This window comes from Lysobacter sp. A421 (assembly GCF_054052145.1).
The window spans coordinates 576,717-632,185 of the sequence record NZ_JBSVRL010000002.1 but is presented as its reverse complement, the minus strand read 5'-3'; the positions used below and the strand labels follow the sequence as shown (position 1 = coordinate 632,185).

The window sequence follows — 55,469 nt, the reverse complement described above, 5'->3', positions numbered from 1 at the left end:
TACGCGGTGCTGCGGATGGGTTCGTTGATGCTGGGCGATCCTGCCGGCGGCCTGGCCGGGTATGGTTGGGACTGGCTGATGCCCGCCGCGCTGGCGACGCTGGCGGTGTCAGCGCTGGGGGTCATGGCGGCTTCCCGGCTGCGGATGCTGGCGGCCTACCTGGTCCTGTTGTCGGCAGCGACGTTGTTGATCATGTTCGGCCTGCGCCAGCCCGACACCATTGGCGCCGGGTTGTATTACCTGGCCCACAGCGTGTTCGTGGTGGCCGCACTGTTCCTGATCGCCGATCTGGTCCGTCAGGGCCGCGGCGACGCCGGCGATTTCACCGAACTGCCCGCGCCGACGCCACCGCGCAGCCTGGTCGGCATGCTGTTCCTGGTGGCGGCGATGTCGGTAGCCGGGATACCGCCGCTGTCCGGGTTCATCGGCAAACTGGCGTTCCTGCAGGCAGTACCCGCCGCCGATGTGGGTTGGGCCTGGACCGCCATCCTGGTCACCAGCTTGATGGTGATCGTCGGCCTTGCCCGCGCCGGCAGCCGTGTGTTCTGGCGCACGGAGGAGCATCCGCCGATGGCCGCTGATGGCAGCGCCGGCATGGCGCGGCGCATCCCGGGCACCCGTTGGCTGGAAACCACGGCGATCGTCCTGCTGCTCGGTTACGGTATTGCGATGAGCCTGGCCGCTGCTCCCATCCTTGATTACACCCGCGCTGCTGGTCATCAGTTGATGTCGCCAACCGACTACATCGACCAGCTACGCGGGACTTCACCACTACGGAGGAGCCCGTGAACAGGAAGCGTTGGCTGCCCTCGCTGTCGCTGACCCTGACCGTCATTGCGTTCTGGCTGGTGATGGTCTCGGAGATCAGCGCGGCCCAGTTCTCTCTGGCGATCCTGCTGGGGCTGCTCATCCCGTTGTTCGCCGCGCGCCTGGATCGTGAGTTCGCACGCATCGGAAGCCTGCGGCTGGTACCCAGGATGCTGGGAGTCCTGGCCTGGGACGTACTGATGTCCAACATCGAGGTCGCCCGGCTGGTACTCGGCCGCGAGAGCACGATCACCCCCGGATTCGTCTGGTTGCCACTGGACATCGCCAACATCCACGGCATCTCGGTTTTGACCAGCTTCATCACCCTGACCCCCGGCACCGTCACCGCCGCACTGTCGGACGACCGCAGATACCTGCTGATCCATGTGCTGAACCTCAAGGACGCCCAGGAACTGGTCAACGACATCAAGCGTCGTTATGAAACCCCGTTGATGGAGATCTTCCCGTGACCGGTATCCAGGTCTTTGGCACCAGCCTGCTGGGTGCGGCGGTGGTCGCCTCGATGTGCATGATCGGGCTGGCGATGCTGTTTGCATTGTGGCGGCTGTTGCGTGGCCCGACCGTGCCGGATCGCATCCTCGCCCTGGATACGCTCAATGTCACCGCGATCGCCGAGCTGGTGCTGTTTGGCATCTACCTGGGCACGCCGGTGTATTTCGAGGCGGCATTGATCATCGCCATGCTCGGCTTCACCAGTACCGTGGTGTTGTGCAAGTACGTGCTGCGCCGGGACATCGTCGAATGAGCGCGGTATTGCAGGTCGTGTTTGAGCTGGCGCTGGTGCTGTTGCTGCTGGTTGGCAGCTTCTTTACCGTCATGGGCGCCTTCAGCCTGGTCAAGCTGTCGGAGTTCTTCAAGCGCCTGCATGGCCCGACCAAGGCCAGCACCCTGGGCGTCGCCTGCCTGCTGGCGGCGTCGGTGGGCTACCACGCGTTCGCCGGGACCGACCCGCAGCCGCGCGAGCTGTTGATCAGCGTGTTCCTGTTGATCACCGCGCCGATCAGCGCGCAGCTGATGGCCAAGGCGGCGTTGTCGTTGCGCATGGACGAGCGCCCGCAACTGCCCGGCAAGCCCGAAGACACCCACGTGCCACCGCGTCCGGACGGTGAGCCTGACGGCACTCACTGACGGCCCGACGACCCGGTCAGGCCAGCGTCAACAGCTCGTAGGCAAGCCAGGCCACGAATGCCAGCAGCAGGATCGCGCCTTCGCGGCGATTGATCGACAGGTCACCACGCAGCATCGGATACAGCATCAGCGCCAGCACCAGCGCCGCCGGCAACTCGAAGCGCACGAACGAGCCCGGCAATGCCAACGTGCTCCACGCCGCCATTCCGCCCACGATCAGCAACAGGTTGAACAGGCTGGACCCGATCACGTGGCCGACCACCATGTCGCCCTGTCCCCGGCGCGCGGCCATCACGGCCGCGGCGACCTCGGGCAGCGCGGTGCCGATCGCCACCGGCAGCAAACCCGTCATCAGCGGCAGCATGCCCAGCTCGGCGCCGATTGCCGGCGCGCTGGCGACCACCCAGCGCGAGCCGAAGTACAGCAGCGCGGCGGCGATGCCGAAGCGAAGCAGGTTCAGGCCAAGATCGCTACCGGTGCGGGTGAAGGCCTCGATGCGCTCGCGCAACTGTGCCGATTCCCCTCGGGATCGCGCCAGCGCAAACGCCACCGTGGCCACGAACGCGGCCAGCAGGACCAGGCCATCGATCCGCCCCAGGCGGCCATCCCAGCCCAGCACGATGGTCAGCAGTGTGCCGATGATCAGGCACAGCAACAGCGGCGACAGCGCCCGCCACTGGACCAGCAACGGTGCCGCCAACGCGGCCGCGCCCAGGGTCAGGCCGAAGTTGACGATGTTGCTGCCCACCGCGTTGCCCAGCGCAAGTCCGGGCTGGCCGTTGGCGATCGCCTGCAGGTTGACCGCCAGTTCCGGCAGCGAGGTGCCGAACGCCACCAGCATCAACCCGGCCACGAAGGGCGACAACCCCCAATGGCGCGCCAGTCCGGAAGCACCCTTGACGATCGAGTCGCCGCCCAGACCGAGCAGCACCAGTCCCGCTACGAACAAGCCGACGGTTTCCAGCATCCCGGTGATCCCCGTGGTCAATGATTCCTGATTCTATCCTGACGTCCGCCTGCCGAAGCGTCCGGGCTGCTGCGGTCGGTCAAACGCCCCCGGTGCTAAGCGTCGTTAGTGTGGCGCCCCGCAAAAAACTTTCATCCGTCATCCCCGCGCAGGCGGGGATCCATGGACTTTGCATTCAGCGGGTTAACGTCCATGGGTTCCCGCCTACGACCGTAGGAAGTCCAGTCGGACGCGGGAATGACGAGTCAGAAAAACGGGAATGACGAGTCAGAAAACTAGCGGGACGCCCCGCTAGGCGCAACCCTCGACGTAGTCGACCGCAGGCGGGACGCCGACCCGCCACTCGGTGACGGTGCTATCGGCATCGGTTTCGAATATCAGCACGCCGTCGCCACCTTCGGGATTTTTGATCCGCAGATAGTGGCCACCCGGAACATACTTGTGCGGGGTCTGCTCGATCTCGCCGGAATAGCGTTCTTCGATCTGCTCGCGGTCCATTCCGCTCTGGCCTCCACCGGGCGCCACCATCTCGTCGTTGGCGACCGAATAGCGCGCAAACCGCCCATCCACGAACATCAGCGCGAAATAGGCAATGCTCGGCTGGCCGACCGGGTTGAGGTGGAAACACGACTCGCCCTCGGCCGCATTGCCGTTCAGCTCGCCGTCCCACAGCTGCTTGACCTGCTCGGCATCCATGCCGAAATCGACATTGGCGTAGCCGTCGAAGCGCGCCTTGCCGGACGCCGGCTCGGCCGCCGAGGGCAGTTCACCGGGCATCACGCTGCCGGGCGGCGCGGTCGCCGGCGGAATGTCCTCGCCGGGCTGATCCAGTACCGCCGTCTGGTCGGCAGGCGACGTCGTCGCGTCCGCGAAACCGGGATCATCATCGCGGTCGGCGCTGCAGCCGGCCATGGTCAAGGCGACCGCAAATGCGAGGGCGAGCGACAGTACGGTCGACTTTGGCAGGCCAGGCTTCATCAACAACTCCACGTCCAGTGATGAAGGCAGGCTACCGAGGCGGCGTGAATGCGGCGCGAAGCGATGCGCGCGCGCTTGCCGGTGTATCGCGACGAATGCCGATCCGGCCCGTATTCGACGTGCCGGACTCAACCAGGATCGAAGTGCTTCTGCAGGCCGGACCAACAGGCCTGATAGTCGCGTTGGCGATGCGGCACCGCCAATGCCTGGCTGGTGGGCCGGATCACCGCACGGGTCTCAAACATGAATGCCATCGTGTCGGTAATCACATCGGGTTTGTCCAGCTCGGCACCACTCGCCTTGTCAAAGGTTGCCGCATCGGGACCGTGGCCGGTCATCGAGTTGTGCAGCGAGCATCCCCCGGGTGCGAAACCCTCCGCCTTCGCATCGTAGGCGCCGTGCAGCAGCCCCATGAACTCGCTGGCAATGTTGCGATGGAACCACGGCGGCCGGAACGTGTCCTGGGCCACCAGCCAGCGCGGCGGGAAGATCGCGAAATCGATGTTGCTGGTGCCGGGCGTGTCGCTGGGCGAATGCAACACCAGGAAGATGCTCGGGTCGGGGTGGTCGAAACTGATCGAGCCGATCGCGTTGAACCGGCGCAGGTCGTATTTGTACGGCGCATAGTTGCCGTGCCAGCCGACCACATCCAGCGGCGAGTGGTCGATATCCGCACGCCACAGGTGGCCCTGGAACTTGCCGATCAGCTCGAACGGCGCATCGGCCGGGGCATCGATATCCTCGAAGGCCGCGTTCGGGGTCAGGAAGTCACGCGGATTCGCCAGCCCATTGCTGCCGATCGGGCCCAGGTCGGGCAACTGCAGCAGCGCGCCGAAGTTCTCGCACACGTAGCCGCGCGCCTGCGGATCGAGCAACTCGACCCGGAACCGCAGCCCGCGCGGAATCACCGCGATCTCCTGCGGCTCGACCTCCAGCACCCCCAACTCGGTGGCGATGCGCAGCCGGCCGAGCTGCGGGACGATCAGCAGTTCGCCATCGGCATCGTAGAAAAACCGCCCCTGCATCGACCGGTTGGCGGCGTACAGATGGATGCCGATGCCGGTCTGGGCGCTGGGCGACCCGTTGCCGGCCACCGTGAACAAGCCATCGACAAAGTCGGTGGCTTGCTCGGGCAGTGGCAATGGATCCCAACGCAACTGGTCCGGGGTGACCGGTCCGGACTGGAAGTCACTGTGCAGCCGCGGCTGCTCATGCAGCGAGAACGGCCCGTGCATCGCCGCCGGGCGAATCCGGTACAGCCAGCTGCGGCGGTTGACGTGGCGCGGTGCCGTGAACGCGGTGCCGGACAACTGCTCGGCGTACAGGCCATGGGCGACCTTCTGCGGCGAATTGCGACCGACCGGCAGCGACCCCGCCACCGCCTCGGTCGCGAACTCGTTGCCAAACCCCGATTGATAACCGTTCGACTTCATGGCGAATTGCGACCCTTGTTTTACCGTACGGTTTACAGCACGCCGATCTACAGCACGCCGCGCTTGATCTGGTCGCGCTCGATGCTCTCGAACAGCGCCTGGAAGTTGCCTTCGCCGAAACCTTCGTTGCCCTTGCGCTGGATGATCTCGAAGAAGATCGGGCCGATCGCATTGGTGGTGAAGATCTGCAGCAGCAGGCGCTTCTTGGTTTCCAGGTCGGCGTCGAGCAGGATCTTGTTCCTCTGCAGGCGCGGCACGTCCTCGCCGTGGTTCGGAACGCGCTGGTCGATCACATCGAAATAGGTGTCCGGGGTGTCGAGGAACTCGATCCCCGCCGCGCGCATCGCCTCGACGGTCCCGTAGATGTCGTCGGTGAAGCAGGCGATGTGCTGGATGCCCTCGCCCTTGTAGGCGTCCAGGTACTCGTTGATCTGGCTCTTGGGATCGTTGGACTCGTTGAGCGGGATGCGCACCACGCCGTCCGGCGCCGTCATCGCCTTGGACACCAGACCGGTCTTGGCGCCCTTGATGTCGAAGTACTTGATCTCGCGGAAGTTGAACAGCTTCTCGTAGTACTCCGACCATTTGGCCATGTTGCCGAAGTACAGGTTGTGGGTCAGGTGGTCGATGAAGGTCAGGCCGAACCCCTTCGGGTCCTGGTCGGCGCCCTGCACCGGCAGGAAGTCCTCATAGACGCTGCCCTTGTCGCCATAGCGATCGACCAGGTACAGCATGCAATCGCCGATGCCCTTCACCACCGGCGCGTCCACTGCCTTGGTGTCGGCCTTGTCCGTCACCGCCTCGCCTCCATTGCCGAGCACGGTCTGGCAGACCTTGTCGGCCGGTTGCTTGAAGCGGATCGCAAAACCGGTCGCGCACGGGCCGTGGGCCTTGGCGAAATCGGCCGCGAAGCTGTCGGGGTCGTCGTTGACCAGGAAGTTCACCCCGCCCTGGCGGTACAGCGTGATCGGACGGGTCTTGTGGTGCATCACCGCGGTGAAGCCCATCTTGCGGAAGTACTCATGCAGCTGCTCGCCCTGACCTTGGGGCGCGGCGAACTCGACGAACTCGAAGCCGTCGATGCCAAGCGGGTTTTCGAACGTGGTGACTTGCATGCCAAGGTTGGGCTGGGCGCTCATGGGGGACTCCTGGAATTACGTTGGCCGGACTATTGACCGGATATCGGGACGCCTCGCGCATCGGAATGTGCGGGCTTTGCATCAGACTCGCTACTTGGAGTTATAGTTTCATATGAAACCATAAGCAAGGCGCAGTGCAACATGAACAGCGACCAGCCGGGCCCCGCACAACGCGGTCATCCACAACTGGATCATGCACAACTCGATCTGGAGCATTTCCTCCCCTACCGGCTGTCGGTGTTGTCCAACCGGCTCAGCACGGCAATCGCACAACTGTATGCAGACCGGTTTTCGCTGGCGATGACCGAATGGCGGGTCATGGCGGTGCTGGGAAGGTACCCGGACCTGTCGGCCAACCAGGTCACCCAGCGCACCGCGATGGACAAGGTCGCCGTCAGCCGGGCGGTAGCGCGACTGATCGAGGCCGACTGGCTGGAGCGGACGCTGCACGAGAACGACCGTCGGCGCTCGATACTGCGCCTGAGCGCGGCCGGCTATCGGGTTTACGACGAGGTGGCCCCGATGGCACTGGAGTTCGAGCAACGCCTGTTCGGCGGCATGGACCCGGCACAACGCAAGCAGTTGTTCCAGTGGCTGGATCGCCTGGACGAGATGGAGATCGACGTCGCTGCGGCGCAGTCGCAGGGAACGTCTGATGTCTGAGCAAGTGTCGTCACTCCCGCGTCCGACTGGACTTCCTGCGGTCGAAGGCGGGAGCCTGGGGACGTCATCTCAGAGCACCGTCACTCCCGCGAAGGCGGGAGCCTAGGGACGTTGCTTTTCACGGGTCCACGTCCATGGATCCCCGCCTTCGCGGGGATGACGAGCAAGAGCGGGATGACGGGCAAGAGCGGGATGACTAGCAGGCATCAACAGAAACGGCGACCGAGGTCGCCGTTTTCTTTTTGATTGCGCGGCCGATTCACCGGCCGCGCTCAGACCGGACTGGTGTTACCTGAGTTCCTTGTCCGGACGGGTACCGGCCGCTGCCGGCTCGCCGATTTCGCTCTGACCGGCCAACTCCTGGTTGTGGTGGTCTTTGACGTCTTCATGCATCAGGCGTTTGATGAATGGCGAGATCAGGATCACCACGACACCGACACCGATCGCGATCCAACCAATCCGGCCATACACGTCCATCACCGGCGTCGCTCCCTCGATGGCGCCGGCCGCACTGCCACTGGTCGCCTGGGCAATCAACCCGGCGATGAAGTTGCCTGCCGCGCTGGCCAGGAACCACGTACCCATCATCAGGCTCACCATGCTGGCCGGCGCCAGCTTGGTCATGGCCGACAAACCCACCGGCGACAGGCACAACTCACCCATCGTGTGCAGCAGGTAGATCAGGAAGATGAAGATCACCGGGGTCGGATTGCCGGTCCCGGTCGCCACCACGCCGGCCACGAGCACCAGGAACCCGGCGCCGAGCTGAATCAGGCCAAGGCCGAACTTGGCCGGCGTCGATGGTTCCAGACCACGCCTTGCCAGCGATAGCCACAGCCAGGCGAACATCGGTGCCAGCAGGATGATGTAGATCGCGTTGAGCGACTGGAACATGCCCGATGGCACGGTCCACCCGAACAGCTCCCGGTTGACGTTTTCATCGGTATAGACGTTCAGCGAGGAACCGGCTTGCTCGAACAGCGCCCAGAACAGCGGTTGCAGCGCGATCAGGAACAGCGCCGCGAGAATCCGGTCGCGATCGATCTTGTCCAGCTTGAACACCGCGTTGTACAGAAACCATGCCACCACGGCCGCGCCCGTAAGGCCCAACAGCCCACCGACGACGGACTGGTACTGGACCAGCGCCCAGACGATCACCACTCCGACCAGGCCAGACACGTAGACCATCCACTCCAGGGGAACACCCAGCACCGGGCGCTTGAGCGCGTCGGTGTCGGGCGCTTCACCGTGACCGAGCAAGTGCGGCCGCCCCCAGACGAACACGATCAAGCCGAGGAGCATGCCGACACCAGCGGCGCCGAAGCCCCAACCCCAGCCGTAGGTCTGTCCCAGGTAGGCAACCAGCAACGAACCCAGGGCCGCGCCGAGGTTGATGCCCATGTAGAAGATCGTGAACGCCGGGTCGCGACGCGGATCGCCCTGGCCGTACAACTGACCCACGATCACCGAAATATTCGCCTTCAGGAAGCCGACGCCCATGATGATGAAGGCCAGTGCCAGCCAGAACACCTCGATGTAGGCCGAACCCTGCATCTCCGCCGCACCCAGGCCGCTTGCCGGTCCGGGCCCTTCGAACGCCATCAGTCCGTGGCCGATCACCAGCAGGATGGCGCCGAACTGTACCGCCTTGCGCTGCCCGAGCCAGCGATCGGCGATGTAACCGCCCACCACCGGGGTGATGTAGACCAGCGCGGTGTACGCGCCGTAGATGATGTACGCCTTTTCTTCCGCGAACAGCCAGTGCTGCAGCAAATAGAAGATCAGGATCGCGCGCATGCCGTAGTAGGAGAAGCGCTCCCACATCTCGGCGAAGAACAGTACGAAAAGACCGCGCGGATGGCCCAGGAAGGTCTTGCCTTCCCCGAACGGTGCTGGATTGCTGGCCACTGGTTTTGCTACTCCTGAAACGGTGGTCGACTGCCTTGCGGGCCGTCTGTCTGGACTTGCACTGGCCGCTTCACGGCACGCAGTACGGAGCGGACCACCCGGCACTCGCACCGGGCGGAAGCGCGTAGGTGTAACCGGTTCCCTGCGTGTCCGTCAAATGAACGGGGTCATGATGCAATGCAACAATTCGTCGGGGACATGTGTCCGATGTGATCCGGTTACGGGCCGGCCGCGGCGGGCGCGCTGCCCGGTTTGGTGCCAATGGTGGTGCGAACCTCGAACAGCTCGGGGAAGAACGTCAACTCCAGCGCCTGCTTGAGGAAGCCCACACCCGACGACCCTCCGGTACCGCGCTTGAAGCCGATGATCCGCAACACCGTGCTCATGTGCCGGAACCGCCACAGCTGGAACTGGCTTTCCAGGTCTACCAGGTCCTCGCACAGGTGGTAGGCCTGCCAATGGGTCGCCGAATCCTCGTAGATGCGCGCGAACACCGGGATCAGCCCGGGATCGGACACATGCGCCAGCGACCAGTCACGTTGCAACAAATGCGCCGGCACGGCATGGCCATGGCGGCTCAGATAGCTCAGCGCTTCGTCATACAGCCCGGGGTTTTCCAGCACCTCACGCAAGTTCGCCTCCGCCTCCGGATCGTGCGCGAACACCTTCAGCATCGCGGCATTCTTGTTGCCCAGCAGGAACTCGATCTGGCGGTACTGCAGCGACTGGAAACCCGACGACGGCCCCAGGATGTCGCGGAACCGCATGTAATCCGATGGCGTCAGCGTTTCCAGTACCGACCACATCTCGGTCAGCTGATGGAGCACCTTCTTGCACCGCGCCAACGCCTTCTGGCAAGCGCCCACTTTATCGTCGCGCAGGTGCCCGGCGGCGGCCTTGAGCTCGTGGATCATCAACTTCATCCACAGCTCGGAGACCTGGTGCTGGACGATGAACAACAGCTCGTCATGTTCGGCCGGACTGGACAACGGATGCTGTGCATCCAACAGCCGGTCCAGGTGCAGGTATCCCGCATAACTCATCCGTCCCGACAAATCGGTATGGATGCCGGTTTCCAGCTGGCGCTCGTTCTTGTCCGCGCTCATCGCATGCTCCTCAGGTGGACGGCAAGGGTAGCGCATGGGCCTGCCCCAACTGCCACGCCCTGACCCCGCTTGCCGCACCACACAACGGCTTTTTTCACCGGGCCGGGTATGATTGGCGCCCTTCGTATGGTCCCGGGAAACATCGTAATGACGGTCGCTGCGACATTTGAAATCGAGTACCTGCAATACCTTGGCGAGGACGGCAAGCCGGTCGGTGAGTTGCCAGAGGCGTTTCGCGACCCCAAGGCGCTGCTGCCATTGTTCAAGCAGATGCTGTTCGTGCGCACCTTCGACAGCAAGTCCATCAAGCTGCAGCGGACCGGCAAGCTGGGCACCTACGCCGCAAGCCTTGGCCATGAAGCCACCCACGTCGGCATCGGCGCCTCGATGCGCCCTGAAGACGTTTTCGCTCCCAGCTACCGCGAGTACGGCGCGCAGTTCATGCGCGGCGTACAGCCGCGCGAAGTGTTGCTGTACTGGGGTGGCGATGAGCGCGGCAATGATTTTGCCCACGCCCCGCACGACTATCCGTGGTGCGTGCCGATCTCGACCCAATGCCTGATGGCGGCCGGCGCGGCGCTGTCGTTCAAGCTGCGCAAGCTCGACCGCGTCGCGGTGGCCTGCTGCGGCGATGGTGGCTCGTCGAAGACCGATTTCTACGCCGCGTTGAACTCGGCCGGTGCTTTCAAGTCGCCGCTGGTGTTGTGCGTGATCAACAACGGCTGGGCGATCTCGGTGCCTCGCAGCTCCCAGACCGGCGCGGAGACGCTGGCCCAGAAGGGCATTGCCGGCGGCCTGCATTGCCTGCAGGTGGACGGCAACGATCTGATCGCGGTGCTGGAAGCCATGCGCCGGGCCACCGAGCGCGCCCGCAGCGGTGGCGGCGGCAGCGTGATCGAGTTCATGACCTACCGCCTGCACGACCACACCACCGCCGACGATGCGACCCGCTACCGCGACGACGCCGAGGTCAAGGCCGGCTGGACCCGCGAGCCGATGCTGCGCCTGCGGACCTACCTCACCGACCAGGGCCTGTGGTCGGAGGCCGAGGAAACCGCTTGGATCGAGGAGTGCGGCCGCCTGGTCGACATCGAGATCAACGCCTATCTGGAGACCCCGGTACAGCCGGTGGAAGCGATGTTCGATTATCTCTACGCCGATCCACCGGCCGACCTGCTGGAACAACGCCAACAAGCCATCGACCGGGAGGGCCGCGCATGAGCACCACCACCAAACCGGCCAGCAAGGCCGCCGAAACGCCCAAGGCCGCTGTCGCCATCACCCTGATCGAGGCGATCACCCAGGCGCTGGCCTACGAGATCCGCGCCGACGACGCCGTCGTGGTGCTGGGCGAGGACGTCGGTGTCAACGGCGGCGTGTTCCGCGCCACTGCCGGCCTGCACGCGCAGTTCGGCTCCGAGCGGATCATCGACACGCCGCTGGACGAGACCACCATTGCCGGCCTCACCGTCGGCATGGCCAGCCAGGGCATGAAGCCGGTGGCCGAGGCCCAGTTCGACGGCTTCATGTACCCGATGGTCGACTTCATCGTCTGCCACGCCGCGCGCATGCGCTACCGCACCCGCGGCCGGCTGACCTGCCCGATGGTGCTGCGGGTGCCGTGGGGTGGCGGCATCCGCGCGCCGGAGCACCACAGCGAGGCGAACGAGTCGATCTTCACCAACGTGCCCGGCCTGCGCGTGGTCATGCCGTCCTCGCCGCAGCGCGCCTACGGCATGTTGCTGGCGGCGATCCGCGAACCCGATCCGGTGATCTTCTTCGAGCCCAAGCGCATCTACCGGCAGTACAAGGAGCTGGTGCCCGACGACGGCGAGGCGCTGCCGCTGGACGTGTGCTACGTGCTGCGTGACGGCACCGACGTGACCCTGGTGACCTGGGGCGCGCAGGTCAAGGAGGCCCTGGAGGCCGCCGACAAGCTGGCCGAGGAAGGCATCAGCGCCGAGGTCATCGATGTGGCCACGCTGCGTCCGCTGGACTTCGCCACGATTGCCGAGTCGGTCAGCAAGACCGGCCGTTGTGTGATCGTGCACGAGGCCCCGAAGACCGCCGGTTTTGGTGCCGAGATCGCCGCCCGCCTGGCCGAGGAGTCGATGTACGACCTGGTCGCGCCGGTCGAGCGCGTCACCGGCTACGACACCCACATCCCGCTGTTCCGGCTGGAGATGAAATACCTGCCCAGCGTTGCTCGCGTGGTCGAGGCGGCGAAGCGCGCAATGGCCGCCGGCTGAGGCAAACGAGGCACTGGATTCCCGCGTCCGCGGGAATGACGATCATTCTTGACGAAGACTAATGCTCATGACCGCACAGAACACGTTCTACCTGCCAGACCTCGGTGAAGGCCTGCCTGACGCCACCATCGTGGAATGGTCGGTCAAGGTCGGCGACACGATCCGTCTGGATGACGCCCTGGTGTCGATGGAGACCGCCAAGGCAATCGTCGAGGTGCCCTCGCCGGTCTCCGGCAAGGTGCTGAAGCTGGCCGGCGCGGCTGGCGACGTGATCATCACCGGCGCGATGCTGGCGCAGTTCGAAGTCGACCCCTCGATGCCACAGCGCGCGGCGGGCCAGGACACCGGCCATGGCCACGGTGGTGCGCAACCCGACACCAGTGTCGGCAGCCCGGACCCGGCGCCGGACAACAAGGTCGTGGCCTCCGACGAAGGCGGCGCCATCGAGGAGAACGGCGAGGCACCCAAGGGCGAGCCGCGCAAGGACAGCGGTACCGTGGTCGGTGCGATGCAATCCTCCGACACGGTCCGTAGCGAGCAGGCCAGCAACGCTGGCGGGGTCAAGGCGATGCCGGCGGTTCGCGCGCTGGCGCGCAAGCTCAAGGTCGACCTGTCACAAGTCACCGCCACCGGCGCCGATGACGTGATCACCATGGGCGACGTCAAGCAGGCGGCCGCGGATGGCTCGGCCAAGCTCGGCTCCGCTCCGGTGGCGCGTGCCGCCGATCGCGCGCCGGCACCGTCCCCCGTACCGGCGCAACGCAGCACCCTGTCGCAGGCCGGCAAGCCGATGCGTACCCAGCCGCCAGGCGTGCCCGCCAGTGGCCAGCCCGAGCAGCTCAAGGGCGTGCGCCGCAACATGGCCCGGGTCATGGCCGACGCCCACGCCAAGGTGGTGCCCACCACGCTGGTCGACGACGCCGACCTGCACGCCTGGATCGGCAAACAGGACATCACCGCGCGTCTGATCCGCTCGATCGTTGCGGCCTGCAAGGCAGTGCCGGCGCTCAATGCCTGGTTCGACGGCGACAAGCTGGTGCGCACGATGCACCCGCATGTCGATATCGGCATCGCCGTGGACACCGACGACGGCTTGTTCGTGCCGGCGTTGCGCAATGCCGACATGCTCGATGCGACCGGCGTACGTGGCGCCATCAAGCGCCTGCGCGCGCAGGTCGAGGATCGCTCGATCCCGGCCAGCGAACTGTCCGGCTACACCATCTCGCTGTCCAACTTCGGCATGTTCGCCGGCCGCTACGCGACGCCGGTGGTGGTGCCGCCGACCGTCGCCATCGTCGGTGCCGGCAAGCTCTCCCATGACGTGGTCGCAGTGATGGGTGGCATCGAGGTTCATCGCCGGATGCCGATCTCGCTGACCTTCGATCACCGCGCGGCCACCGGCGGCGAAGCGGCGCGGTTCCTGAAGGCACTGCTGGACGACCTGTCGGCGCCGAACTGAGGCACGCGACACCGCGGAGTTTCAAACCGCCACGCCGTTATCTCCGCTTCGGCGGGGATAACGGCCGGCACTCTCAGGTGCTCCTTGCAGCGACCTTGTCGGCCTCGGCCGCGGCGAGCTGACCGAGCGACGCCCTGACCTCGTCGGCGCTCACGCCATCGACCAGCATCAGCGTTGCATCGCCCCCCCCGAAACCTTCGCGCTTGAGCGCAGCAATGCGCTGCCCGGCGTCCTTCGGCGAATCAAAGCCCGCGCTTTGCAGCAGCACGCGGTCGCCATCGACCAGCTTGAAATAAAACCTGCCATCGCCTTCGCGATACTGCTTGAGCGACGGCAGCACGCCCTTCACGGCAAGCTTGCCGACGGCTTCGGCAGACGCCTTTGACAGGTCACGCAAACCGACCGCCTCGCGCAGGGTTGCCAGTGCCGGTGCGGCGCGCTCCACTCGCAGGCGCGCCGCTCCATCGCGCAGGATCGCCTCGATCTCCGCCGGCTTCGCCATCAGCGTTTCGTACTTCTCACGCAGCGGCGCCACCTCGGCATCGATACGCTCGAATAGCGCCTGCTTGGCCTCGCCCCAGGCGATGCCGTCGACAAACGCCTGGCGCATCGCCTCGGTCTCCGCCGGGGAGGCGAACGCCTGGTAAAGCTGGAACACGTTGGAGCCGTCGGCATCCTTGGGCTCGCCGGGTGCGCGCGAGTCAGTGACGATCGAATAGATCAGCTTCTTCAATTGCGCACGCGGAGTGAACAACGGAATCGTGTTGTCGTAGCTCTTGCTCATCTTGCGACCATCGAGGCCGGGCAGGGTCGCTACCTGCTCCTCGATCTGCGCCTCGGGCAAGGTGAAATACTCGCGACCCATCGGCGCGCCATATAGATGGTTGAACCGCTGGCCGATGTCGCGCGCCATCTCGATGTGCTGGATCTGGTCGCGGCCGACCGGCACCTTGTGCGCGTTGAACAGCAGGATATCGGCCGCCATCAGCACCGGGTACATGAACAAGCCGGCGGTGATCCCGGCATCGTCGTCCTCATCGGTCTCGCGGTTCTTGTCGACCGATGCCTTGTAGGCGTGGGCACGGTTGAGCAGCCCCTTGCCGGCAACGCAGGTCAGCAGCCAGGTCAACTCGGTGGTTTCGGGCACGTCGGATTGCCGGTAGAACCAGACCTTGTCCGGCTCCAGGCCACACGCCAGCCAGGTCGCGGCGATCTCCAGGGTTGAACGCTGCACCCGCGCCGGATCCTGCACCTTGATCAGGGCATGGTAATCGGCGAGGAAGTAGAAGCTTTCCACCCCGACGATACGGCTGGCAGCAACGGCGGGGCGGATCGCGCCAACGTAGTTGCCCAGGTGCGGCGTGCCAGAAGTGGTGATGCCGGTGAGGACGCGGGAGTGCTGCATGGTGAGTCGACTGGGAGTACGGCCGACCAGTTTACCCGCAGCGGGTTTTTACCGACGGCCACTCGCGCCCACGTAGAGCGACGCAACGAAAACGGGCCGGTTTCCCGGCCCGTCTGTAGTTACCACGACCCTCGTTGCCCCGTGGCCCTTGTCTGATCAGCCCAGGGTCTGGCTGAAGTCCTTCACTTCCTGGTCCGCACGTTCGCGGTCGTAACCGTATTTCTCCTGCAACTTGCCCGACAGGTAGTCGGCGTTACCTTCGGCGACATCGAAAACGTCGTCGGTCAGGTCGCCCCATTTGGCTTGCGCCTTGCCTTTGAGCTGGGTCCACTTGCCGGAGATGATGTCCTTGTTCATGGATGTTGTCCTCGCTTTTTGGGGGAAGGGAAGAGCTGACAGTGCCGTAGCACTGCGACGCCAGTATTGTCGTCGGCCCGTTCAAGCCGCGTCACGGTTGCGTTATCTGCTGATGACGAGCGCAGGCGTCGGTGAAAACTCCCGTTGCCGCAAATGCAAAAAGCCGGATTGCTCCGGCTTTTTGCAGCGAACCTGCTAATCGAATCGACCGATCAGCACTCTGTCGAGGTATCGCAATCGATGTGACCTTCCGCCTCATCTTCAATTGCATCACCGGCCTTCTGCACGTCTTCACCCACACCGGCCATCGTGTGGCAGGCGGTCAGGGTGCCCATCGAAAACAGGGACAACAACATCAATGCAATCAATCGCTTCATGGGTTTCTCCTCGGGACAGATGATCCAGTTACACATTGGGCCGCGCTCGTTGTCTGCAGCCGTGAAACCATCATCGCGAAGGCATGTGAAGCCTGCGTGCACCGCAAGGGGTCGGCGACCAATCCAACAGCGGCCGCTGCGGTAACCGTTCAGAAAACCCGGGCCGCGCTCGCTCAGCCGCGCATCAGGGTGGATTTGCCAAACAGGCTTTCCACCAGGTCGACGGCGACCAGCGCGGTCATGTTGTCCCGGTCCAGGATCGGGTTGAGTTCCACGATATCCAGCGACGCCATGCGCCCACTGTCGGCAATCATCTCCATCACCAGTTGCGCCTCGCGGTAGGTCGGGCCACCCGGCACGGTGGTGCCCACGCCAGGCGCGACGCTGGGATCCAGGAAGTCGACATCGAAGCTGACGTGCAGGTGGGTGTTGTCGTCCATCCCGTCCAGCGCCTCTTCCATGACCTGCTTCATCCCGACCTCATCGATGTAACGCATGTCGTAGACGTCCAGGCCATGCTTCTTGACCAGTTGCTTCTCGCCTTCGTCAACGGAGCGGATCCCAATCTGGCGAACCATCGACGGCTGGATCGCCGGCGCATCGCCCCCCAGGTGGGTCAACTCGCGCGGGCCCAACCCACACAGGCAGGACACCGGCATGCCATGGGTGTTGCCGGTGGGAGTGACATCGCTGGTATTGAAGTCGGCATGGGCGTCAAGCCAGAGCAGGCGCAAGGTCTTGCCGGTCTCGCGGCAATGACGGGCGACCGCCGTCACCGAGCCCAGGCCCAGGACGTGATCACCGCCCAGCATGATCGGCATCCGGCCAGCGGCAAGTTCGGCATGCACCGCCTCCATTACCAGCCGGTTCCATTCGGTGACTTCAGGCAGGTGGCGGTAACCATTGACCGGCCCCTGCCACGGGTTGCGCGGGCCTTCCAGGTTGCCGCGGTCGAGCACGTCGATCCCGCGCGCCGTCAGTGCCTCGCCGATCCCGGCAATCCTCAGCGCCTCCGGCCCCAACCGGGCCCCCCGGTCCCCTGCCCCGACGTCCGTGGGCGCGCCAATGATCGAGACGGGTCGATAGGTACGGTTCATGGTGCCTCCAGAACTTGGTGCCGGCTGTCAGAGTCGAACTGACGACCTACCGCTTACAAGGCGGTTGCTCTACCAACTGAGCTAAGCCGGCGAATCGGTCATTCTAACGCGGCGGCGGGGTCGGTTGATCCGTGGCCGACGATACGGCCGGCAGGTCGGCATCAAACACCTCGCAGTCGATCGGCTCGACGCGGGGGGCGTCGATCACTGCCTGTGCGTCGACGGGGTCAAATGCTTCCCCGGCGCCTGCGTCCAGCCAGTGCTCAGCCGGTCCCGCGCCGATGGGGATGACGCGCGCGGCAAACCCGGCGGCGACCACCCTGGCGGCGTGCTGGCGCGCCGAAGACTCGCCGCCGAACAATCCCAGCGAGATGGCATTGGCCTGGCCACCGTCACCGATCACGTAGTAGTCCTTGAAGCCGGCGGCGAGCACACGCTTGGCGGTGTCCTGCGCTTCATCCCGGCTCGGCAATGGGGGCAGCAGCACCTGCCAGCTGCGTGGAGTGCCCGCGGACAAGCTGCGGGTCCGGGCACGCAGCAGCTGCGGTTGCAGGCGAAACTGCGCCTGCCTGGCCGCCCCGGCATCGGCGAATGGCCCAAAGCGAACGCATTGGCTGGGCTCGGCCGGGACCTGCTGCGCTGACGCGGACGAGGGCACCTGGACAATCGCTGGATCGGCCCGTGTCTCCGTCACCAGTTGCAAACGGGCGACACCGGCCGCAATGACAGGCGCGTCGGCGGGCGCAGGCACACGCAGCGCCCACCACAGGGCGACGCCAAGGTTGAGGACCACCAGAAGGACGGCAAGTGCGCGAATCAGCATCCGCCGATTGTATCGATCCCTTGCCGCAGCGCGAGGTCAGGCGGGATCCTCGACCCGCGCCCAGTGGGCAAGCCCGTCCAGTACCAGCCGTGGCACCCAACGCGCCTGCGGCAGTCGTGGCAACAATGCCGGCGCGCCGCCGCCGTGCAGGTACAAGGTGGGAGCGACGTCCAACTGTTCACGGGCCATGGCCAGGCTGCGCTCGATCAGCCCCAACGCCGCGCCCTCGCAACCGGAAACCAGCGCGTCGAGGGTGTCGTCGGCGAACTCGATATAATTCCCGCCCGTCTCCGGCAACTGCCGTGCGCGCCGATGCAGGGCCTCGCGCATCAAGCTCGGCGAGGCGGCAATGCGGCCCCCGCGATGCAGCCCCTCGGCATCCATCAGGTCGATGGTCAAGGCGGTACCGACCGCGCACACCAACGCCGCACCATCACCGCGTGCATGCGTGGCGAGCATGGCCAGGAACCGGTCCACACCCAACCGCGAGGGATCCGCGTAGGCCACTCGAAGCCCATGCCGACCGCGCGAGGTGCGGGCGATCGATATCCGCCCACACCGCGGCGACAGCGCCTGCAACAGGGTCACCCGCAATTCGTCGGAGGCGACGCTGGCCAGGTAGGCGACCGGTATGTGCGAGGGCAGGCGCCGCTCCAGCTCGGCAACCAGGTTGTCGTTACGATGATCGATCGCGACGACCTCACCGGCACTGCCGTCGTCTTCCATCGGCGCGCACTTGAGCCGGCTGTTGCCCAGGTCGAACAGCCAACGTCGCGGCGAGTGCGGGGTTGGCACCATCAGTCGGCGCCGATCCGGCGCACGCTGACGTCACCGGAATGGAACGACTTCTCGCTGCCATCGTCCAGCCGTACGCGCAACGCACCGTCCGCCGCCAAGCCGATCGCCGTGCCGGTCTGCTCGCAGCCTTCGCCGCGCAAGATGATGGCTTCGCCTGCCAGTGCATCCATCGCGGCGTAGCGCGGCAACAACGGCCCCAGTCCGCTGCGGTCGAAGGCGTCCAACGTTGTCACCAGTTCTGCCACCAATGCGGAAGCCACGGCGTTTCGCGAAGGTGATTGCTGTAACCCGGACAGATCGCACCAGGGCTGATCGACCCGGCTCGCGTCGCCGTCGGGCATGCGCACGTTCAGCCCCAGCCCGATCACCGCCCGCACCGGTCCGGCGTGTTCGCCACCTCCCTCGACCAGCAGCCCTCCCAGTTTGCGCAGGCTTCCGTCGGGTCCCGCCACGACCAGGTCGTTGGGCCATTTCAGGCGAACCTGACGGAAGCCCAGTCCATGCAGCGCATCGACACTGGCAATCCCCGCCGCCAGGCTGAGGCCGCCGAGCCGTGCCAGGCCACCGGTGAAGCCGCGCGACAACGACAGATACAGGTGGGCGGCAAGTGGCGAATGCCAATCCCGCCCGCGGCGGCCTCGGCCCCCGGTCTGGCGCTCGGCCAGCAACACGGTGGCGCCGCCGTCTTCCGCGCACGGTCGGCGCAGCAATTCGCTGTTGGTCGAATCCAGCGTCCAGGCCAGCTCCAACGACGCCATTCGCGCGCGCACCGGCGCCGACAGCCCCGCGATGATGGCGTCGCTATCGAGCAGGTCCAACGGCCCGACCAGCTGGTAACCACGGCCCGGCTTGGCATCGATCGCCACCCCGGCCCGGCGCAACGCCTCAATGCGCTTCCAGACCGCGGCGCGGGTCTGGCCGCCGTCGCGTGCCAGCGCATCGCCCGATACCGGCCCCTGGATCAACCGCTTCAACAACGCCCGCTCGTCCATCAGCGCGCCACCGCTGCCGGGCGATTTGGCCGCACAGCGAATGGCCGGCGACAGGAACGGACGGAAGGAGACATGGCTCGATTATGCGCGAACGCGCACCAGTGCCGGCTCACGGGCACCCCACCGTTGTCATGTTGCGATGCAACATGATGCTGCTACACCCCACGGGTTTTCGCGTTATAGTCGGGGATCGACGGGATCAGAATCCCGCTGCGCCGAGGTTTCCAAGATGTTGCGGATCGCCCTGTGCTTACTGTTGCTTCTGATTAGTTCGACCGTGGCTGCGCGCGAGGTCAAGATGAGCTCGCCCGACGGTGGTGGCTGCCCGGATGACGGCATCAGCCAGCATTCCGATGAGATCGCTCCGGCCATGCATCTCAGCACTCCAGCCCGCAGCGAGACCATCAAGATCAAGCCCGGCATCCAGACCGAGACCCCCTCCAACCGTTCGCCGTCGATCCGGTTGCACAGCTTCGTGCCGGGCATGTTTCGTTGATCCTTGAGCAATTTGCTGCGTCGCTTATGGCGCCCTGCCGACCCGATTGACCCGACCTTGTGGCGCGAAACCCGCGCCGCATTGCCATGGCTGGCCGGACTGGATGCCCCACGCGAGGCACGGTTGCGGCAGCTGGCGTCGCGCTTCCTGCGCACCAAGACCATCACCCCCATTGACACGCTGCAACTGGGCCCGGCGGATCGCTGCCTGCTGGCGACGCTGTGCTGCTTGCCATTGATCGAGTTTGGCGAGCAAGGCCTGCAGGGTTGGTCGCAACTGATCATGTATCCGGACGCGTTCCGGGTCGAGCGCAGCCACATCGACGCGGCCGGGGTTTTGCACCAATGGCAGGACGAGTTGATCGGCGAGGCCTGGGATGCCGGTCCGGTAATTCTCTCGTGGGCGGACGTGATGGCGGACTGCGCCGATCCGCGCGCCGGCTACTGCGTGGCGGCGCATGAGATCGCCCACAAGATCGATGTCCTCGACGGCGTGCTTGACGGCACCCCGCCGCTGCCGCGTCGCTGGCAACGTGAGTGGGCGCGCGATTTCCAGGCCGCTTTCGACACATTGGTCGCCCAGGTCGACGCTGGCCGGGAGACCGCGATCGATGCCTATGCGGCGCAGGCTCCGGAAGAATTCTTCGCGGTGGCGACCGAGTACCACTTCAGCGACCCGGCAAGCCTGGCGCGTGCGATGCCGGCGGTGGCCGCACACCTGGTGCGGTTCTATGGCCCGTCGCCGTTTGCGCGATAGCGCCGGGGCACAGCGCACCCGTTTACGGCATCCCGGCTTACCGCATGCTTGCCTACAAGCGGGGAGGCAACTGGATCTCGAAACGGGCGCCGCCGAGCTCTGCGGATTCAGCCACGTCCAGGGTCCCGCGATAGGCACGCACGATGTCCTGCACGATGGCCAGGCCAATGCCGTGGCCTTGCACCCGCTCGTCGCCGCGCACGCCGCGCTGCAAAACCAGCGCAACCTGCTCCGGCGCAATCCCCGGCCCATCGTCTTCCACCGCAATCACCACCCCAGGGCGGCGATTGGGCGCATCCCCACCGGCCTTGACGGTCAGCAACACACGTGAATCGGCCCATTTGAATGCGTTCTCCAACAGATTGCCCAGCAACTCCATCAGGTCGCCGGGCTCGCCGTTGAACTGGACTCCCTCGGCGATGTCGAACTCGCACAACACGCTTTTGTGCGCGTAGACCTTTTCCAGGCTGCGCACCAGTTGCTCGGCGTGCGGCTCGATGTCCAACGGCGCCGAGAACAGCGCATGGCCACCGGATGCGGCGCGAGCAAGCTGATAGGAGACCAGGTCGTTCATCCGTTGCAGTTGAGTGAGTACGTCCTCGCGCAGCTCGGTCTCCGGCGCGTCGTCTTCCAGCCGCGCACGCAGCACCGCCAGCGGTGTCTTGAGGCTGTGGGCGAGATCGGCCAGGGTATTTCGCTGCTGATCGAGGTTCTCGCGCTCACTTTCGATAAAGGCGTTGATGCTCTCGGCCAGCGGCTCCAGCTCGCGCGGGTGGCGCTCACTCATGCGCGACATCGCGCCGCGCTGGACCCGCTTGAGTTCCTCGATCACCCGTCGCAGCGGATGCAGGCTCCAACGCAGGACCAGCCCTTGCAGCAACAACAAGACTAGGCCTGCCCCACCGAGATACCGCCACAAGGCTTCGCGGAACACCTCCACCTGGCGGCTCAACGCGGTGGTGTCTTCCAGGATATAGATCGTGTAAGGGAACTCGGCGCGCGGGTCATCGCCACCGGCGTAGATCAGGCCACGCCCATAGCGATACGCCTGTCCGGGCTGCCCATTGATCTCGGTGATCTGCAACGGCCCTTCGAAGGTCTCCCGGCGCGCATCCAGCAGGTTCCCATCGGGCAATACCGGACCGACCGAGGACGAGGAGTCCCATCTGCCATTGGGCAATACCACTTCCGCGTACAGGCCACTGCCCGGACGCTCGAAACGCGGGTCCGGTGGCATGTAAGGCGGGATGAACGTGCCGTCACGGGCAAAGTCGCTGTCGGCATACGCCAGGGCATAACTGCGCATGCGCTGGTACAGGTTGCTTTCCGCCGTTTCCAGGAACGCGCGATCGAGCGCGACACCGGCCAGGGCGAGGAAGGCCACCAGGCCCAGGCTGGCGGCCAACAGTTGGCGTGCCTGCAGCGAACGCGGCTGGGTCCGACTCATCGTGCGCGGGTGACCGCCGGTGCGCGGTTATTCGCCGCTGCGCGGGATGGCGAAGCGGTAACCCCGACCGCGCACGGTCTCGATCGGTTTCAGGCTGCCTTCGGGATCAAGCTTCTTGCGCAGCCGCCCGATGAAGACTTCCAGCACATTGGAGTCACGATCGAAGTCCTGCTGGTAGATGTGCTCGGTCAGGTCAGCCTTGGAGACCAGCTCGCCGGCATGCATCATCAGGTATTCCAGCACCTTGTATTCATAGCTGGTGAGATCGACATTGACCTCGTCCACGCTTACCGTCTGCGCGGCCAGGTCCAGGCTTACCGGGCCACACTCAAGGGTGGGTTTGCTCCAGCCCGCGGCGCGGCGCACCAGCGCGTTGATGCGCGCCAGCAGCTCTTCTACATGGAATGGCTTGACCAGGTAATCGTCCGCGCCCTGCTTCAGCCCCTCGACCTTGTCCTGCCAGCTCGATCGAGCGGTGAGGATCAATACCGGAAATTTCTTGCCCTCGTCGCGCAGCGCCTTGATCAACTCCATCCCCGACATCCTGGGCAGGCCAAGGTCGATGATGCCCAGGTCGAACGGCACCTCACGGCCCATGTACAGGCCCTCCTCTCCGTCCTGCGCGGCGTCCACCGCATAGCCTTCGCGCTTGAGGCGCGCGGCCAAGGTTTCGCGCAACGGCGCTTCATCTTCTACCAGCAGGATTCGCATGGTTACTCCTTGGGTGCTGTCGGCTGCCCTGAACAGGGGAGGTTACGACGCAGGATGGCTGTTCAGTTGTTGTCGTGGCGTGTACGCAGTCAATCGCCCTGCGCAGCGTGATTGCGCGGATCATCAACATACACGCGGACGCGCCCGCTGGAGTCGACGATCTTGATGCGATTGATGTCACGCCCATCGTACGGCACCCGCTCGGCGCTGATCACCTCGCCGTCGGTCCGTCGTTCCACCCGACGCACGGCCTCGGACAACGCGCGCTGGTCTGCGACGCGCTCGTTGTCGTGGCTGCGACGTTGCGTCGGTCTGGCCTGACCGCGCTCGATACCCGCCCGGTCCGACTCGCGCGCCTTGTCACGGGTACGCTGCGCCAACGCATCACCGCCCGCCATCGCCGTGGCAATGAAGGCAATCAACGAGGCGAAGATGACGACGCGGCGGGACATGACGCTCCGGGGCCGCGCAACAGGCGCAGCCAACTGGATGAGGGCCTTGCATTCTCGTGACGAGGCGGTGAATCCGGTCTGAACTTTTTCTTCACATCCCGGTCCCGTTCAGTATCGCCGGGCATTGACGCCCATCGTCAATAGATCTCGCCCACGCAGCAGCGCAGCGCCCCCTTGCAGGCCCAGGCGATGGAGGAAGGGTCAGGCCGTGGCGGCATCGGACTGGAACGACTCGGTGACCGTCAGCGCGCGCCCGACCAGCCCCCAGTCGGCGCCGGGCTTGTGTGCGCCCTCGCTGAGCACCTGGCGGAACGCCCGACCGCCGCGTTGACCGGCAAACAGGCCAAGCAGGTGGCGGGTAATGTGCTTGAGATAGACGCCTCGCTCAAGCTGGCTCTCGACGTAGGGCCTGAACTGGCGCAACAGCTCGGCACGCGGGCGCACCTCACCGCCAAACCAGTCGGCGTCAAGCCGGTGCAGCAGGTAAGGATCGTGATACGCGGCGCGGCCGAGCATCACGCCGTCGACGTGGTCCAGGTGCGCGCCCGCCTCGGTCGCCTCGTTGATGCCGCCGTTGACGATCACCTGCAGGTCGGGCCGCTCGCGCTTGATCCGGTACGCCCAGTCGTAACGCAGCGGCGGCACCTCGCGGTTCTCCTTTGGCGACAGGCCCTTGAGCCAGGCATTGCGCGCATGCACCACGAACATCCGGCAGCCCGCGGCGGCAACCTCGTCGATGAAGGCGCGGAAGCGCTCGTAGTCGTGGTCATCATCGACCCCGAGCCGGCACTTCACCGTCACCGGCACGCTGCACGCGTCAACCATGGCCGCGACCGACGCGGCGACCAGCGCCGGCTCACGCATCAGGCACGCGCCGAACCGTCCGGCCTGGACGCGGTCGGAGGGACAGCCGCAATTGAGGTTGACCTCATCGAAGCCGATATCGGCCCCGATCCGCGCCGCCTGGGCCAGCAGTGCCGGCTCGCTGCCGCCCAGTTGCAGGGCGACCGGATGCTCGACCGGATCGAGCGCCAGCAATCGCGCACGGCCCTCCTCGGTCTTGCTGCCGTGAATCACCGCATTGGCGTGGACCATCTCGGTGTACAGCCGCGCATGCGGCGCGAGCAGACGATGGAACACCCGGCAATGGGTATCGGTCCAGTCCATCATCGGGGCGACGGAAAGACGCAGCGACGCCTCATAGCGGGCTCTTCCCCGACCTATCAAGCTTTCAGCCTCATTGTCAGGGGTCACGTTCTCGGCCACTTACGGGAGTTTCCGGAGGTTTTTTGTTAACCGAGAGCTACATTCTAGGCTGTGTAGCACCCATGGGGACCATCGTCAGCCGCCGTCGCAAGGACGGCTCGTCAGGGTACACGGCTCAAATCCGCATCAAGCGATGGCACGGTGGACGCTTCCAGCGGCAGTTCAATCCGGACCGTGGTGCCCTCCCCGGGCATGCTGTCCACCTCAATCCAGCCGCCGGCATCGACAATGAGGTCGTGGGCGACGGCCAGGCCCAGCCCGGTGCCCTGCCCCACCGGCCGAGTGGTGAAGAAGGCTTCGAACACGCGCGCACGGGTAGCTTCGTCCATGCCATGGCCGGTGTCGCGCAGGCCGAGCGCCAGCCGATCCTTCGCCGCTGGCGGATGCAGCTCGACGTGGAAAGTGCCGCCGTCGGCCATCGCCTGGTTGGCGTTGGCCGCAATGTTGAGGATCATCAGGTCGAACTGCGCGTGGTCGAAGCGGATCGGCAGCGACTGCTCCGGCACGTCCATCCGGATCGCCACCGTCGGGTCGAACAGTTGCCGCAGCATCGGCTGCATGTCACGCAGCGCCTGGCTGGCATCGAAGGTTTCCGGCATCGCGACATCGCGTCTGCTGAAGTTCAGCAGCTTCTGGCTGATCGCGGTCGCACGGCGTGCAGCCGACTCCACTCCTGCCAATGCCTTCCTCTGCGACTCGGGGTCGCTATCGTCGCGCCGGCCCCGCTCCGCATGCCCGATGATCAGTCCGAGCAGGTGGTTGAAGTCGTGCGCCAACCCGCTGGCCAGCCGACCTACCGCCTCGACCTTCTGGGCGTGAATCAATTGTCCGTGGATGCGCTCGCGCTCGAGGATCTCGGCTTGCAGTCGCTCGTTGCTGCTAGTGAGTTCATCCCCGCGCAGCGTTGCCGCCTGCAGGCTCTCGCGCAGTGCGGCCACCGTGCGGTCGACCACGATCGCGATGAACAGGAAGATCAACGCGGCGATGATGCAATCAACGGCCGCGACCAACGCGGCGTCGCCGTTGTCCATGGCACGGAAATCCACCACGCTGCCAACGGCGAACGCCAGCACCATCCAGCCGTACATCAACCACAACGCACGCCGGCCGATCACCAGTCCGGCGATGATCAGCCACACGGCCTGGATCGGCTGTTCGTAGCGACTGGCGCCGAATCCGCTGCCGAGGTAACCCAGCAGTGTCCCGACCGCGAGCACCACCATCAGCAATCGCACCGCACCCTGGAAGCGGCCGCGCCGTACCAGCCACAGATCGAACAGGGCGAAGACGCTGATGACGATGCTGGTGACCAGGCTGGCGGTCTCACCTGGGCGCCATGGGGTGTCGGCGCCAAAGATGCGATACAGCCACATCAACGGGGGCGTGAACGCCAGCAACAGCAACAAGACCTGCAGCATGGGCGCATTGCGCCGGTCGACCAGACCGTCGATGGGCGCGCGCGACAGCCACCCCGACAACGCCCGCCATGGATTGCCTATCCAGCGAATTGGTGCAGGCAGAACAGTACTCATGAACGCCCCTCGTCATGCTCGGATGCAGCCGAGGGAGCGACTCTACAGCAGGCCGGCCGTTGCCCGATCCTCCTGCATTCCTGCACACACGACATACAAGTGACGGGTATCACAGAGCGGGCATTCGAGCCGGGGGCACGCGCAATCCCGCGTAGGATGAGTAGAGCGGAAACTGGTGCGAGCGGCGCATCAGGATGCGGGACGGCAAGTCTAATGCGGTGACAGCGGCACTGCATGCCGGGGACAAGAGGACAACGACGTGGTTGACGACAGACAGGTGATCCTCGTGGTGGAGGACGACGCCGAATTGCGTGACGAAATCCTGAGGCCCGGCCTGCATGACGCCGGCTTCGTCACGGTCGGGGTCGGTAGTGCCATTGAGGCCTACCGCAGCATGCTGTCGCGGGACTACTCGATGTATATCCTCGACGTCGGTCTACCTGACGAGGACGGCTTCACTCTGGCGCGCAACCTCCGGACGCTGACAAACGCCGGCATCATCATGCTGACGGGACGTCTGCGTTCAGACCAGGATCAGGCCCGCGGGTTGGACCTGGGCGCGGATGCCTACATCACCAAGCCGGTCGACATCGGCGTGCTGGCCGCCACTGTACGGAGCGTCCTGCGACGGATCGCGGAGACCACTGCCCCGCCGACCCGACCTGCTGCCACCGGGTGGCAGTTGGACCTTGAGGGTTGGTGCGTGGTCGCTCCAAGCGGGCGCAGGGTGCCATTGACCCAAGCCGAACGCATGCTGCTGCACCTGCTCTTCGCATCGGCGAGCGAAGCCGTCACCCGCGCGACCATCACGACGCAGCTCACGCTTGACCTGCACGACTTCGACCCGCATCGCCTTGAAATGCTGGTCCACCGGCTGCGCCGGAAGGTGATTTCCGAATCTGGCGAAGCGCTCCCACTACGCGCTGTGCGGGGCATCGGTTACGTCCTGACGCCAGTCTGACCGTGGGTTTTGGACTGCCAAACCCAACCTTGGCTGGCTCGCCGTCGTGCTGTGTTCGGTGCTCGCTTGCGGCATTCACTTCCCTTCAGGCGGGAAGCTCGCGGTGCAAGATATCGATAAACGCAGTGAGGGCTGTTGATACCTGACGACGACCCGGATAATAAAGGACGAGGCCTGGGAATGGTGGACACCAGTCTGTCAGCACTGCGGTAAGGCGGCCATCGGCGAGGTAGTGTGCCGCCGAGAGTTCTGTCACGAAGGCGATACCCAACCCCCCCGCAGCAGCCTCGACCATCAGCGTGTTGCTGTTGAGCGTCAGTGCGCCGGGCGCGTCAATCGTCACTTCCTGGCCTCGGCGCTCGAATTCCCACCGGTAGAGCTTTCCGCTTGCGAGTCGGTGACGAATGCAGGCGTAATGTTGGAGGTCGGTTGGGCTGCTCGGGGATCCTGCTCGGGCCAGATACGCGGGGCTCGCGACCGCGAGGAACCGGGTGTCGCCTCCAAAACGTACGCCGATCATGTCTTGCGGCACCATCTCGCCCAGTCGGATTCCCGCGTCAAAGCCTTCCGCAACAATGTCAACCAGTCGTCCATCGCTGACAAGGTCAAGCGCAACGTCCGGATAGTCGGCGAGGAACGTCGGTGCGACGTGGGATAGAAGAAGACGAGCCGCCGGCTCTGGAGCATTGATGCGCAGCGTCCCACGTGGCGAGGCGCGGAACATGTCAACCCCTGCAAGCGCGTCATCTATCCCGCGCAGCACTGGCCGGAGGCTGGCAAGCAGACCCTCGCCAGCCTCAGTCGGCGATACGCTACGCGTGGTCCGATTGAGTAACCGAACGCCCAGTTCGCGTTCCAGTCCGCGCAGCGTATGGCTGAGCGAAGAAGGCGACAACCCCAGTTCATCGGCGGCTCGTCGAAAGCTGCGTTGCGTTGCAACCGCCACAAATGCGGTCAGATCGCGCAGTGTTGGCTCAGACATTACTGGTGATCCTTCATTGCCCCATCCTAGATTAGTGGCCTAGTTTCACCTATTCAAGCCGCCTACGCTGTCTCCACTAACCGACGTGGAGAACGAGCGTGGCCAAGACAATTCTTGTTACAGGGGCATCCAGCGGCATCGGAAGAACGACAGCCAAGCTTTTCCAGGAGCGTGGCTGGAACGTCATTGCATCCATGCGCAGCCCTGGCAAAGAGGTGGAACTGGGACAACTGGACAACGTGTTGGTCACCCGACTGGACGTGACGGACACGAATACGATCAAACAGGCCGTTACCGCCGGTCTGGATCGGTTTGGCACGATCGACGTGCTCCTGAACAATGCCGGCTTCGCCGTCTATGGCCCGCTTGAGGCGACACCGATCGAGTCGATCCGGGAGCAGTTCGAAGTCAATGTCTTCGGTGTACTGGAAACGATCAAAGCCATCCTGCCGCACATGCGCGAGCGTGGACAGGGCATGGTCATCAACGTCTCATCCATAGGCGGCGTGATCACCTACCCGCTCGGCACGCTTTACCACGGCTCAAAATGGGCTGTCGAGGGCTTGTCGGAAGCGCTTAGTTTCGAGTTACGCGAAGCGGGTATCGCCGTAAAGATTGTCCAGCCCGGCGACACATTGACCGATATCCGGATCGATCTCAAAACCGACGACAGCCTCAGACAGTACGGCCACCTGGTCTCGACATTCATGGACTCTTACAAGCCTATCAAGGCGAAAGGGTCCGATCCTGTCGTCGTCGCGGAAGTGATCTATACCGCCGCATCCGATGGCCAGGACCGGCTGCGTTACCCGGCCGGACAAGACTCGGTCGACAAAATCACGAGGCGGCGAGCGGACGGCGACGAGCTATTCCTTAGCGCCATCCGCCGCCAGTTCAAGGTTCAACCGCGTCTTGGTGCAACCTCCTGACTCGCTCTAACACGAGGAAATTTCACATGGTTACTTTACGAACAAGGTTCGATACTAGGGATCAAGTGTCTGCCGATGGCGTCAAGAGGCTCCTGCGCGAGTTGAATGGCAAGGTTCGATCTGAAACGGGCCACCTCTCGTACCAGACCTTCTCGACAAAAGAGGAGACCACTTGCTGGGTGCTGGAAAGTTGGGAAACCCAAGCGGACGCGGATCGGCATGGTGAGCTGGTCATGACCAACGGAACCGTTCACCTCAACCGTTGCCCGCATACGCCAGGCACCAGGCCTGGGGGCTGATATTGCCGGCGACGATGATGCAGGTTCCATCGGCACCGGGGTCCTTGCCCGGTACGAAGTTGGCGCAATTCACGCACGCGGATGTTCCCTTTGGCTGATCCTGGTATTGCAGTGTCGATTTGCTCGCCTTGCCGGCGTCGGCGGCCGCGTCGGCGCGTGCCGACGCGGGCCAGGCCAACAGCGGCAGGCTGGCGGCCGCGCCGGCGGCCACGGCCAGTTTCCGGAGCAGGACGCGGCGTGAGATGTCGGGAATGAACGTGTCTGTCATGGGGTGGTCCTCTGGAGAAAATCGGGCGGACTCAGTCGTTGCCGACCACGGTGATCCAGAACGGCAACTCGCCATGGGTAGGCACCTGCTTGACGACTTCCAGGGTCCTGGTGTCGATCACCGCGACTTTGTCGGTGCCGGTGACGCCGACGTAGACCCAGCGCCCGTCATGGCTGGCACGAACTCCATGCGGCCCCTGGCCGACTTCGATGCGCTTGACGACCTTGAGCGTGGCCGGATCGATCACGTCCACCTGGTGGTCGGCAATCGCGCCAGTGACCACGTAACGACCGCCGGGAATCACGTCGATACCGCCGTGGCTGAGGCCAACCGGGATCACCGCCAACACCTTCTGGGACTGGATATCGACCGCGGCGACCTTGCCGACAAGATCGCGAACCCACAGGGTTTTTCCGTCAGCGGAAAGGTCAAGGTTGTGCGGTCCCTTGATGCCCGGCACCGGGATCTCGTCGATCTTTGTCAGCGTCTTCATATCCACTACGGCCACGCCGGTACCACCTTGCAAGGTGACGTAGGCCAGCTTGCCGTCCGCGGTGAAGCGCGCGTTATGCGGCACCTCGCCGACGTCGATCGACTTGACCAGCTTCCGCGTCTCCATGTCGATGGCCGCGACGGTGCCATCGCCGGCACTGACTGCAAGTCCCCAGCGGCCATCGGGGCTGATTGCCACGCCCTGGGGCGTCGGCCCGATTTCAAAGGTGTCCAGTTTCTCGCCGCTTTGCGCGTCCACCAGATAGGCCTCCGGCAGATCCTTGCTGCTGACCAGCATGCGGGTGCCATCAGCGCTGATGGCGTTGTAATGGGCGCCGGCCAGCCCATCCCAGGTATCTCCCGCCGGCATGCTTTCCACTGCGTTGCTGGTTTGCAATGTCACGTAGACCGGTGCGGGAAAGAGGTCCTGCGGTTCGGCGGCATCGGCGCTGGTAACGCCAAAGGCGAGAGCGAAAGCCGCGGCGAGGCTCGCCAGCATCGGATGCGGACGTGCGGTCGGAAAGTTGTTGTTGGAGGTCATGTTGATTCCTGTGGGCTGGTGGAGGCAATCGGGGAGTTGGTTCGTGCAGGGGAGACGCACGCCACAGAGGTTTATTCCCTGACCTACACCCATCGACGGGACCGCCGGTTGGATAACTCCGCGTCCATCCCAATGGAAAACAGCGAGCGGAATGTCCTATTCGGTACGCGGGTCGATCAGCCAGCGCTGTCCGCGCGTGCCGTCCTCTTTCATGAAGTCCGCAAAAGCGCGCACGGCGGGTGCGAGCTCATGTCGGCTGGGATAGAGGAGACTTACCGGCAGCGCTGGCAGCGACCAATCCGGGAAAAGCCGGATGAGGCGTCCAGCCATGATGTCCGGGGCGCAGACATACGCTGAAACGATGCCGATGCCCGCACCATTCAGGATCAGCCCATTGATGGTCAGCGCCTCGTCGACCAGCATGCGCGGCTGCGGGTCGATACGTACCGTCTCGTCGCCCTTCCGGAACACCCAGGAAAAAGGACGACCGCTGCTCTGGCTGGGCATTTCAATCGTGTGCTGCTGATGCCCGGCAAGGTCGCGGATGGATGCCGGAGCACCATGTTTTTCCAGATACGCGGGCGATGCGCACAGATAGCGAGACAACATCCCAAGCCGCGTGGAGATCAAACTTGAGTCCGGCAGGGAGCCGATCCGTATGGCGCAATCCACCCCCTCCCCGACCATATCGGCCAGGTGTGACGTCAAATTGAGCGTAATGCGGATTTCGGGATAACGATCAGCAAAGACAGGCAACAGCTCGCTCAGCACGTTCACGCCGAACCCGATGCCCGCGCTGACTTTTATATGCCCGTGGGGCTTGGCGGCAAAACCGCTTACATATCCCGCCGCGTCCTCCAGCCGTTCCAATGGCGCAGCGCATCGCTCGCGCAAGGCTTCTCCGGCTGCGGTGAGAACGACGCGCCGCGTGGTGCGCTGAAACAGGCGTGCCCCCAACGCCGTTTCGAGCGACACGACCGCGCGACTGACGTTGGATTTCGGCAGGGCCAGTGCCCGCGCCGCCGCGGAAAAACCACCGAGCGCGGCAACGCGTTCGAACACTCGCAGATGATTGAGGTCGAGCGATTCGATTTTCCCTGTCACGGAACAGTACTTCCCATCAAAAAGTCTTCTATGGGCGCGCTTCCGGCCTTAGCCTTGCTTCTTGCGGCAACACCCTAAACCGAACTATACCCACGGGCGCAACAATCATCGACCAAGAAGCGGACAGGCCATTGCCTCTTCTTTACGGAACCTGCCACAGGAGTACCAGCCATGAACAATCTTTTCACACCCTTCGATCTTGACGCGCTGACCCTGCCCAATCGCATCCTGATGTCGCCAATGACGCGTACCCGCGCCACTGAAGACGGTGTGCCGACAGACCTGATGCGCGACTATTACGTCCAGCGCGCCAGCGCCGGCCTCATCATCACCGAATGCACGCAGATTTCCGAACAGGCACACGGCATCATCCGCGCGCCAGGCATTCACCGGGCGGATCAAATCGCGGCGTGGCGAAAAATTACCGATGCCGTCCATGCCGCCGGTGGGCGCATCTTCAACCAGATATGGCATTGCGGCCGGGTGGCGCATCCGGAAATGCGTGGCGGCGAGATGCCCGTCGGCCCGTCGCCAATTGCGGCTTCGGGCGAGTTCTTTCTTCCGCGCGGCCGGGTGGAGTTCCCCGTTCCACGCGAGCTGTCCCTTGAGGAAATCCCAGGCATCGTCGAGGACTTCGCCACGGCGACGAGAAATGCGCGCGCGGCGGGGTTCGACGGTGTAGAACTGCACGGTGCCAATGGCTATCTGCTGGATCAGTTCCTGCAATCGGGGAGCAACCAGCGCACTGACGCCTATGGTGGCCCGATCGAGCACCGGGCAAGGTTGCTTCTCGAAGCCCTGGATGCCGCCATCGACGCCTGGTCAGCGGAGCATGTCGGCGTCCGGCTTTCACCATCGAGCTTTCTTTATGGCATGGACGACGCCGACAAACTGGAAACGTTCGGCCATGCGGTGCGAGGCATCAGCGACCGGAATGCCGCGTATATCCACCTCACCGAACCCAACGTCAAGGCGCTCGAAGCTGGCGTTCAGATCACCCATGTCGCCGAAACGTTTCGCCCGATGACGTCGCTGCCGTTGATCATCAACACCGGCTTCGACAAGGCCAAGGCAAATGCCGCGCTCGCCGCGGGGCACGCCGACCTGGTGGCGTTTGGGGTTCCTTTCCTGACCAGCCCGGATCTGGTCGAACGCTTCCGGCTCGATGCGCCGTTGAACAAACCCGATCCCGCGACCTTTTATGGCGAAGGTCCCGGGGGATACACCGACTACCGCACCCTCGAGCTGACACCAGCATGACGGGCTGCAAAGCGGCAACGCGCAGGACTACTGCAGGATCGCTTGTGATTGGAGGCTCGGTTTATTGCTGACGCAGGGAATAATCGATGGCCGGCAGCGTCTACCCTGTACAGGTCACACCGCAGGAGGTCGATCCGGCCATGCTCGATCACGACATTGACGACCAGTTGCGCGAGCTGTTGCCGCGGTTGCAACGGTTTGCGCGCTGGCTGACGCGCGATGCCAGCACCGCCGACGACCTGGTCCAGTCCACGCTGGAGCGGGCAATATCGCGCTGGGGCAGCCGGCGTGATAACACCGCGCTGCGCCCGTGGCTGTTTTCCATCGCGTACCGCCAGTTCCTGGACAGCAAGCGGCGTGCGAGCCGCTACGCCAGCATGCTGGCGCTTTTTCGTGGTGGCGCGGCGGTCGAGCAGCCGTCAGTGGAACGCGAAGTAATGGCGCAATCGGTGGTGCAGGCACTGGAGCGCTTGTCCGATGAGCAGCGGCAACTGTTGCTTTGGGTTTCAGTGGAAGGTCTCACCTATCGCGAAGTGGCCGGCCTGCTCGATATCCCCATCGGCACCGTGATGTCCCGGTTGTCGCGCGCACGCACAGCATTGCGTCGGCTTGGCGATGGTGAGGTATCGAAGACTCCTTCGTTGCGGTTACTCAAATGAACGACATGACCAAAACCAGCTCATTCCCCGACGAAGCCGAGATCCACGCCTATATCGATGGCTACCTGGACGAAGCCGACTGCGCACGTATGGAAGCGTGGCTGGATCGCCACCCGACCCGGGCCGAGGAAATACGCGGATGGCAGCGTGACGCGCAGCAACTGCGCGCCCGGCTGGGCAGCTTGCCGCCGTCATCGGGCCAGCCGAATCTTGATCCGGCCGTGATCCGCGCACGACGTCGGCGTCGCGGGCGCGAACGACTGGCGTTGGCGGCCTCACTGGTGTTGACGCTTGGCGTAGGGGGCATCGGCGGTTGGCAGGCGCGCAGCCGGACAGCGCCCAGCGCGGAAGCACCGATGGCCGCAGCACCAACTGCCGCCGCGCCGATGGCCGACGCACTGCAGGCCTACCGCATGTTTGTGGCGGATCGGCGGGTGCAACTCGATATCACGCAACGTCATGCGGGCGAGCTGCAGACATGGCTGGACCAGCGCTTCCAGGATGCCGCCCGGCTGCCAGACCTGGCTAGCGCCGGCTTTCATCCCGTCGGTGGCCGCCTGACTGCCACCGACAGCGGCCCGGCGGCGATGGTGCTGTATGAAGACCAGCGGGGCAACGCCATCAGCTTCTATATCCGTCCGCCATCACCGCACGCCGGCGCACTGCTGCGCGGACAACGGCGCGAAGGACAACTGGCCACGGCGTACTGGTCCGGCAATGGTTACAACTACGCGCTGGTGAGTCGTGCCGATACCTCCGATGTAAAAGCAATGCGCGATGCGTTGCTGCCCACACCCATTTGACGGCCCGCCCGGCAGACGGCCTTCAAACCAACGCGCCGCCGCAGCTGGAACCCTGGCCGGCGGTGCAGCCGTAACAATGCTCTGCGGTGGCGATCCTGCGCGTCAGCGGACCATCGATCAGGTCACGCAGGTGTGGCCGCGACGCGCCTGCCACGGCCGGACCGGTAGCGCCCAGCGGCAGGTGCAGCATCTGGTTGAAGTCGCAGTCGTACAGGTAACCCTGGTAGTCGACGCTGAGCAGCGAGCGGCACATCACGCCGTCCAGGTTGTCGTCGCGGTGCGCGCCCTTGAGGGTCGCCATGTAGGTCGCGAAATGACCCTTCGACAGCAGCCACGAGCCGTAGCGCTGGATCGGCATGTTGGCCAGCGCGAACAGCTGGTTGAATACGATGCCGAAATTCTCACCCAGCAAGCGCTTGTAGTCGGCCTGCAACTGTTGCTGGCCCGGTGGCAGGAACGCGCCGTTGGGGTTGTAGACCAGGTTGAGCACCAGGCCGCTGCCGTCACGGCCGTAGCCAAGCGCGTTGAGTGTTTGCAGCGCGCGGATCGAGGCGTCGAACACACCCTGCCCGCGTTGTTCGTCGACGTTGGCCTGGCTGTGACAGGGCAGCGAGGCGATGGCTTCGACGCGATGTTGCGCGAGGAATTCGCCGACCCATTCGTAGCCTGGCTCTTCCATGATGGTGGGATTGAGCCGGTCCATCACATGCAGGCCGGCATCACGCGCCTGGGCCACCAGCCAGCGGAAATCCGGGTTCATCTCCGGCGAACCGCCGGTGACGTCCAGGGTGCCAACGCGGTGCCGCTTCGCGACCTCCAGAGCCAGCGCCATGGTGTCGCGATCCATCAGTTCGGTCCGGCGCGGGCCGGCGGCGACGTGGCAGTGGATGCAGCTGAGGTTGCACAGGTAGCCGAGGTTGAGCTGCAACGTGTCCAGCCGCTCGCGCTGGATCCGCGGAAAGTCACTGTCCTGCAGTAGCGGCCAGGTGTCATGCATGTGGGGAGTCCTTCGATGACGTGGGACGGGCCGACACCACGGGGGCGGCCGCATCCGGCGGGCGTGGCGCACGCCGGAACGGCTGCAGCAACAGCGCGCCCAGCCCCAGTTCGGCTGGATCGCGCCACTGCGGCAGTCCGATCGGCATGCTGCGTTCGGGTTCCGCGGCACGCACGCGATAGCTGCCGAACACACGATCCCATAGCGACAGGTTGAAGCCGTAGTTGCTGTCGGTTTCCTCGCGACGCACCGAATGGTGGGTGCGGTGCATCGACGGAGTCACGATCACCACGCGCAAGCTGCGGTCCAGCCGTGGCGGGAAGGCAAAGTCGGCATGGGTGAACAGGCTGGCCGCCGACAGCAATACCTCGAAGATCACCACGGCGGCAGGGTGCACCCCAAGCGCGACGACCAGCCCGAGCTTGACCGCCATCGACAGGCCAATCTCCAGCGGATGGAAGCGCACTCCGGTGGTGACATCGAACGCGACATCACTGTGATGCACGCGATGCAGCGGCCACAGCAGCGGGATCACGTGCAGCAGCCGGTGCTGCCAGTAGATCGCGGCATCCAACAGCAGCACCGCCAACGATATCTCCAGCCACGGCGCCCAATCCAGCAGGCCGAACAAGCCACCGCCGCGAGCATGTACCCGGGTTGCCAGGACCACCGCGAGCAACGGAAACGCCAGGCGCACCAACGCCGTGTCGAGCACCACCAACCCCAGGTTGGACCACTGGCGGCGCGCCGGCACGGCGTCACCACGCGCCGGCCACACCCGCTCGGCCACCGCCAGCGTCAACAGCACCAGCACGAATCCGCCCAGTCGCAGTGCCGCTTCGTGGCCGACGATGGCATCCAGATAGTTCACGGGAATATCCAATGCAAGACGCGATGGCTCCCTGATCCTGTCACGACGTTGGACTCACGATGGAGCCCGGCGGCTCGCGCATCCAGTGCGCGAGGTCGCGTTGCTCCGGCGTAGGGTCGGGCAAGGCCTCCAAGGCGCGCTGCACGGCCACCAGGTCACTGGCGTGGTCGGCGTCGGTCAACGTTGCCAGTGTGCGCCAGTCGCCGCAGTCGCGCATCGAGTACTGCAACGCGTGTGCGGTGTCAGAGGTGCTGTAGCGGACCGCGGTCCACGTTGGCAACGGCGGCACGGTATTGGCGCCGAACAACCAGAAACCACCGTCATCGGCCGCACCGAGCAGCAGCCGCGGCGACGGTGTCGACAGCCACTCGGCCGCCCCGGCAATCGCTCCCACCGTAAGCTGCGGTGTATCGGCGCCGAGCAGCAGGCCGAAGCCGTGGCGCTCGACCAGTTGCGCGTGCACATGGGCCATGCGCGCGCCCAGGCCACCGTCGCCCTGCGCGATGGTGGGCAGTCCGGGCCAGGCGTGCAGAGCGTCGGCTTCGGCCACGGCCCAATAGGCCGTCACCCCGAAGCGCAGCTGCGCGGCACGCGCTACCGACGCAACGGCAGCAGCCGCAAGGCGATACCAGTCAAGCGCGTAGACCTCGCCGCAATCGGCCGCAAGCCGGGTCTTGATGCCGGAACGCCCGGGCGTCTTGACGAAGATCGCCAGCGCGCCGCTCATCGACCCGACTCACTTTGCGAGAACCGCCGGGCCTGTCGCCAGGTCTCGCGCAGGTGCCACCACGTGGTCGACCACCAACCCTGCTCGGCATACTTGCGTGCACTGGTGAACAACCAGGCGCCAACCGGCCGCAGTCGCACGTTGGCCCGGCGCAAGCGCCAGACCAGGTCATGGTCTTCGCCGTGGTCCAGCCCCGGGTCGAAACCACCGAGGCGTTCAAACACGGCGCGCGGCAGGACCAGGCCCTGGTCACCAAATGGCAAACCCAGCCAGCGGCTGCGAAGCCAGGTACCGAGCGCATTCAAGCGCATCCATACCGGCCCGTCATCGAGGAAGCGCAGGTCGAAATATCCCGCCTCGGCGGGATCGGGTGCACCGGCCGAATCGATAAACCGCGCCAGCGCCGGCAACGTTCCGGCGGCCAACACGCAATCGGCGTGCAGGAACCACAACCAGTCACCTTCCGCATCGCGCGCACCCGCATTCTGTTGCGTGGCGCGCCCGGGTGGCGCAGCGATGACCTGCCAGCGCGGTGACGGGCGAATGGCCTCGTCGATAGCCAGGTGACCAGCATTCCCGGCTTGCTGGCCCGACACGGTTGCCGCAACCACAGGCACCACCAGGAACGCGTCCGCGTCCTGGACGGCTCCGGTCTGCGCGTGGACCACCCGGACCTGTGACGATAACGCCGCCAGTTGCGCGCGCAATCGCGCCGATATCGCATCGCCCGGTCCCACCGGCACCACCACCGTCAGCTTCGCCAGCACCGCCGCGGCATCCATCGCTCAGCCCCGACGCCAGGCGAAGAATCGCTCGGTCCAGCGCAACACCATCTGCGGCGCATGCGCGCGTTTCCAGTTGCCAGCGACGTACTTGTTCGCCTCGGCCATGGTCGGGTAGATATGGATGGTGCCGAGCAGCTTGTTGAGGCCGATGCCGTGCTTCATCGCCAGCACGAACTCGGCCAGCAGCTCGCCCGCGTGTGCACCGACAATCGTCGCACCGAGGATCTTGTCCTTGCCCGGCGCGGTCAGCACCTTGACGAAGCCGCGATCATTGCCGTCGGCAATCGCACGGTCGAGGTCATCAATGCCGTAGCGGGTGACTTCGACCTCGATCTGCTGCCGGCTTGCCTCGTCCTCCGACAGGCCAACGCGCGCGACCTCCGGCTCGGTGAACGTGGCCCACGGGATCACCCGGTAGTCGACGTCGAACGACCACAACGGCGCGATCAATGCGTTGACGGCCGCGTACCAGGCCTGATGCGATGCGACGTGGGTGAACTGGAACGGACCGGTCACGTCACCGCAGACATGGATGTTGGGGAAGTTGGTCCGCAACAACGCATCGGCCTCGATGGTGCGGCGCGCGGTCAGCTGCACTCCGAGTTCCTCCAGCCCGAAGCCCTCGACATTGGCGGTGCGGCCCAGCGCCAGCAGCAGGGTGTCGAATTCCATCCTGACCTCGGCGCCCTCGTGCTCACACACCAGGCAGCCGCCGCTGCCATTGGCTTCCACCCGCAAGGCCTTGTGCGCGGTGGCGACGTGCACGCCGTCGGCGCGCAACTGGTCGGTCACCAATGCCGCTGCATCGGCGTCCTCGCGCGGCAGCAATCGCGGTGCCATCTCCACCTGGGTCACCTGGCTGCCGAAGCGCGCGAACACCTGGGTCAGCTCACACCCCACCGGGCCACCGCCGAGCACCAGCAATTTCCCGGGCAGGCTGCGCAGGCCCCACACGGTATCGCTGGTCAGGTAGTCGACCGTGTCCAATCCCGGCAGCGTCGGCACCAGCGGCCGCGCACCGGTGGCCAGGATCAGGCTGCGGGCGCTGAGCCGGCGACCCTCCACCTCGACTTCCCAGGGCGAGACGATCTTCGCTTCGCCGCGAATCACCTCGACGCCCAGGCCGGTGTAACGCTCGACCGAATCATGCGGCGCGATCTTCGCGATCACCGCCTGCACGCGCTCCATCGCTTCGGCAAAGTCGAAGTCCACCTGCATCGCGCGTACACCATAACGCCGGCTGTCACGCGCTTGCGCCAACAGTCGCGCGGTGCACAGCAAGGCCTTCGACGGCACGCAGCCGGTGTTGAGGCAGTCACCGCCCATCTTGTCCTTCTCGATCAACGCGACTTTTGCCTTGACCGTCGAACCGATATACGCCGACACCAGCCCGGCCGAGCCGGCACCGATCACCAGCAGGTTGTAGTCGAAGCGCGCCGGCCGCTTGAAGCCGCGATACACCCGTCGTGCAGCCAACCACCGGGTCAGCCATCGCGCCAGCAACGGCAGCAGCCCCAACAGCACGAAGGCACCGATCAAGCCCGGCGACAGCACGTCGCCCAACGAGCGTATTTCCGCCAACTGGGTGCCCGCGTAGACATACACGACAGTGCCGGCCAGCATGCCGAGCTGGCTGACCCAGTAGAAGGTGCGCAGCTTGAGCGCGGTCAGCCCGGCCAGCAGGTTGACCACAAAGAACGGAAACACCGGGACCAGCCGCAGCGTGAACAGGTAGAACCCGCCATCGCGCTCAACCCCGGCGTCGATCTTCTTCAGGCGCTCGCCGTAACGACGGCGCACGCTGTCGCGCAGCACGAAGCGCGCCATCAGGAACGCCAGCGACGCGCCGATGGTGCTGGCGAACGACACCAGCAGCGTGCCTCCCAGCAATCCGAACAGCGCACCGGCGGCCACCGTCAGCACCGCCGCGCCCGGGATCGACGCCGCCGCGACCGCGACATAGACCAGGAAGAACAGTCCCGCCGCAAGCCACGCATTGGCCGCCACCCAGCCCAGCAGGCCGGCCTGCCGCGCCTTCAGGTTGTTCAGCGTCAACGCGTCGCCCGCGCCCGCCTGCCAGGCCCACACCAACGCGAAAACCAGTGTCAGCAGCAGTACCCAGCGCCAAACGGCATTGGCAGGCTTTGGGTTCATGGATGGCTCCGGGGGGCAGGAAAAAATACGGGAACGGCGAGAGTTCACGCCGATGACGGGCACAGGCTGACGGAAAGGTTCACGCTGGCAAACCGATGGTTCTGACAACTGGTTCCAGCAACTGGTTCCAACCATTAGCCATGACAACGGCTCCCGACAACGTAGCCCAATTGCCACCGCAGTCGTCACGGGCGTGCGGGGCCATTGTCGAAAATGTGCACCTGGTTGATCCGCAAGCTGATCTTTTACCCGAGATGGAATTATCCGCCGCGCCAGACGTCCAACTCCTAGTCGACACCAATTCGTACGGGCTACATGCCCGCCCCCCGCGCCTGGAGACCGTCCATGAACCGTCGCACCGTCCTGCAAGGCTTGGCCGCGATGGCAGCATTGCCACTGCTGCCTGCCTGTTCGCGAGCCGCCCCGCCCGCACTCCCACCCGGCACAGCGGTCGTGTCGGCCCTGGGCCATCCCGACACGTTCTGGCGCGACAAGGTCAGTCCGGCGGCCTTTGATGTTTTGTTCAAGGCAGATACCGAACGTGCCTTCAGCAGTCCGTTGGACACCGAGAAGCGCCTGGGCACCTTCGTGTGCGCCGCGTGCAACCTGCCGCTTTTCAACAGCGACGACAAATTCGACAGCGGCACCGGCTGGCCGAGCTTCACCCGGCCCATCGCCGGCAAGATGGAGACCAAGCGCGACTTCATCTTGTTGATTCCGCGCACCGAATACCACTGCGCCCGCTGCGGCGGCCATCAGGGCCACATCTTCAACGATGGCCCACCGCCACTGGGCAAGCGCTGGTGCAACAACGGGCTGGCGTTACGCTTTGTGCCGCAAGGCCAGCAACTTCCAGCACTGCGGGGATGACCGCCATGACCAGCTATCCGGGCTCGCAAACCCGACGGGATCCCCGCTGTGGCCGGCAGCCGCGCAAGCCGCGGAAACATCCCTTGCGCCGGGCCGTGTTGGTCGCGCTGTTGCCGCTGCTGACCGCGCTGGCAGCTTGCGCGCAATCGGGCAGTGGTGAGCGCAGTGTCAGTGACGCCCAACAGGCCGCAGCGGCTTCGGCGCCTTCGACCGACATCGCCGTCGCGGTGTTCGCCGGCGGCTGCTTCTGGTGCATGGAGCCGCCGTACGACCAGTTGCCCGGGGTGCTATCGACCACCTCCGGCTATATCGGCGGCACCGTCGCCAACCCGACCTACGAGCAGGTCTCCGCGGGCACCACCGGCCACGCCGAGGCGGTGCAGGTGAAGTACGACCCGCGCCAGGTCAGCTACGAGAAGTTGCTGGAGGTGTTCTGGCACAACATCGATCCGGTCGCGGTCGACCGCCAGTTCTGCGACATCGGCGACCAATACCGCAGTGCGATTTTCACCATCGGCGAGGACGAGCAACGCCTCGCCGAGGCCAGCAAGCGCACGTGGCAGGCCTCCGGTCGCTTCGAGCGTCCGATCGCGACCCAGGTCGTCGTCGCGACCACGTTCTACCCGGCCGAGACCTATCACCAGGACTACTACGAGAAGAACCCGATCCGTTACAGGTACTACCGATTCAGTTGCGGCCGCGACGGGCGCCTTGAGGAGCTTTGGGGGTCTGGCAGCTAGCCCGGCATCAAGGCGGTACGGGGATCGCTTCGCATCCCGACGCGGGCTGGTTCACACTGCGTCCGACCGCCACTCGATGGAAGCCGCCATGAAAGCACCCCGGTACCCCCTCGCACTGAGCGTTATCGCCGTCTTGCTGCTGGCTGTGGCCGGGCCGGGCACCCGGCTGGGACTTTGGGCATTCCCCACCGGCTTCAAACTGATGAGCTGGGCTGCCTATGCCGGCTTGGCCGCCGCGGCGATCGCGCTGGTGATGTTGCTGATCCCGCGCATCCGGCGCACCGGGACCGGCGCGCTGGTGGCCGCGTTGCTGCTGGGTGTCGCGGTTGCATTCGTGCCGTGGAACGGGATGCGGCAGGCCAAAAAAGTGCCGCCAATCCACGACATCAGTACCGACACCGAGCGTCCACCGCCGTTCGTCGCGATCCTGCCGCTGCGGGCTGCCGCAACCAACCCTTCCTCTTATGCCGGACCGGAGGTGGCGCGAGCGCAAGCCAGCGCCTACCCCGACCTGGACACACGCCACCTCGGGGTTACGCCGGCCGACGCATTCCAGCGCGCGCTGTCCACCGCGCGCAGCATGGACTGGGAAATCGTCGCCGCCGATCCGGCCAGCGGCCGCATCGAGGCCACCGCGACCACGTTGTGGTTCGGCTTCAAGGACGATGTGGTGATCCGTATCGAACCGGATGTCACCGGCAGCGGCAGCCAGGTCGACGTGCGCTCGGTATCACGGGTCGGAAAGAGTGACGTGGGCACCAACGCCAAACGCATCCGCGCCTACCTGGAACTGCTGGGAAACTAGTTGCCCCGGCCTTTGTGGTTGCCGTTGTTTCCCTGGTTTTTCTTGCCGCCGTTGTTGCCCTTGCCGTTGTTGCCCTTGTTGCCGTTGTTTCCGTTGCTGCCCTTGTTTGCCTTGTTCCCGTTATTTCCGTTGTTGCCCTTATTCCCCTTGCCCCGATCATTATCGGCATGCAGGCGGGCGGCGCGGGCGCGCTCGGGGTAGTCGCGATACATATCTTCGTCGATCCGGATCGGACGACCCCAACGGTCATAGCTGGAGACGAAGCCGCGCTTGAGCCGGTGGAACTCGGCCGAGCCCGGCTTGATTCCCATCCGCTTGGCAACGTTGCCCCAGCCCTGGCCGTGATCGCGCTCCCACTCATCGACCACGTAACGGCATGGGCGGCCGATGATCTGGGCGATCGCACACGCGTAGTAGATATCACCCGGCGCCCAGTTGCGCTCGGTAAGCAAGCTGCTCACCAGGCTGCGCGGGGCACCGTGGTAACGAACCATTTCATCGACAAACGGCTGCTGATAGCGGGAACCGTAGCGGTTGACGTCGTCCAGCCGGCTGTCGACCCAGACATCACCGCTGCGCGGGTTCCAGCCGAAGCTGAAGTCCTGCGCCGCAACCTGTCCGGCCCCGAACAACGCGGCCACTGCGGCGGCGACGGCAAGCATCCTGGATGTTGATTTGTTCTTCATGGTTCTACTCCCTTCAGGGGGCTCACGATCAACGCGAGATGACAAACTTTCCGAACGCCACGCCGAGATCCCAGCCGGCACCCTTGCCTGCCAGCGCCAGCGAGACCTCGCCCTTGGTCATCACCTGCGCCTTGGCCGACTTGCCCACGCCCGCGTGCGCCTCGGCGGTGACGTAGGTGCCGAGCACGTCCTCGATCCGCGTCACGCCGGAAAACTCGCCGCGCCCATCCTCGATTCTGGTCTTGCCGACGGTGATTCCGCCGCCCTTGGTGCTGATCTTCACCGACATGCGCTGGCCGTTGTCGCAGCTGACCGTGCCATTGCCGGAGCCGGTCTTGTAGAACAGCGACCAGCCCGACATGTCGAAGCGCATTTCGCAATCAACCGGTCCGGCGGCGCTGGCCGGCAACGCAGTGATGGCAAGCAGGCCGGCAGCCACGACGGGGAACACGATCCTGATGAGGCCGGGAGTCTTCATTGACGTACTCGTTTGGATGTTTGCGGGAACGGATCAGCCTACCTTGCCGGCGCTCAATCGTCGTCCCGGTCGCGGTACGACCGGCTGTAATAGCGGCGCGAGTCGCGATCATTGCGCGCACGATAACGGCTGCGGTCCCGGTCGTAGCGCGGATCGTAGTACGTCGCCTTGACCTTGCACTTGCCGTGCTTGTTGCACTTCACGTCACGGGCGTTGTTGCGCGGGCTGGAGCGGTAATAACGGGGGTTGCCACGGTTGTCGCGCACCACGATGAGGCGGTTGTTGTAGCCACGGCGGTTGTTGCGATAGTCGTCTTGATAGTACGCATGACCGTTGCTGAAGATCACATCGGCCGCGTTGACCAGCACCCGGACCAGGTCGTCGCCATCGTTTGCGTGGGCGGGCACAGGAGCCAACGCCGACAGGCCGATACCGGCCACCAGCGCAACCGGAGCGAGCCACCGGAATAGATTGGACATGGGGTTCTCCTTTATCGGCCGGCCGTTCCAGCCACGATCCGACGATGCCGGGACACACCTGAACACGCATCCAATGCCGACCTTGGCCGGCCAATCCCGCTCAGCAGGCGTTCGGCATTGTCGTCAATGCTGCCAGCTCGGCGACCGCACCGGGCAAGCCGGCAGCGGCGTCAACCCGACGCATGCGCGAGGGCACGCTTGGGCTATCGGGAAGCACCGCATTCTCATGCGCCCAGGTGGTGTGGTATGGCACGTGGATGCCCCAGCCACCCAGTGCCAGCACCGGCGCGATGTCGGAGCGCAACGAGTTGCCGATCATCAGGAAGCGGCTTGCGGGCAGCTCGAATTCGGTCAGCAGTCGTCTATAGGTCGGCGGGTCTTTCTCGCTCACGATCTCGATCCGGCGGAACAGGTCGGCCATGCCGGATTGACGCACCTTGGCCTCCTGGTGGAACAGGTCACCCTTGGTGATCAACACGATCGGGTAGTCGCGGGCTATGGCCTCCACCGCGTCGCGGATGTCCGGAAGCAGCTCGACCGGGTGTTGCAGCAGCGCTTTGCCCAGCCCGACGATGCGCTGCAGGTCGGTGGCGCTGATGCGCGCCTGGGTCAGCTCGACGGCGGCTTCCAGCATCGACAGCACCATGCCTTTCACGCCATAGCCGAACACCGCGATGTTGCCGCTTTCCACCTCGTACAGGCGCTGGCGCAACTGGCCTTCGTCCAGATCGACCCATGCCGCGATGATCTGCTCAAACTCCTGCTGCGCCTGGTCGAAATAATCCTGACTGCGCCACAGGGTGTCGTCGGCGTCGAAGGCGACCATCTCGATTCTTTCCATCGCCCCAGTATGACGGACCCGGAAAGCCGAAGGGCGACCCAGTGGGCCGCCCTTCAATACGCATGGGCGTTGAACCCGCCGCTGTTATTGACCCGAGTCGGTGGCTGCCGCGTCGCCGGCCGCTTCGGCACCGGCACCGCCCTGCATCTTGGCAACGTAGGCCTTGTACTCATCGGCGGTGAGCAAGCCATCGGCGTCGACATCCGCCTCGGCGAATACCGCGTCCAGTGCCGGCACCGACGCCGCCTCGGCCTGGCTCAGCGCGCCGTCACCATTGGTGTCGACGTCATTCCAGCTTTTCTTCTCCGAGGGTACCGCCTGCTGCGTCGGTGTTGCCGCTGCGCCCTCTACGGGGTCGGCCGTGGTGGCGTCCTGGGCAAAGGCGAGCGGTGCGGCCAGCGCAGCCACCAAGGCAAGGCTGATGGTCGAAATCTTCATGGATCATGTCTCCTGGACAAGGATGGGAATGGCGCTGCAGGACGGGGGATTCCTGCCGCACGACTCGCACCTTGCGCACGGCGCCATGAACCGTCGCCATGGGTCAATCGTTACGACAACGTTGGTTTAACCATCGGCCCCGAATTTGGCGCTAGGACACCGCGGCGGATGCTCCGCGCAGCCGGAAAACCGTGATGCCCGACATCGCTTCGGCGGCTTCGACCCTTTTGATGTTGCTGAACCCAACACAACCTTCACGCAGCCGCCGAAGCGTTCATTCGTTCTCCGCCGCCGTCCCCACCTGCAGTTCGCCATCCACGATGTCGACCGCGACCCGGATCGGGCGACAGCACACCTGACAGTCCTCGATATAACGCTGTTCCTCGATCGAGTCATCAATCAGCAGTTGGATCGACTCGCCGCAATACGGGCAGTGGACAGTGGCGGTGGGCAACATGGGCAGCTCCTGTGCGTGACGGGCGATCGGCGGCCCACCTGGACAATGCCACGGAAGCCGGGAACACCACGCCAACGCGGTGTTCACCACTGGATCACCGCACCGGGGCGATGCTGGATCGCAACAGTGGAGGAAGCGACTCATGAAGCACCGACACGTATTCAGTACCCCGGACATGCCGGCCGCGATCGCGGCCATCGACGCTGCCCTGGCCGCCGGGGTACCCGATAGCAACATCCTGTTGGTGGCGCGCTCGGACATCGAGATGGACGTGATCCCGCAGGAACGCAAGGAAGCCGACACCGACATGATTCCCGCCGCAATGCGCGGCGCCGGTTATGGCGCCGGGGCCGGCCTGTTGGCGGGTCTGGTTGCGGTCGCCATCCCGGCATTGGGCGTGACCATGATCGGCGCGGCCGCCGCAACGGTGGCCGGTGCTGCGGTGGGCAGCTGGTCGTCTGCACTGGTCGGCTCGTCGATCCCCGACCCGGTGCGACAGAAGTTCCACGACGAGATCGAGGCCGGCAATATCCTGGTGCTGGTCGATGGCGACAAGGAGCTGCTGGCCGCCGCGCACCCTCGCATTATCGCCACCGGCGCGGTAGCGTTACCGTTCGAGGCCACCTCCATCCCATCCTGAGAATCGACCCATGCGCATGCGTTTGATGGCAACCCTGTCAGTGGCATTGCTTTCCGCGTGCCATCCCGCCGATGGCATCAGCACACCGACCGAGCCGCAGGGTGGGGACACGATGACGACGGCCGACGGCGACGCGCTTGCGGTCACCGCCATCGCGCACTTCAACGCCCCCTGGGCCATGACCTTCCTGCCCGACGGGAACCGGTTGCTGGTCACCGAGAAAGGCGGCGCGCTGAAGCTGGTGCAACTGGACAGCGGCGAGGTCGGCCAGATCAGCGGCGTACCCGACGTGGTCGACGAAGGCCAGGGCGGGCTGGGCGACGTGATTCTCGGACCCGATTTCCCCGACAACCAACAGGTCTATCTGAGTTATGCCGAGGCCGGCAAGGGCTATACCAGTGGCGCTGCGGTAGCCCGTGCGACGCTGGTGCTCGACCAGCAAGGTGGCGGCAAGCTGACCGGGCTGGAAGTGATCTGGCGCCAGGTGCCCAAGGTGCAGGGTCACGGTCATTACGGCCATCGGCTGGCGTTCGGGCCCGACGGCTATCTGTGGATCAGCTCGGGCGAGCGCCAGAAATTCGATCCGGCGCAGAACCTGCAATCCAATCTCGGCAAGATCGTCCGTCTCAACGCCGACGGCAGCACCCCGAAAGACAACCCGTTCGCCGACCAGGGCGATGTCGCAGCGCAGGTCTGGTCCCTCGGCCACCGCAACCCACTCGGCATCGCCTTTGATGCGAAGGGCGAGTTGTGGAACATCGAGATGGGCCCGCGCGGCGGTGACGAGCTCAACCAGGTCGTGCGTGGCGGCAACTACGGCTATCCGATCGTCTCCAATGGCGATCACTACGACGGCCGGCCGATCCCCGACCACGACACCCAGCCCGAGTACAACGCACCGCAGACCAGTTGGACCCCGGTCATTTCACCGGGGAGCCTGGTCATCTATTCCGGCGACGCGTTTCCGCAGTGGCAAGGCGACGCGTTCATCGCCGGTCTTTCGTCCGAGGCACTGATCCGGGTCGAGTTGACGCCCGGCGATGTGCACGAGGCGGAGCGGTTCGACATGGGCAAACGCATCCGCGAAGTCGAGCAAGGCCCGGCGGGCAACCTGTGGCTGCTGGAGGATGGCCAGGACGGTCGACTGTTGCGCCTGAGCCCGGCCGTGACCGCTACGGAAACGGCGACTTCGGAGGTCCCGACGTCTTAGCGCGGCAGGCCGGTTGGCGTGGACAGCACCGGCGTGTCCATCAGTTGCAACTGCAGGTCGTACAGGATTTCGGCATCGCCCGGCAGCCACTCGGTGCCGTCGTTGGCACGGAAGTGGCGGTGGAAGGCAGCCAGTGCGGCCGACCGGTCCCGCAGGTCGTAACCCACCAGGCGCAATGCGGCCCATGGATCAAATCCCGGGGGCGGCGCGGCAAGCCGGTCCCGGGGCCACAAGCCAAAGCCTGATTCCGCCAGGCGTTGCCAGGGGAAGAGCCCGCTGGGATCGTCTTTTTTGGTGGGCGCGACGTCGCCATGACCCACCACCAGGTGGCGCTGGATCCCCAGCCGCGTGGTGAGATCCTCCAGCAACACCAGCAATGCATCGATCTGCGACGTGCTGAAAGGCTCATGACCGTTGTTGTCCAGCTCGATGCCGATCGAATAGGAGTTGAGGTCGCTGATCCCGGACCAGCGACTGCCGCCCGCGTGCCAGGCCCGTTGGTCCTCGGCGACCAGCTGGTAGATCCGCCCGTCGTCGCCAATCACATAGTGCGAACTCACCGGGCCACCGGAATTGGCCGTCTGCAACGTCGTTATCGCGCCCCGGGCGCTGTCCATCGCCGTGTGATGCAGCACGATCACCCGGGCCCGGCGTGGCTCGTGGTTCGGCGAGCCCTCCCATTGCGCGAGCGGATTGTGGCTGGGCACGCTGGCACAAGCGCCCAGAAACCCAAGCAGCGCTGCGGCAATGACGATCCGACAAGTCTTCATGAATACCTGCATGGAACTACGGTAAGCCAAACCGGCCGTCGCGACGAGTGACACGCTGCATGGACGCTAGCAGCGCGTTCATGCACTCTTGGGCATCGCCAACCGATGTGGAGAGCGTTTTGCAAAGCACGCCATCAAACCGCTCCACCGCCATACCGCCCGGTCCGGGCGAGCAACCCGAATTGCTGCGCGCCGTAGGCCGCTGGCAGCTGTTCGGGCTGTCGGTCAACGACGTGATCGGCAGCGGCATCTACCTGCTGCCCGCCGCCGCAGCCCTGCTGCTCGGGCCGGCCAGTCTCTGGGCGATCCTGCTGGCCGGGCTGGCAGTGTCGCTGCTGGTGCTTTGCTACGCGCAGGCCTCCAGCTACTTTGACCAGCCCGGCGGCGGCTATCTGTACGCACGTGAAGCGTTCGGACCGTTCGTTGGCTTCGAGATCGGCTGGATGCTGGTGCTGACCCGCATTGCCAGCGCCGCCGCACTCAGCAATGGCCTGGCCGAGGCGGTCACCCACTTCTGGCCCGCCGCGGCAAGTGGTTCGACGCGGATCGGGATCGTGGTCGGCTCCTTGGTGTTCCTGGTGGTCGTCAACGTGGTGGGCGTGCGCACCGCCGCGCGCACCGGGGTGCTGCTGGCGATTGCCAAGCTGCTGCCGCTGCTGATGTTCGTGGCGATCGGTGCGTTCTACGTCGACACCTCGCTGGCCTCGCCAATGGCCGGCCCGATTCCCTTGGCCGACCTGGGCGAGGCCGCACTGCTGCTGCTGTTTGCCTACGCCGGGTTCGAGAACCTGCCTGCGGCCGCTGGCGAGTACCGCAACCCCCGCCGCGACGTGCCATTTGCGCTGCTGGCGATGATCGTCACCGTCACCCTGGTGTATGTCGCGGTGCAGTGGGTCGCGCTGGGCACCCTGCCGGGGCTGGGCGAATCCACGGCCCCGTTGGCCGATGCAGCGGCGCGCTTCGGCGGCGAGCGTCTGGCGTGGCTGCTGACCATCGGCGCGGCGATCTCCATCCTGGGCACCAACAGCAACACGATCATGTTTGGTCCGCGCTACCTGCTGGCACTGGCCGATGACGGCTATGGCCCGAAGGCACTGGGCAGGATCCACCCGCGGTTCCGCACTCCGGCCAACGCTGTGGTGGCGATCGGCGTGGTGTCGCTGGTGCTGGCACTGACCGGCTCGTTCGTGGAGTTGGCACTGCTGTCGGTGGTGGCCCGTCTGGTCACCTACATCGGCACCGCGCTGTCGGTGATCGTGTTGCGCCGCCGTCATGGCAACGAGCCGCAGGCCATGCGATTGCCGGGCGGCGTGTTGATCCCGGTGGCGGCGACGGCACTGTCGGTGGCGTTGCTGGCCAGTGCCAAGCTGGAAAACCTGATCGCCGGCGCCATCGCGATACTGATCGGCGCGGTGATCTATCACTTCCGCCGCAAGCCGGCGCCATAGAGCAGGCGCACCGATCCACCCGCTGCAGCCGGCTTGTCACGGCTGCAGCCAGACCTCGACGGCGTGGGTTTCGCGATCATCGCGCAGTTCGATTACCAACTGGTCCTGTGTCACGCCGTCGACCGTCATCCGCGACGGCTCGCCGGCTTCGGCGCGTCGCACGGTGATCGGGTAGCTGGTCTCGCCGAATCGATAGCGCAACGTGAATTCCGGCCAATCCGATGGCATGCGGGGCTCGATGTGTAACTGCCGCCCTTCCCTGCGTACGCCGAGCAACGACTCCACCATCAACCGGTACATCCAGCCGGCCGAGCCGGTGTACCAGGTCCAGCCGCCACGGCCGACATGCGGGGCGACCGCATACACGTCCGCGGCCATGACGTAGGGCTCCACCTTGTAGACCGCCACATCTTCGGCGGTGCCGGTGTGGCTGAGCGGGCTGATCATCCGCATCAGCTCCCATGCCCGCTGGGTGTCATCCATCTGCGCAAACGCCATCGCCGCCCACACGGCGGAGTGGGTGTATTGGCCGCCGTTTTCACGCACCCCGGGCACATAGCCACGGATGTAGCCGGGATCCTGCACGGTCTTGTCGAACGGTGGATCCAGCAGCTGGATCAGGCCGGCATCGCGACGCACCAGGTAGCGGTCCAGCGAGGCCATGGCTCGACGCGTGCGCTCCGGGTCGCCCGCGCCCGACAGGACCGCCCAGCTTTGCGATATCGAATCGATCCGGCACTCGTCGCTGCTCGCCGAACCCAGCGGCACGCCGTTGTCGAACCATGCGCGCCGGTACCAGTCGCCATCCCAGGCGTGCTTCTCCAGGTTCTCGCGTAACTGCTCCGCGGCCGCGGCGCAGTCGCGGGCGAAACCATCGTCGCGGCGCCCGGCCGCCAGGGCACCAAACTGGACCAGCACGTGGTGCAGGAAGAAGCCCAGCCAAACACTCTCGCCGCGACCGCGCTCGCCCACCCGGTTCATGCCGTCGTTCCAGTCGCCGGTCGCCATCAGCGGCAACCCGCGCTCGCCGGTCAGCTCCAGCCCGCGTTTGATCGCGCGCACGCAATGCCGGTACAGGTCCTGTCGCAACGCCGAGCGCAGCGGCAGGTCGTAGTAGGACTCCTCGTCGATGCCGACCGGGCGGCCCTCGATGTAGGGCACGACCTCGTCGAGTACGTCGGCATCGCCGGTCGCTTCCACGTAGCGGCACACCGCCAACGGCAGCCACAGGTAATCATCCGAGCATCGCGTGCGCACGCCGCGGTCCAGCGGCGGATGCCACCAGTGCAGCACGTCGCCATCGGGAAACTGGTGGGCCGCGCTGCGCAGCAGGTGGCCACGGGCCAGTTCCGGCTCGGCATGCACCATCGCCATGGAATCCTGCAACTGGTCACGGAAACCGAAGGCGCCGCCGGACTGGTAGTAGCCACTGCGCGCCATGAACCGGCAGCCGATGGTCTGGTACAGCAGCCAGCCGTTGGCGAGGACATCGAAGGCCGGGTCCGGCGTCTGCACCTGGATCGTGCCCAGGGTCCGGTTCCAGTACATCCGCACCGCATCCAGTGCATCGTGTGCCGGGTCCGTGCCGCGGGTGCGGGTTGCCAACGCCACCGCAGCGCCCCAACCACTTCCCATGCCCAGCCGGAATACCGTTTCACTGGCTTCGCCGGCGTCCAGCTCAAGGACCACCTGGATCGCCGCGCACGGGTCCAGTCCCGCGCCCAACCGGCCTGACAACCGCTCGCGCTGCAGTGCGGCGGGGCGTTGCAGGGTGCCATTGCGACCCAGGAACTCCAGACGGTCGCCGGTAATGGTCCGCTCGCCGGCCACCGGATCAACATCAAAGAACGCCACCCGGCCTTCGAATTCCGTGTTGTAGGGATTGCGCGCCGTCAGCACCCCGGTATCGCCATCCACCTCGGTCACCACGTGCATCTGGGTCTTGGCGTGGAGGTCGCCGAGGATCCATTCGACGTAGCCGGTAGCGCTCAGCCGGCGTGGCCGGCCGGAGCGGTTGGCGACCCTGAGCACGCTGTACTTGACCGCCTCGTGCAGGTCGACATAGATCCACAGCTCACTGGCGATGCCATCGTTGACGTGCTCGTACACGCTGTAGCCAAAGCCGTGCCGGGTCCGGTACTGGCCGCTGCCGCGACAAGGCAACGGCATCGGGGACCAGACCCGGCCGGTGTCTTCGTCGCGCAGGTAGAACGCCTCGCCCGCAGCGTCGGTGACCGGGTCGTTGTGCCACGGTGTCAGCCGGAACTCGTGCGCGTTCTCGCTCCAGGTGTAGCCCGGAGAACTCTCGCTCACCACGCAACCGAAGTGGGCATTGGCAAGCACGTTCGACCAGGGCGCCGTGGTCGTCTGACCGGGAGCCAGGTCGATGATGTACTCGCTCCCGTCCGGCGAGAAGCCGCCGATGCCATTGTCGAGGATCCGGGTCGACGCCCCGACGTCGAATGGCCAGGGGTCATCGGCCGGTCCGGCTGTCGGGTCGATACCGCCGTCCTCGCCGGGTGGCCAGGCATTTTCGGCGTCCACCAGCTCGTACTGGATCGGTGCCGGCACCAGCAACGGTATCGACGGCACCGGACTCGGACGCCGACCCAGTTGCTCCGACAGACTGCCGCGCGCATCACTGAGGATGACCCGTGCGACGGACTGGAGCAGGATCCGGTCCTCCTGCGATATCTGGTGGGTGGGCCGCACGAAGATGCCGCCCGGGCGATCAATCACGTGCGCCTCCACCCCCGCCGCGACCAGACCCAGGATCTGGTCCTGCAGTTGCTGGCGATAGCCGGCCTGGTCCTCGTTCCAGATCACCAGGTCGACGGCAAGCCCCTTCAAGCGCCAGTACGCATGCGCGTGGACCAACTGGCGGACCAACTCGATGTTGGCCGCCTCGGCGATCTGCAGCAGCACCACCGGGTAGTCGCCGGAGATCGATTGCCCCCACAGCCCGGACTGGCCACGACGGTTCTGCAGCAACACCGCCTGGCCTGCCCGCAGGATCGGGTTCGCATACAGCACCAGACCCGCCAACCGCTCGTACAGTTGGGCATCGGCCTGGCTGGCATTGATCTGGTTGCGGACCACCTGACTGTGGGTCCAGGCGAGGTCGAACACGCGGTCCGCCAGACGCCGGTCGCGGTATTTGCCCACCAGAGCCGCGCAACTCGAGCGCGTGGTCGCCACCCCGGAGACCATATCGATGCTGGCAGTCTGCCCCGGCGCGAGGGTCAACCGGCAGCGGATGGCAACGATCGGATCCAGCACCGAGCCGTCACTGCCCGACAATTCGTCGTGCGCGGTCATCGCCGCCGGAGACTGCAGGCAGTTGCCACGGCCGACGAACTTCGCCCGATCGGTCTCATAGGAAATCGCGTCGATATCGGCATCGTGGACGGCCAGCAGATGGAACATCCACGGTGGGACTTCGTCGTGGGCGCGCGGGCGCCGGGTGCAGACAATGGCCTGCTTTTCGGGCACCAGCTCGGTCTGCACGAACAGGTTGCTGAAGGCGGGGTGCAGCTCGTCGGAAATCGCCGGCGCCAGCACCACTTCGGCGTAGCTGGTGATCTCGACACTGCGGGCCACGCCGGCCCGGTTGGTGATCCGCAAGCGGCGCAACTCGATATCGTCTTCGGGCGAGACGGTGATCTGGGTATGCATCTCGAAGTCGCGCATGCGGCCGCGGTACTCGGCCTTGGCGTCCGAGAAAATCGCCTCGTAACCCTCCACCGGTACCCGACTGGGCTGGAAGGCGGTCGACCAGAAGTGACCATCGGCCACGTCGCGCACGTAGCAAAAGCTGCCCCAGTGGTCGCGGGTGCCATCTTCGCGCCAACGCGTCACGGCCATCTCGCCGGCGCGGCTGTAGCCGCCACCCGCGCTGCTCAGCATCACGTGATAGCGCCCGTTGGACAGTATCTGCACCGCCGGACGCGGCACGTCTGGACTGCGGAACACCCGCAACCGGGTCTCATGGACCTCCGTGCGCAACCCGGCAGTGGCGACCTCGCCCGCGTGGGGATGGAGCATCCCGGTGCGCGGAATCCGCTCCTGCAGCAACAACAAGGTTGCCTGGAACTCCGGGTCGGCCATGAACCGCTTCTGCATCGGCTGCTCACACAGCAAGTACACCAGCGACAACAAGCCCATGCCCTGGTGGTGCGCCATGAACGACTGCACCACCGCATGGTCCTGCCCCGGCGGCAGGCGGGAGGCGGTGTAGTCGATGGCCTCGTAGAGCCCGAACCGGCCAGAAAACCCCTTGCGGGTCAGCCGCTGCAGGTTCTCGCAGGCCGCCTCGGGCGCAACCATCAACGCCATCATGCTGGCGTAGGGAGCGATGACCAGGTCCTGGGCGAGGCCGCGCTTCAGCCCCAGTCCCGGCACGCCAAAGGCGCGGTACTGGTAGTTCATGCGCACGTCGAACAGTTGGTAGCCCGACTCGGAGATACCCCAGGGGACATTGCGCTGGCGACCGTAGCCGATTTGCCGTTCCACGCAATTGCGCGCGGTCTGGTCAAGCAAGGTGCCGCGGTAGCTGGGCATCACCAGTTGCGGCATCAGGTACTCGAACATCGAGCCACTCCACGACAGCAAGGTCGGCTCGCCGTCGACCTCGGTCAGCAAACGCCCCAACGCGAACCACGATTCCTGTGGCAACTGTCCCTGGGCGATGGTGACGAAGTTGCCCAGGCGCGCCTCGGACGCAAGCAGGTCATAGAAGCCGATATCACGCCGATGCTCTTCGACGTTGTAGCCAATCGACAGCAGGCGCCGGGCCGGGTCGTACAGGAAGCCATACTCCTGCTGCGCGCATTGGCCGGCGACGTGGGCTAGCCGCTCCAGCTCGGTGATCCGCAACCTTGCCCTGTCCGCCGCCACCGGCAGGTCGCTGGCGGCCAGCTGGCGCAAGGTCGGGATCCCTTTCACCGCGGCGGCATCGCTTTGGTCGGTGCCTGCCGTTGCCGCCAGCCACGGCGCCAGCCAGACCAGGTCGTCGGACACCATCCGGCACTGGTCCATCAATGCCTGGACCCAGTCGCCGGACTCGCCAAACCCGGCGGCCTGGTCGCGCCGGATGTCATCGCCAAGCTGGTGCAAGCGATCAAACAACCGGGCCGCTTCGGCCAGCTCCACCGGCGGGGACACCAACGCGGACTGCAGCACGCGCTCGAGGTTGTTGACCGTCTCGCCGCCGGGGATGTCGCCCTCGGACTCGCGCAACACGTCCAGGGTATCGGCCAGTCCCTGCAATGCCATCGGCGACACCAGCGGCGCGTCCGCCAGCGCGAGCAAGCCCTGACGCAAGGTCAACAGGTGTCCGGCCAGGTTGCCGCTGTCTACGCTGGATACGTAGTGCGGCGGCAACGGCTGCAATGTCTGGGTGTCGTACC

The 55,469-nt window shown here is 65.2% G+C and carries 57 protein-coding genes and 1 tRNA gene (2 of these 58 cut by a window edge); 22 read left to right on the top strand and 36 right to left on the bottom strand.

The genetic code is table 11. From position 1 onward, the window contains the following. The 4 genes in view from ACW7G6_RS08300 to ACW7G6_RS08285 are tightly spaced (at most 53 nt apart) and all read left to right on the top strand, a layout consistent with a single transcriptional unit that may run on beyond the window. A protein-coding gene (locus ACW7G6_RS08300) for a monovalent cation/H+ antiporter subunit D (RefSeq protein WP_456978230.1) crosses the window boundary here: on the top strand, nt 1–789 show its 3' portion. 765 nt of this gene lie to the left of the window's left edge; 789 of the gene's 1,554 nt are visible here — the last part of the coding sequence; its start codon lies off the left edge, out of view; it ends in the stop codon at nt 787–789. Beyond that, nucleotides 786–1,277 (top strand): Na+/H+ antiporter subunit E, encoded by a 492-nt coding sequence (locus tag ACW7G6_RS08295; RefSeq protein WP_456978229.1) that lies wholly within the window; start codon nt 786–788, stop codon nt 1,275–1,277. Before ACW7G6_RS08300 ends, ACW7G6_RS08295 begins: the two co-directional genes overlap by 4 nt. Before the next feature lie 53 nt (nt 1,278–1,330). Beyond that, nucleotides 1,331–1,573 carry a K+/H+ antiporter subunit F gene (locus tag ACW7G6_RS08290; RefSeq protein ID WP_456978818.1) on the top strand — a complete coding sequence of 81 codons (243 nt, stop codon included), beginning with the start codon at nt 1,331–1,333 and terminating at the stop codon, nt 1,571–1,573. Beyond that, complete coding sequence (locus ACW7G6_RS08285; protein ID WP_456962474.1) at nt 1,570–1,956, top strand: Na+/H+ antiporter subunit G; 387 nt, start codon at nt 1,570–1,572, stop codon at nt 1,954–1,956. Before ACW7G6_RS08290 ends, ACW7G6_RS08285 begins: the two co-directional genes overlap by 4 nt. Nucleotides 1,957–1,972: 16 nt before the next feature. Here the strand turns inward: ACW7G6_RS08285 and ACW7G6_RS08280 are convergent, their stop codons facing one another. From ACW7G6_RS08280 to hppD, 4 genes are all read right to left on the bottom strand, one after another. Continuing rightward, on the bottom strand, nt 1,973–2,923 hold the full coding sequence (locus ACW7G6_RS08280) for a calcium/sodium antiporter (protein WP_456978817.1): 951 nt from the start codon (nt 2,921–2,923) through the stop codon (nt 1,973–1,975). A gap of 291 nt (nt 2,924–3,214) precedes the next feature. Next, the gene (locus ACW7G6_RS08275; RefSeq protein ID WP_456978228.1) at nt 3,215–3,901 is read right to left on the bottom strand and encodes a lectin; all 687 of its coding nucleotides are present in this window, start codon (nt 3,899–3,901) and stop codon (nt 3,215–3,217) included. Between the two features lie 128 nt (nt 3,902–4,029). Beyond that, entirely contained in the window at nt 4,030–5,334 is a 1,305-nt protein-coding gene (gene hmgA, locus ACW7G6_RS08270; protein WP_456978227.1) for a homogentisate 1,2-dioxygenase, read from the bottom strand. Nucleotides 5,335–5,381: 47 nt separating this feature from the next. Then, entirely contained in the window at nt 5,382–6,473 is a 1,092-nt protein-coding gene (hppD, locus tag ACW7G6_RS08265; RefSeq protein ID WP_456978226.1) for a 4-hydroxyphenylpyruvate dioxygenase, read from the bottom strand. 141 nt (nt 6,474–6,614) lie between these two features. Between hppD and ACW7G6_RS08260 the strand changes: the two genes are divergently transcribed. Continuing rightward, nucleotides 6,615–7,136, top strand: coding sequence for a MarR family winged helix-turn-helix transcriptional regulator (locus ACW7G6_RS08260; RefSeq protein WP_456978225.1), 522 nt, complete (start codon nt 6,615–6,617; stop codon nt 7,134–7,136). Between the two features lie 288 nt (nt 7,137–7,424). Here ACW7G6_RS08260 and ACW7G6_RS08255 read toward each other — a convergent pair whose 3' ends face one another. Next, on the bottom strand, nt 7,425–9,044 hold the full coding sequence (locus ACW7G6_RS08255; RefSeq protein WP_456978224.1) for a peptide MFS transporter: 1,620 nt from the start codon (nt 9,042–9,044) through the stop codon (nt 7,425–7,427). Nucleotides 9,045–9,262: 218 nt separating this feature from the next. After that, entirely contained in the window at nt 9,263–10,150 is an 888-nt protein-coding gene (locus ACW7G6_RS08250) for a tryptophan 2,3-dioxygenase (protein ID WP_456978223.1), read from the bottom strand. Nucleotides 10,151–10,297: 147 nt separating this feature from the next. On the opposite strand from ACW7G6_RS08250, the gene pdhA reads away from it, so the two are divergent. The 3 genes from pdhA (at nt 10,298) to ACW7G6_RS08235 (ending at nt 13,858) form a co-directional block, all read left to right on the top strand. Next, a complete protein-coding gene (gene pdhA, locus ACW7G6_RS08245) occupies nt 10,298–11,371 on the top strand; it encodes a pyruvate dehydrogenase (acetyl-transferring) E1 component subunit alpha (protein ID WP_456978222.1) in 1,074 nt (357 codons plus the stop codon). Next, nucleotides 11,368–12,399: an alpha-ketoacid dehydrogenase subunit beta gene (locus ACW7G6_RS08240; protein ID WP_456978221.1), complete on the top strand. Its 1,032-nt coding sequence runs from the start codon at nt 11,368–11,370 to the stop codon at nt 12,397–12,399. The genes pdhA and ACW7G6_RS08240 overlap by 4 nt, the downstream gene beginning before the upstream one ends. A 67-nt stretch (nt 12,400–12,466) precedes the next feature. Then, nucleotides 12,467–13,858, top strand: coding sequence for a dihydrolipoamide acetyltransferase family protein (locus ACW7G6_RS08235; protein ID WP_456978220.1), 1,392 nt, complete (start codon nt 12,467–12,469; stop codon nt 13,856–13,858). 73 nt (nt 13,859–13,931) lie between these two features. Here the strand turns inward: ACW7G6_RS08235 and ACW7G6_RS08230 are convergent, their stop codons facing one another. The 8 genes from ACW7G6_RS08230 to ACW7G6_RS08195 form a co-directional block, all read right to left on the bottom strand. Next, on the bottom strand, nt 13,932–15,263 hold the full coding sequence (locus ACW7G6_RS08230) for a tryptophan--tRNA ligase (protein WP_456978219.1): 1,332 nt from the start codon (nt 15,261–15,263) through the stop codon (nt 13,932–13,934). Nucleotides 15,264–15,419: 156 nt separating this feature from the next. Then, nucleotides 15,420–15,620: a CsbD family protein gene (locus ACW7G6_RS08225; protein WP_456978218.1), complete on the bottom strand. Its 201-nt coding sequence runs from the start codon at nt 15,618–15,620 to the stop codon at nt 15,420–15,422. Between the two features lie 212 nt (nt 15,621–15,832). Next, nucleotides 15,833–15,997, bottom strand: coding sequence for an entericidin A/B family lipoprotein (locus tag ACW7G6_RS08220; RefSeq protein ID WP_456978217.1), 165 nt, complete (start codon nt 15,995–15,997; stop codon nt 15,833–15,835). Between the two features lie 173 nt (nt 15,998–16,170). Further along, nucleotides 16,171–17,094 carry an arginase gene (gene rocF / locus ACW7G6_RS08215; RefSeq protein WP_456978216.1) on the bottom strand — a complete coding sequence of 308 codons (924 nt, stop codon included), beginning with the start codon at nt 17,092–17,094 and terminating at the stop codon, nt 16,171–16,173. A gap of 15 nt (nt 17,095–17,109) precedes the next feature. After that, nucleotides 17,110–17,185 (bottom strand) — tRNA-Thr (locus ACW7G6_RS08210). Between the two features lie 12 nt (nt 17,186–17,197). After that, the gene (locus ACW7G6_RS08205; protein WP_456998001.1) at nt 17,198–17,917 is read right to left on the bottom strand and encodes a hypothetical protein; all 720 of its coding nucleotides are present in this window, start codon (nt 17,915–17,917) and stop codon (nt 17,198–17,200) included. 36 nt (nt 17,918–17,953) lie between these two features. Further along, nucleotides 17,954–18,715, bottom strand: a complete 762-nt coding sequence (locus ACW7G6_RS08200) for a type III pantothenate kinase (RefSeq protein ID WP_456978214.1) — start codon at nt 18,713–18,715, stop codon at nt 17,954–17,956. Continuing rightward, nucleotides 18,715–19,707, bottom strand: a complete 993-nt coding sequence (locus ACW7G6_RS08195) for a biotin--[acetyl-CoA-carboxylase] ligase (protein ID WP_456978213.1) — start codon at nt 19,705–19,707, stop codon at nt 18,715–18,717. Before ACW7G6_RS08195 ends, ACW7G6_RS08200 begins: the two co-directional genes overlap by 1 nt. 256 nt (nt 19,708–19,963) lie before the next feature. On the opposite strand from ACW7G6_RS08195, the gene ACW7G6_RS08190 reads away from it, so the two are divergent. Together ACW7G6_RS08190 and ACW7G6_RS08185 are read left to right on the top strand one after the other, a co-directional pair. Next, a complete protein-coding gene (locus tag ACW7G6_RS08190) occupies nt 19,964–20,203 on the top strand; it encodes a hypothetical protein (RefSeq protein WP_456998000.1) in 240 nt (79 codons plus the stop codon). A gap of 3 nt (nt 20,204–20,206) precedes the next feature. Beyond that, the gene (locus ACW7G6_RS08185) at nt 20,207–20,959 is read left to right on the top strand and encodes a M90 family metallopeptidase (protein ID WP_456997999.1); all 753 of its coding nucleotides are present in this window, start codon (nt 20,207–20,209) and stop codon (nt 20,957–20,959) included. A 52-nt stretch (nt 20,960–21,011) separates the two neighbouring features. Here the strand turns inward: ACW7G6_RS08185 and ACW7G6_RS08180 are convergent, their stop codons facing one another. From ACW7G6_RS08180 to ACW7G6_RS08160, 5 genes are all read right to left on the bottom strand, one after another. Further along, nucleotides 21,012–22,406: an ATP-binding protein gene (locus ACW7G6_RS08180; protein WP_456978210.1), complete on the bottom strand. Its 1,395-nt coding sequence runs from the start codon at nt 22,404–22,406 to the stop codon at nt 21,012–21,014. Nucleotides 22,407–22,433: 27 nt separating this feature from the next. Further along, nucleotides 22,434–23,117 (bottom strand): response regulator transcription factor, encoded by a 684-nt coding sequence (locus ACW7G6_RS08175; RefSeq protein ID WP_456962492.1) that lies wholly within the window; start codon nt 23,115–23,117, stop codon nt 22,434–22,436. Between the two features lie 89 nt (nt 23,118–23,206). Then, nucleotides 23,207–23,569 (bottom strand): PepSY domain-containing protein, encoded by a 363-nt coding sequence (locus tag ACW7G6_RS08170; RefSeq protein WP_456997998.1) that lies wholly within the window; start codon nt 23,567–23,569, stop codon nt 23,207–23,209. A gap of 201 nt (nt 23,570–23,770) precedes the next feature. Further along, nucleotides 23,771–24,793: a tRNA dihydrouridine(20/20a) synthase DusA gene (gene dusA, locus ACW7G6_RS08165; RefSeq protein WP_456998140.1), complete on the bottom strand. Its 1,023-nt coding sequence runs from the start codon at nt 24,791–24,793 to the stop codon at nt 23,771–23,773. Nucleotides 24,794–24,936: 143 nt separating this feature from the next. Beyond that, nucleotides 24,937–26,367: a sensor histidine kinase gene (locus tag ACW7G6_RS08160; protein ID WP_456997997.1), complete on the bottom strand. Its 1,431-nt coding sequence runs from the start codon at nt 26,365–26,367 to the stop codon at nt 24,937–24,939. A 277-nt stretch (nt 26,368–26,644) separates the two neighbouring features. Between ACW7G6_RS08160 and ACW7G6_RS08155 the strand changes: the two genes are divergently transcribed. Next, the gene (locus ACW7G6_RS08155) at nt 26,645–27,328 is read left to right on the top strand and encodes a response regulator transcription factor (RefSeq protein WP_456997996.1); all 684 of its coding nucleotides are present in this window, start codon (nt 26,645–26,647) and stop codon (nt 27,326–27,328) included. 85 nt (nt 27,329–27,413) lie between these two features. On the opposite strand, the gene ACW7G6_RS08150 is transcribed toward ACW7G6_RS08155, so the two are convergent. Beyond that, entirely contained in the window at nt 27,414–28,310 is an 897-nt protein-coding gene (locus tag ACW7G6_RS08150; RefSeq protein ID WP_456997995.1) for a LysR family transcriptional regulator, read from the bottom strand. A 98-nt stretch (nt 28,311–28,408) separates the two neighbouring features. Here ACW7G6_RS08150 and ACW7G6_RS08145 point away from each other — a divergent pair, with 98 nt between their 5' ends. Together ACW7G6_RS08145 and ACW7G6_RS08140 are read left to right on the top strand one after the other, a co-directional pair. Beyond that, nucleotides 28,409–29,239: an SDR family oxidoreductase gene (locus ACW7G6_RS08145; RefSeq protein ID WP_456978205.1), complete on the top strand. Its 831-nt coding sequence runs from the start codon at nt 28,409–28,411 to the stop codon at nt 29,237–29,239. Nucleotides 29,240–29,265: 26 nt separating this feature from the next. Then, entirely contained in the window at nt 29,266–29,538 is a 273-nt protein-coding gene (locus tag ACW7G6_RS08140) for a putative quinol monooxygenase (RefSeq protein ID WP_456978204.1), read from the top strand. Here ACW7G6_RS08140 and ACW7G6_RS08135 read toward each other — a convergent pair. The 3 genes from ACW7G6_RS08135 to ACW7G6_RS08125 all read right to left on the bottom strand — a co-directional run bounded on the left by ACW7G6_RS08135 (nt 29,495) and on the right by ACW7G6_RS08125 (nt 31,943). Beyond that, entirely contained in the window at nt 29,495–29,806 is a 312-nt protein-coding gene (locus ACW7G6_RS08135; protein ID WP_456997994.1) for a high-potential iron-sulfur protein, read from the bottom strand. The two genes, ACW7G6_RS08140 and ACW7G6_RS08135, sit on opposite strands and share 44 nt — an antisense overlap. A 31-nt stretch (nt 29,807–29,837) precedes the next feature. After that, the gene (locus ACW7G6_RS08130) at nt 29,838–30,839 is read right to left on the bottom strand and encodes a cytochrome D1 domain-containing protein (RefSeq protein ID WP_456978202.1); all 1,002 of its coding nucleotides are present in this window, start codon (nt 30,837–30,839) and stop codon (nt 29,838–29,840) included. 156 nt (nt 30,840–30,995) lie between these two features. After that, nucleotides 30,996–31,943: a LysR family transcriptional regulator gene (locus tag ACW7G6_RS08125; RefSeq protein WP_456978201.1), complete on the bottom strand. Its 948-nt coding sequence runs from the start codon at nt 31,941–31,943 to the stop codon at nt 30,996–30,998. 171 nt (nt 31,944–32,114) lie between these two features. Between ACW7G6_RS08125 and ACW7G6_RS08120 the strand changes: the two genes are divergently transcribed. The 3 genes from ACW7G6_RS08120 (at nt 32,115) to ACW7G6_RS08110 (ending at nt 34,665) form a co-directional block, all read left to right on the top strand. Then, complete coding sequence (locus ACW7G6_RS08120; RefSeq protein WP_456997993.1) at nt 32,115–33,203, top strand: alkene reductase; 1,089 nt, start codon at nt 32,115–32,117, stop codon at nt 33,201–33,203. 140 nt (nt 33,204–33,343) lie between these two features. Then, a complete protein-coding gene (locus ACW7G6_RS08115; protein ID WP_456998139.1) occupies nt 33,344–33,862 on the top strand; it encodes an RNA polymerase sigma factor in 519 nt (172 codons plus the stop codon). Next, nucleotides 33,859–34,665: an anti-sigma factor family protein gene (locus tag ACW7G6_RS08110; protein WP_456997992.1), complete on the top strand. Its 807-nt coding sequence runs from the start codon at nt 33,859–33,861 to the stop codon at nt 34,663–34,665. Before ACW7G6_RS08115 ends, ACW7G6_RS08110 begins: the two co-directional genes overlap by 4 nt. A gap of 22 nt (nt 34,666–34,687) precedes the next feature. Here ACW7G6_RS08110 and arsS read toward each other — a convergent pair whose 3' ends face one another. The 5 genes from arsS to ACW7G6_RS08085 are packed head-to-tail and all read right to left on the bottom strand — an operon-like array spanning nt 34,688 to nt 40,199. Next, nucleotides 34,688–35,662, bottom strand: a complete 975-nt coding sequence (gene arsS, locus ACW7G6_RS08105; protein WP_456997991.1) for an arsenosugar biosynthesis radical SAM (seleno)protein ArsS — start codon at nt 35,660–35,662, stop codon at nt 34,688–34,690. Continuing rightward, nucleotides 35,655–36,533 (bottom strand): sterol desaturase family protein, encoded by an 879-nt coding sequence (locus ACW7G6_RS08100; RefSeq protein ID WP_456997990.1) that lies wholly within the window; start codon nt 36,531–36,533, stop codon nt 35,655–35,657. The genes arsS and ACW7G6_RS08100 overlap by 8 nt, the downstream gene beginning before the upstream one ends. Before the next feature lie 40 nt (nt 36,534–36,573). Then, nucleotides 36,574–37,260, bottom strand: coding sequence for a TIGR04282 family arsenosugar biosynthesis glycosyltransferase (locus ACW7G6_RS08095; RefSeq protein ID WP_456997989.1), 687 nt, complete (start codon nt 37,258–37,260; stop codon nt 36,574–36,576). Next, nucleotides 37,257–38,042: a glycosyltransferase gene (locus ACW7G6_RS08090; protein WP_456997988.1), complete on the bottom strand. Its 786-nt coding sequence runs from the start codon at nt 38,040–38,042 to the stop codon at nt 37,257–37,259. Before ACW7G6_RS08090 ends, ACW7G6_RS08095 begins: the two co-directional genes overlap by 4 nt. Before the next feature lie 3 nt (nt 38,043–38,045). Next, nucleotides 38,046–40,199 carry an FAD-dependent oxidoreductase gene (locus ACW7G6_RS08085; protein ID WP_456997987.1) on the bottom strand — a complete coding sequence of 718 codons (2,154 nt, stop codon included), beginning with the start codon at nt 40,197–40,199 and terminating at the stop codon, nt 38,046–38,048. A 345-nt stretch (nt 40,200–40,544) separates the two neighbouring features. Here ACW7G6_RS08085 and msrB point away from each other — a divergent pair, with 345 nt between their 5' ends. From msrB to ACW7G6_RS08070, 3 genes are all read left to right on the top strand, one after another. After that, entirely contained in the window at nt 40,545–41,069 is a 525-nt protein-coding gene (msrB, locus tag ACW7G6_RS08080; protein WP_456997986.1) for a peptide-methionine (R)-S-oxide reductase MsrB, read from the top strand. A gap of 5 nt (nt 41,070–41,074) precedes the next feature. Continuing rightward, nucleotides 41,075–41,809, top strand: a complete 735-nt coding sequence (gene msrA / locus ACW7G6_RS08075; protein WP_456997985.1) for a peptide-methionine (S)-S-oxide reductase MsrA — start codon at nt 41,075–41,077, stop codon at nt 41,807–41,809. Between the two features lie 88 nt (nt 41,810–41,897). Next, on the top strand, nt 41,898–42,614 hold the full coding sequence (locus ACW7G6_RS08070; RefSeq protein WP_456997984.1) for a DUF1499 domain-containing protein: 717 nt from the start codon (nt 41,898–41,900) through the stop codon (nt 42,612–42,614). Here ACW7G6_RS08070 and ACW7G6_RS08065 read toward each other — a convergent pair. The 6 genes from ACW7G6_RS08065 to ACW7G6_RS08040 form a co-directional block, all read right to left on the bottom strand. Next, nucleotides 42,611–43,300 carry a hypothetical protein gene (locus tag ACW7G6_RS08065; protein ID WP_456978189.1) on the bottom strand — a complete coding sequence of 230 codons (690 nt, stop codon included), beginning with the start codon at nt 43,298–43,300 and terminating at the stop codon, nt 42,611–42,613. The two genes, ACW7G6_RS08070 and ACW7G6_RS08065, sit on opposite strands and share 4 nt — an antisense overlap. 28 nt (nt 43,301–43,328) lie before the next feature. Further along, on the bottom strand, nt 43,329–43,778 hold the full coding sequence (locus tag ACW7G6_RS08060; RefSeq protein WP_456978188.1) for a hypothetical protein: 450 nt from the start codon (nt 43,776–43,778) through the stop codon (nt 43,329–43,331). A 53-nt stretch (nt 43,779–43,831) separates the two neighbouring features. Continuing rightward, nucleotides 43,832–44,257: a hypothetical protein gene (locus ACW7G6_RS08055; RefSeq protein ID WP_456997983.1), complete on the bottom strand. Its 426-nt coding sequence runs from the start codon at nt 44,255–44,257 to the stop codon at nt 43,832–43,834. Between the two features lie 100 nt (nt 44,258–44,357). Continuing rightward, nucleotides 44,358–45,098 carry an HAD family hydrolase gene (locus tag ACW7G6_RS08050; RefSeq protein ID WP_456978186.1) on the bottom strand — a complete coding sequence of 247 codons (741 nt, stop codon included), beginning with the start codon at nt 45,096–45,098 and terminating at the stop codon, nt 44,358–44,360. An 84-nt stretch (nt 45,099–45,182) separates the two neighbouring features. Beyond that, nucleotides 45,183–45,536, bottom strand: a complete 354-nt coding sequence (locus tag ACW7G6_RS08045) for an EF-hand domain-containing protein (RefSeq protein ID WP_456978185.1) — start codon at nt 45,534–45,536, stop codon at nt 45,183–45,185. A 274-nt stretch (nt 45,537–45,810) separates the two neighbouring features. Next, on the bottom strand, nt 45,811–45,993 hold the full coding sequence (locus ACW7G6_RS08040) for a CPXCG motif-containing cysteine-rich protein (protein ID WP_456962515.1): 183 nt from the start codon (nt 45,991–45,993) through the stop codon (nt 45,811–45,813). 142 nt (nt 45,994–46,135) lie between these two features. On the opposite strand from ACW7G6_RS08040, the gene ACW7G6_RS08035 reads away from it, so the two are divergent. Continuing rightward, on the top strand, nt 46,136–46,633 hold the full coding sequence (locus ACW7G6_RS08035) for a hypothetical protein (RefSeq protein ID WP_456978184.1): 498 nt from the start codon (nt 46,136–46,138) through the stop codon (nt 46,631–46,633). Between the two features lie 10 nt (nt 46,634–46,643). After that, nucleotides 46,644–47,843, top strand: a complete 1,200-nt coding sequence (locus ACW7G6_RS08030; protein ID WP_456997982.1) for a PQQ-dependent sugar dehydrogenase — start codon at nt 46,644–46,646, stop codon at nt 47,841–47,843. On the opposite strand, the gene ACW7G6_RS08025 is transcribed toward ACW7G6_RS08030, so the two are convergent. Continuing rightward, nucleotides 47,840–48,613, bottom strand: coding sequence for an N-acetylmuramoyl-L-alanine amidase (locus ACW7G6_RS08025; RefSeq protein ID WP_456997981.1), 774 nt, complete (start codon nt 48,611–48,613; stop codon nt 47,840–47,842). The genes ACW7G6_RS08030 and ACW7G6_RS08025 overlap by 4 nt on opposite strands. A gap of 80 nt (nt 48,614–48,693) precedes the next feature. Here ACW7G6_RS08025 and ACW7G6_RS08020 point away from each other — a divergent pair, with 80 nt between their 5' ends. Next, the gene (locus ACW7G6_RS08020) at nt 48,694–50,061 is read left to right on the top strand and encodes an APC family permease (protein WP_456978181.1); all 1,368 of its coding nucleotides are present in this window, start codon (nt 48,694–48,696) and stop codon (nt 50,059–50,061) included. Between the two features lie 36 nt (nt 50,062–50,097). On the opposite strand, the gene ACW7G6_RS08015 is transcribed toward ACW7G6_RS08020, so the two are convergent. Then, nucleotides 50,098–55,469, bottom strand: the 3' portion of a protein-coding gene (locus ACW7G6_RS08015) for a GH36-type glycosyl hydrolase domain-containing protein (protein ID WP_456997980.1). The gene runs 3,322 nt beyond the window's last position; the window shows 5,372 of its 8,694 coding nt (coding positions 3,323–8,694); its start codon lies off the right edge, out of view; it ends in the stop codon at nt 50,098–50,100.

Bases quoted from the DNA above. Each gene is read 5' to 3' on its own strand.
- ACW7G6_RS08205 (WP_456998001.1), bottom strand. From the start codon at position 17,917: ATGCTGATTCGCGCACTTGCCGTCCTTCTGGTGGTCCTCAACCTTGGC.
- ACW7G6_RS08055 (WP_456997983.1), bottom strand. From the start codon at position 44,257: ATGTCCAATCTATTCCGGTGGCTCGCTCCGGTTGCGCTGGTGGCCGGT.
- ACW7G6_RS08020 (WP_456978181.1), top strand. From the start codon at position 48,694: ATGCACTCTTGGGCATCGCCAACCGATGTGGAGAGCGTTTTGCAAAGC.
- ACW7G6_RS08285 (WP_456962474.1), top strand. From the start codon at position 1,570: ATGAGCGCGGTATTGCAGGTCGTGTTTGAGCTGGCGCTGGTGCTGTTG.
- ACW7G6_RS08135 (WP_456997994.1), bottom strand. From the start codon at position 29,806: ATGACAGACACGTTCATTCCCGACATCTCACGCCGCGTCCTGCTCCGG.
- ACW7G6_RS08150 (WP_456997995.1), bottom strand. From the start codon at position 28,310: ATGTCTGAGCCAACACTGCGCGATCTGACCGCATTTGTGGCGGTTGCA.
- ACW7G6_RS08035 (WP_456978184.1), top strand. From the start codon at position 46,136: ATGAAGCACCGACACGTATTCAGTACCCCGGACATGCCGGCCGCGATC.
- rocF (WP_456978216.1), bottom strand. From the start codon at position 17,094: ATGAACCGTACCTATCGACCCGTCTCGATCATTGGCGCGCCCACGGAC.
- ACW7G6_RS08280 (WP_456978817.1), bottom strand. From the start codon at position 2,923: ATGCTGGAAACCGTCGGCTTGTTCGTAGCGGGACTGGTGCTGCTCGGT.
- ACW7G6_RS08120 (WP_456997993.1), top strand. From the start codon at position 32,115: ATGAACAATCTTTTCACACCCTTCGATCTTGACGCGCTGACCCTGCCC.
- ACW7G6_RS08220 (WP_456978217.1), bottom strand. From the start codon at position 15,997: ATGAAGCGATTGATTGCATTGATGTTGTTGTCCCTGTTTTCGATGGGC.
- ACW7G6_RS08290 (WP_456978818.1), top strand. From the start codon at position 1,331: ATGTGCATGATCGGGCTGGCGATGCTGTTTGCATTGTGGCGGCTGTTG.
- msrA (WP_456997985.1), top strand. From the start codon at position 41,075: ATGACCAGCTATCCGGGCTCGCAAACCCGACGGGATCCCCGCTGTGGC.
- ACW7G6_RS08070 (WP_456997984.1), top strand. From the start codon at position 41,898: ATGAAAGCACCCCGGTACCCCCTCGCACTGAGCGTTATCGCCGTCTTG.
- ACW7G6_RS08115 (WP_456998139.1), top strand. From the start codon at position 33,344: ATGCTCGATCACGACATTGACGACCAGTTGCGCGAGCTGTTGCCGCGG.
- ACW7G6_RS08175 (WP_456962492.1), bottom strand. From the start codon at position 23,117: ATGCGAATCCTGCTGGTAGAAGATGAAGCGCCGTTGCGCGAAACCTTG.
- ACW7G6_RS08030 (WP_456997982.1), top strand. From the start codon at position 46,644: ATGCGCATGCGTTTGATGGCAACCCTGTCAGTGGCATTGCTTTCCGCG.
- pdhA (WP_456978222.1), top strand. From the start codon at position 10,298: ATGACGGTCGCTGCGACATTTGAAATCGAGTACCTGCAATACCTTGGC.
- ACW7G6_RS08180 (WP_456978210.1), bottom strand. From the start codon at position 22,406: ATGAGTCGGACCCAGCCGCGTTCGCTGCAGGCACGCCAACTGTTGGCC.
- hmgA (WP_456978227.1), bottom strand. From the start codon at position 5,334: ATGAAGTCGAACGGTTATCAATCGGGGTTTGGCAACGAGTTCGCGACC.
- ACW7G6_RS08085 (WP_456997987.1), bottom strand. From the start codon at position 40,199: ATGAACCCAAAGCCTGCCAATGCCGTTTGGCGCTGGGTACTGCTGCTG.
- ACW7G6_RS08025 (WP_456997981.1), bottom strand. From the start codon at position 48,613: ATGAAGACTTGTCGGATCGTCATTGCCGCAGCGCTGCTTGGGTTTCTG.
- ACW7G6_RS08230 (WP_456978219.1), bottom strand. From the start codon at position 15,263: ATGCAGCACTCCCGCGTCCTCACCGGCATCACCACTTCTGGCACGCCG.
- ACW7G6_RS08050 (WP_456978186.1), bottom strand. From the start codon at position 45,098: ATGGAAAGAATCGAGATGGTCGCCTTCGACGCCGACGACACCCTGTGG.
- ACW7G6_RS08260 (WP_456978225.1), top strand. From the start codon at position 6,615: ATGAACAGCGACCAGCCGGGCCCCGCACAACGCGGTCATCCACAACTG.
- ACW7G6_RS08065 (WP_456978189.1), bottom strand. From the start codon at position 43,300: ATGAAGAACAAATCAACATCCAGGATGCTTGCCGTCGCCGCCGCAGTG.
- ACW7G6_RS08275 (WP_456978228.1), bottom strand. From the start codon at position 3,901: ATGAAGCCTGGCCTGCCAAAGTCGACCGTACTGTCGCTCGCCCTCGCA.
- ACW7G6_RS08130 (WP_456978202.1), bottom strand. From the start codon at position 30,839: ATGACCTCCAACAACAACTTTCCGACCGCACGTCCGCATCCGATGCTG.
- ACW7G6_RS08200 (WP_456978214.1), bottom strand. From the start codon at position 18,715: ATGGTGCCAACCCCGCACTCGCCGCGACGTTGGCTGTTCGACCTGGGC.
- ACW7G6_RS08235 (WP_456978220.1), top strand. From the start codon at position 12,467: ATGACCGCACAGAACACGTTCTACCTGCCAGACCTCGGTGAAGGCCTG.
- ACW7G6_RS08095 (WP_456997989.1), bottom strand. From the start codon at position 37,260: ATGAGCGGCGCGCTGGCGATCTTCGTCAAGACGCCCGGGCGTTCCGGC.
- hppD (WP_456978226.1), bottom strand. From the start codon at position 6,473: ATGAGCGCCCAGCCCAACCTTGGCATGCAAGTCACCACGTTCGAAAAC.
- ACW7G6_RS08060 (WP_456978188.1), bottom strand. From the start codon at position 43,778: ATGAAGACTCCCGGCCTCATCAGGATCGTGTTCCCCGTCGTGGCTGCC.
- ACW7G6_RS08225 (WP_456978218.1), bottom strand. From the start codon at position 15,620: ATGAACAAGGACATCATCTCCGGCAAGTGGACCCAGCTCAAAGGCAAG.
- ACW7G6_RS08250 (WP_456978223.1), bottom strand. From the start codon at position 10,150: ATGAGCGCGGACAAGAACGAGCGCCAGCTGGAAACCGGCATCCATACC.
- ACW7G6_RS08170 (WP_456997998.1), bottom strand. From the start codon at position 23,569: ATGTCCCGCCGCGTCGTCATCTTCGCCTCGTTGATTGCCTTCATTGCC.
- ACW7G6_RS08040 (WP_456962515.1), bottom strand. From the start codon at position 45,993: ATGTTGCCCACCGCCACTGTCCACTGCCCGTATTGCGGCGAGTCGATC.
- msrB (WP_456997986.1), top strand. From the start codon at position 40,545: ATGAACCGTCGCACCGTCCTGCAAGGCTTGGCCGCGATGGCAGCATTG.
- arsS (WP_456997991.1), bottom strand. From the start codon at position 35,662: ATGCATGACACCTGGCCGCTACTGCAGGACAGTGACTTTCCGCGGATC.
- ACW7G6_RS08110 (WP_456997992.1), top strand. From the start codon at position 33,859: ATGAACGACATGACCAAAACCAGCTCATTCCCCGACGAAGCCGAGATC.
- ACW7G6_RS08090 (WP_456997988.1), bottom strand. From the start codon at position 38,042: ATGGATGCCGCGGCGGTGCTGGCGAAGCTGACGGTGGTGGTGCCGGTG.
- ACW7G6_RS08045 (WP_456978185.1), bottom strand. From the start codon at position 45,536: ATGAAGATTTCGACCATCAGCCTTGCCTTGGTGGCTGCGCTGGCCGCA.
- ACW7G6_RS08195 (WP_456978213.1), bottom strand. From the start codon at position 19,707: ATGGACGAGCGGGCGTTGTTGAAGCGGTTGATCCAGGGGCCGGTATCG.
- ACW7G6_RS08160 (WP_456997997.1), bottom strand. From the start codon at position 26,367: ATGAGTACTGTTCTGCCTGCACCAATTCGCTGGATAGGCAATCCATGG.
- ACW7G6_RS08140 (WP_456978204.1), top strand. From the start codon at position 29,266: ATGGTTACTTTACGAACAAGGTTCGATACTAGGGATCAAGTGTCTGCC.
- ACW7G6_RS08240 (WP_456978221.1), top strand. From the start codon at position 11,368: ATGAGCACCACCACCAAACCGGCCAGCAAGGCCGCCGAAACGCCCAAG.